Genomic DNA, 55,262 nt, shown 5'->3' on the forward strand with positions numbered 1-55,262 from the left:
TGCTCGGGGGAGCCCAACCTGCTTCCCCGCAGCTACCACTCCGGGGCCACGGAGGATCTGGCCGAAGTAGTGCAGCTGGTGCAGGCCCGTCGGCCGCTGGCCCCTTTGTATGCCGTGGGGTACTCCCTCGGCGGCAACATCCTGCTCAAATACCTGGGCGAAACAGGCAGTGCCTGCCCGCTACGCGCGGGGGCCGCCGTTTCGGTGCCTTTCCGGCTCGACCAGTGCGCCGACCGCATAGGGCTGGGCTTTTCGAAAATCTACCAGGCGCATTTCATGCGGGAGATGCTGGGCTACCTCAAGCACAAGCGCCAGCGCTTCGAACAGGAAGGCCACGTTCAACATATCGAAGCCCTCTCGGCCCTGGGGCCGCTGGAGGGCATTCGTACGTTCTGGGACTTCGATGGGCGCATCACCGCGCCGCTGCATGGGTTCAACGGCGCGCAGGACTACTACCGCAAGGCGTCGAGCCGCTATTACCTCAAGGAGATACAGCGGCCCTGCCTGTTGATCCAGGCCGAGGACGACCCCTTCGTATTTCCCCATAGCTTGCCATCCGCAGAGGAGCTGGCGCCGGGTACCACGTTCGAGCGGCACGCGGCAGGAGGCCATGTAGGGTTTGTATCAGGCAGCCTGCGGAGCCCCGAATACTATCTGGAGCGGCGCATTCCACAATGGCTGTCCAGCCTGGGGTAGCCTGGGCATCTAACGCCCCTGGTCATTGCTGCCCGGCCCGGTTGCGACCGGCCGCTGGGAATCAGTGATCCATTCGCTCCAGGAGCCAGCGTACAGCTTGGCCAATGGCAGGCCCGCCAGGCACATAGCAAACAGGTTATGGCACGCGGTTACGCCAGAGCCGCAATACGCTACAACCTGGCCACCGCTTTCTGCCTGGGTCAGATAGGGCTTGAACCGCTCGCGAAGTTGATCGGGCGGCAGGAATGCGCCGCTCGGTTGCAAGTTTTTGCTGAAGTCCAGGCAATGCGCGCCGGGGATATGCCCGGCAACAGGGTCGATTGGCTCGGCCTCACCCTTGAAGCGGGGCTCAGCGCGGGCATCCAGAAGCGTCATGCCTGCGCCCAGCCGTTCATGCAACTGCTGCGCAGTGACCACCAGTTCGCTGTCAGGCTTGCCGCTCAGATGCCCACGTTCGGTGGGCGGTGGGTTCAGGCTCAGCGGCAGGCGTGCCTCGTGCCATGCCTTGAGGCCCCCATCGAGGATATACAGGCCGTTACGCTTGCCCAACCATACGAGCAGCCACCACGCCCGCGCGGCGAAGGCACCTGGGCCGTCGTCGTAAAGCACCACATCGGAATTGGCGTTGATGCCCCACGCCTGAAACCGCTCCAGCAAGTGGCCGGGGCTAGGTAACGGATGCCGGCCGGTTACCCCCTTTACCACCTTGCCACTAAGGTCGCGCTCCAGGTCCGCCAGCCTCGCACCTTCGATGTGCCCTTGGGCGTAGCTACGGCGGCCGTAATCCAAGTCATCCAGCGAGGCGCGGCAATCAAGAATGACCAGGCCCGGCTCTTCAAGCCGCTGGTGAAGTTGCAGGGGCGAAATCAGTTGGGCGATGGGCATGGCAGGTTCCCTGGGAAATGCAGGATTGAGTCACGGTTCTGGCTGAAGTTCCGGGCGATCACTACGCCCGCTCATGCCAGCGCATACACGGTCGCCTCCCTTGAATTCGCTCATCAATTCAACGAACGACGCTGCTGCCGGGGCCGTTACATAAGCTTGCAACAAACTCAGCGCCTGCCAGGCACCACGACGTACCGCAGCGGGGGTAATAGCAGCGGAGGATGGCAAGGTGGTGTGGAGGTAGCGCACCCAGGACGTAAGGATCAGCCAGGCGTTGACCGCTACGGTTTGTTGCTCCGCCGCGCTCATGTCGAGCACGCCGGCCTGGCAAAGATGGTCAAGCAAGCCACGCCCCTCGCGCAGGCAGCCCACCGAAAAGGTTCGATGACGGGCAGCCAGTTCGGGATCGACTTCCACAAGGTGCTCAAGGTCTCGGTAGATGAACCGATAATCCCAGATGGCATTGATCACCACGGTTACGCAATGCCGCAGGGGCTCTACAACAGTGTCGGCAGGTGGGCGCGCCAACAGCGCCTCCAGGATGCGCGCCTGGTAGTCGGCGAAAAGCACGGCAACGATTTGTTGTTTGTTGTTGAAGTGGTAGTACAGGTTACCCGCAGAAATGTCCGCTGCCGCCGCGATGTGATTGGTGGACACGCTGCGCTCGCCTTGTTCGTTGAACAATTGGAGGCTTATCCGGGCGATGCGCTCGCGGGTTCTCGTAGACGCCTTCACTGTGTGGCTCTCCCGGCCCGATTGTCATTGTTTTATCCATAGTGACACAGCTATGCGCCGCCGTGCGGATTTGCAGGGCGCGCCCACGATAGCAACGGTTCTGCTTGACGTGGCGCTGTGCCACCACTAGCGTTACACACAGGCCGTTGGCAGCCGTAAGCCAACACCCGTGCCAACGAGGCTGCAATGAATTTATCGCGTGATGATGTAGTCGCCCTGTGGAAAAAACATTTGCACGTTGATGTTGTGGGCGATCAGGACAACTTTTTTGAGTTGGGTGGCGATTCGATCCAGGTTTTGCGGCTGGTATATGAAGTAAGCCTTCATTACAGCGCTGGCATAGACGTGCGCCGGTTCTACGCTGATCCCACGCCGGCAGGGCTATTGGCCGCGACTGCCTGTTGACGTCCTCGGTGCCTGATGGGCGCCATGGCTGGCGCGTGTGCGGGTGGCTGCGCTACCATCCGAGTCCCTAACGGCTTCCCTCTCAGGACGACGCGATGAACCGAGTGTTGTATCCAGGCACCTTCGACCCTATTACCAAGGGCCATGGCGATCTGGTCGAGCGGGCCTCCCGCCTGTTTGACACCGTTGTGATCGCCGTCGCCGCGAGCCCCCGCAAGAACCCACTGTTCACGCTGGAGCAGCGTGTGGCGCTGGCACGCGAAGTGACCGGCCATCTGCCTAATGTCGAAGTGGTCGGTTTCTCTACCTTGCTGGCCTCGTTCGCCAAGGAGCAAGGCGCCAATGTGCTGCTGCGCGGCTTGCGTGCCGTTTCGGATTTCGAATACGAATTCCAGCTGGCGAACATGAACCGGCAACTGGCACCGGACGTAGAAAGCCTGTTCCTGACGCCTTCGGAGCGCTACTCGTTCATCTCCTCCACGCTGGTGCGCGAAATCGCGGCGCTTGGCGGGGACATCAGCAAGTTCGTGCACCCTGCCGTTGCCGATGCCCTGAAGGAGCGCTTCAAGGGCTGAGCCCGACATGCCGGCGTGCAAGGCGCCGGTTATTGGGGCAAAATGCACGCATTGTTCTTGATCGCCCTGGCGCCAGCCCGGGCTGGAGTTTTCATGTCCCTGATCATCACCGACGATTGCATCAACTGCGACGTCTGCGAACCTGAGTGCCCGAACGCTGCGATTTCACAAGGCGAAGAGATCTACGTCATCGATCCGAACCTGTGCACCCAATGCGTAGGCCACTATGACGAGCCGCAATGCCAACAGGTATGCCCGGTCGACTGCATCCCACTGGATGAAGCCAACCCGGAAAGCCACGATCAACTGATGGCCAAGTACCAGCGGATCACCGGCAATGCCTGACCGGCATCAGTTTTGCCGATTGTAGCCGCTTTCCGTACATCCCAGGCACCGCACAAAGGCCGCCTTGCCTGGGTCTACCACCAGGGCCTTGCCTGCTGCCCCAACGTTACCGCCCAGGGCAGTGAACGGTAGCGAAATCACAAAAACGCCCGCGCCAACCACCGTAGCGGCGATCAGCAACGGCCGAGCGATTACAAGGTCACCGATCATGGCGTACGCCGGCGGTGCCTGCACGTCGTAGACCGGGTCGCCACTGGAATTGCTTTGGGTTGACTGAGCCATGGCCGGCGCGAATGGCAGAGCCATGGCCAGTGCAACGGCAAATGAGAGGGCACGGAACGGCTTCATGTGGCTTCCTTTTTCCCACGGGGAAAGCGACTGCAAGGTCAATTCACTATATCAGCGTGGCGCCCGCTGTAAGCCGGCGAATTATTTCTGACATCCCGGGCAATATACGCTGGCCCGCTGCCCAAGGCGTGTTTCTCTTAGTATCTTCCCGCATACCTTGCAGTACTCGCCGCCACGGCCGTACACGAACAGCTCCTGCTGAAAATAACCCGGCTGCCCGTCTCCACCGATGAAGTCGCGCAAGGTGGTCCCTCCCCGCTCGATGGCGTAGGCCAGGATGCGTTTGATCTCGATGGCAAGCTTGAGGTACCTCCCGCGTGAAATCCCCCCGGCGGCGCGTCGAGGGTCGATGCCTGCGGCAAACAACGCCTCGGTCGCGTAGATGTTGCCTACGCCTACCACAACCTGGTTATCCATGATGAACGGCTTCACCGCCGCGCTTCGCCCACGCGACAAGGTGAACAGCCGATCACCGTCAAAGGCGTCGGTCAACGGCTCCGGGCCCAGGTGGGTGAGCAACTCATGAGCGTGGGGGTCGCTGCTCCAGAGCATGGCACCGAAGCGGCGGGGGTCGGTGTAACGCAGCGCCAGGCCGGATTCCAGTTCGATATCCACGTGTTCATGCTTGAGCGGGGCCTGGCCCACCGGCACCAGTCGCAGGTTGCCAGACATGCCCAGATGCGCGATGAGCGTGCCGGCTTCGGCATTGATCAGCAGGTATTTGGCCCGCCTGTCCACGCTGAGGATGCGCTGGCCGGATAGCCGCGTGTCCAGGTCGTCTGGCACGGGCCAGCGCAACCGCCGATCACGCACCACCACGCGCTCCACGCGTTGGCCTTCGACATGGGGCGCGATACCGCGACGCGTGGTTTCGACTTCAGGTAGCTCAGGCATGCGTCCACTCGGTAAAAAGGGTTAACGGGCGCTCAGTTCGCGGAGCGTTTCACGCAGGTTGTCGAACTCATATTCGGTGAGCCCCACATAGTCGAGCACCTGCGCACCGACGCGGTTCCATTCATGATCTTCGGCCTGGCCGCCCAGCACCTGATGGGAGTGAGCGATGTGCTCGGCCATTTTCAGCACCACCAGCAGGTTTTTCAGCGCCGTATGCTCGCTGCGCTCTTCTTCCAACACCGCAAGCACATTGTGATGGTTGGCAATCGCCGTGCAGAGCTCCACGGGCAAACGCCAGGCGCGAGCGGTGAAGTAGCCCACCACGGCGTGGTTGGTATTGAACGCACGGTTCTCCGTATCCACGATCCGCTGGCCATCGCTGGCGCCCGCATACGCGGCTTCGAGCACCTTCATGTAATCAGGGAACCGCTTGAGCATCAGCGGAACGCCGCAGTCGTGAAACAGCCCTAGCGCGTAAGCCTGATCCTGTGAAGGCAGGCCCAGGTGGCGCGCCAGCGCTGCGCTTGCCGTGGCGACGTCTTGCGCATCGTCCCAGAAGCGATTGAGCGTCACGATGGTCTCGTCGGCCATCTCGCCCTTGATCGACTGGGCATTGATGAGGGCGACCACAGCCTGCGGCCCCAATACGGTGACTGCCTGATGGACCGAAGCCAAGGCCTCGCCGGCACTGAACAGCGGGGAATTGGCGACCTTCAACACAGCACCGGCCAGCCCCGGATCCTGGGCGATCAGCCGGGCGATGGCCGGAAGGTCCGGGGCCGGCATGTACAGCTCCATCTGTAGGTCGACCATGATCTGCGGTTGCGGGGGGACGCTGATGCCTTGAAGGGCTTGCTCGAGTTGTTCGGGGGTTAGCGCTTGCGCCATAGGGGGACATACTCCGGGATAGCGCAATTCTACCGCCTGGCTGCCCGGCTGGGGAAACCGCCTGGATGGTTTCATCGGCTGAAGGCCCTGGCACCTTCGCGCAGGGTATAATCGCGCTCATTTCTTCGGAGCACTTAGATGTCTTTGCCCAGCCTTCGCCTCAAAGCCAACGCCGACCGTCGGTTGCGCGCCGGTCATCTATGGGTGTTCAGCAACGAAGTGGACGTTGCCGCAACGCCACTGCACGGCTTTCAGGCTGGCGACCAGGCGGTTCTCGAAGCCGCCGGCGGCAAGCCCCTGGGCGTGGTCGCGGTCAGCCCCAACAACCTGATCTGCGCTCGGCTGGTCTCGCGGGACCCGCGCCTGGCCCTGGACAAGTCCCTGCTGGTGCACCGTCTTAACGTGGCCCTGTCCCTGCGCGAGCGTTTGTTCGACAAGCCCTATTACCGTCTGGTGTACGGGGATTCCGACCTGCTGCCCGGGCTGGTCGTGGATCGTTTTGGTGACGTGCTGGTGGTGCAATTGGCCTCGGCCACCATGGAAGCTCACAAGGACGACGTGCTCGCCGCGCTCATCCAGGTGCTCAAGCCCAGCGGCGTGCTGTTCAAGAATGATTCGTCGGCGCGGGATGCCGAGGGCCTGCAGCGCTACGTTGAGACGGTGTTCGGCGTGGTGCCGGAGTGGGTGGCCCTCGAAGAGAACGGCGTGAAGTTCGAGGCCCCGGTGATGCAAGGGCAGAAAACCGGCTGGTTCTACGACCACCGCATGAACCGTGCGCGCCTGGCGCCCTACGTCAAAGGCAAGCGGGTGCTGGACCTGTTCAGCTATATCGGCGGATGGGGTGTGCAAGCGGGTGCCTTCGGCGCCAGCGAAGTATTTTGCGTAGACGCCTCGGCCTTTGCGCTCGATGGGGTAGAGCGCAACGCCGCGCTCAATGGTTTCGCCGAAAAGGTCACCTGCGTGGAAGGGGACGTGTTCGAAGCGCTCAAGGAGCTGAAGGCCGCTGAAGAGCGCTTCGATGTGATCGTGGCGGACCCACCTGCGTTCATCAAGCGCAAGAAGGACCTGAAAAACGGTGAAGGCGCTTACCGCCGCCTGAACGAACAGGCCATGCGCTTGCTGAGCAAGGACGGCATCCTGGTGAGCGCTTCCTGCTCGATGCACCTGCCAGAAGACGACCTGCAGAACATCCTGCTCACCAGCGCACGCCACCTGGACCGTAATATCCAGCTGCTCGAGCGCGGTGGCCAGGGCCCGGACCACCCGGTTCACCCAGCCATTCCAGAAACCCGCTACATCAAGAGCATCACCTGCCGGCTATTGCCTAACAGCTGATCCGGGGCGTTTCTTTTCCCTTCAAGTTTGGGAATCTGACCCCGGCCCTCTCGCCTCGTACAGCGACCATCCCCCTTTGTGACGTGGACGATTCGTCGTACTAAGCACGTGATGGCGCCTCGGGGCGAGAGGCCTGCCTTCAGTGACTTCGCTAGATTGGCCGTTGTGCCAGAACTTTCCTACGGCACTCGACGCACCTGCCCGTCCGCGCTTCAGGTTACGCTCAGACCTGCTTCGGAAATAGCGAGAGCCTTATGGCGGCGATCAAGCCTGTTTTCATACTGCTGTTACTGATGACCATGCTTGGCGTCTTTCCCATAGACGTCATCCTGCCCTCCATACCTGCGCTGGCCCGGCACCTGGGTACACAAACGCAGTCGATCACTGCCAGCATCGGCTTGCTGACAGTGCTGGTGGCACTCGCTCAACTGGTAATCGGCCGGGCTTCGGACCGGTACGGCCGCAAACCGTTGCTACTGGCCAGCCTCGTGGTAGCGATCGCAGGCTCGATCGGGTGTACCTACGCTCAAACCGCTACAGCCTTCCATGCCTGGCGCGCCATACAGGCCATCGGCTGCGGCGGTTTCGTGCTGGCGCATGCCCTGGTACAGGATTTGTTCGACGCCGAGCAGCGAACGCGCCAGCGGATCTGGCTCAGCACTGCCGGCGGTGTGTTCATTTCGATCTCGCCATTGTTTGGGGTATTTCTACAAACCCACGCCGGATGGCAGGGAAGCTTTTGGGTATTTGCACTGCTCGCAAGCCTGGCCATGCTGCTGGCGGCCAAGGCGTTGCCGAGCAGCGGCAAACGTCACAACTTCAGCACCAATGTCGACTCAACGCCTGCCAACCCGGTGCGTTTCAGCTGTGCCGCGGCCATCACCATGCTTGGCTTTGTCGCCCATTTCAGTTTCATCGTGTTGTCTCCAGTGGTCTTTCTGGAACTGCTCCAGACCCCTGCCAACCGCTACGGGCTGATCATGCTGTGCTACGGCGCTGCCTACCTGCTCGGTGGCATGCTCGCGGCAACTGTCGCACGGCGGGCCATGGAATTTACCCAGATCCGCCTTGGGCTGGCGCTGATTGCGGTAGGCGGAGGCGCCATGGGCGCGGCTCATATGTTTACCGGTATTACCAGTGCGAGCCTGCTGGGCGGAGCCTGCCTGATGACCTGCGGCGTAACCTTGATGCGCCCCGCCGCAACCACGTTGGCCATGAATGCCATCCCCGGCCGCGCAGGGAGTGCCGCAGCGGGTTTGAATGCAATGACGTTCATGGGTGGTGGGGCTATCAGCTTTCTGCTCGGCCTGAGCGCCACCGAAGCCAGGTGGGTGTTGCCCACCACCTGGCTTGTGATCAGCGGGCTAGGCTTCGCACTGTGCCGGGCGGCGGCAATGCAGCCAACCCCCGCAGTTGGTGCCGCTACAGCTCCAGCACTTGAGTAGCGATCGCGAAATACACCATCACACCGGCGGCGTCCGCAATGGAGGTGATCAAAGGCCCGCTGGCCGTGGCGGGGTCGAGCCGGAAGCGGCTGAGCAAAAACGGCAGGCTCATACCAATTACGCTGCCCAGTATCACGATCAGCACCATGCTGGAGGCAACGATCAGGGCGATAGCAGGGCCGCCGCGCATTGCACCGAGCAACGCGACCGCTGCGGCCATGGTGAGGCCCAGCGCAAGGGCAACCATGCATTCACGCCCGAGTAGCTTGACCCAGTCCCGGAGCACCACCTCCCCCGTTGCAAGAGCACGCACCATCAGGGTCGCCGACTGGGCGCCAGCATTGCCGCCGCTGTCCACCAGCAGTGGAAGGAAGAACACCAGGGCGATATGCGCCGCGATCACGTCCTCGAAGGCTGCGATCCCCGCGCCCGAGAACAGGTTGCCGAAGACCAGCAGAACCAGCCAAAGCACCCGCTTGCGGTACAGCAGCCCAACTGTAGCGTCACGCAGGTTACCAATGCGGGTCACAATGGAAGCGCCCTTGTGGAAGTCGTCGGTGGCTTCCACCACCATCACATCCATGGCGTCGTCACAGGTAACGATCCCCACCAGCTCCTTGTCGTGATTGAGCACTGGCAGGGCCAGCAGGTCATAGTCGCTGATCAGCCGGGCGGCCTGTTCCTGAGGGGTATCGACCCAGGCGCTGACGACCTGCCGCTGGGCGAGATCGGCAACCCGGGCTTCGGGATTGGCGAGCACCAGGTCGCGAAGCGACAGTACGCCCACAAGGCGCCGCTGCGCATCGACCACATAGGCCTGATAGATCGTTTCGGCATCGGGAGCGCTCTCGCGAAGCGAGGTGATGGCCTCGGTTACGCTCATGCAGGCGTCCACGGTGCAGTAGTCGCTGGTCATGATAGCCCCGGCTGTACCCTCCTCGTGGGCACATAGCCTGAGCAGATCGTCCCGCTCGGCTTGGGCAAGGGCAGCCAGCAGCGGAAGTCGCATGCCTTCGCCGAGCCGCTTGAAGAGGTCGGCCCGCTCGTCGGCGGACATGGCCCTCATCAATTGCGCCAGCTGTGCCCTGGGCATCAGCGCGGTGAGCGCCACCTGGCGCGCCAGCGGCAGGTAGCCAAACACCTCCGCACGCTTGGCGAGGTCCACCTGGCCAAGGCTTTCAACCGCGGCGGTGGGTGTCATGAGGGCTAGGTAGCGGGCAATATCCGCCGCAAGCTGGGCTTTGGCAGCAACAGCATCGCCGGGATGGCCAAGGGCCTGGGCAGTTGGGAATACGGTATCGGTCATGACAGTTCTCCGGGCGTGCAGCCGCAGGCCGGAGAACGCGCGGCACTATGCCGCTCGGCTCACCGGACCAGGCGGTAGCACGCCTGTGTCGAGCAATTGAAGGTCAATGAACTGGAAGGGTCCATTCATGCAGGTCTCGGTTCACCGCATATGCGGCGGCGGCATAGTAGAAAACGAATGACGGGAAGGCCACCCATCGGTGGGTTGCTGAAACGTTTCTCAGAAACGTCCTACGCTTGTTTTCCTCTTTTGGAGGATCACGCCCGCTGTCAGCTATCCGGTTCCATCATCGCGCCAGCGGTGTAGAATCGGACTATCCATCGCCAACATCCCCCGGCGGGTTTATGAGCCAGGCCTGAGCTTGCGGCGATCCCGCGAAGCCGATGGTCACTTCCGCGAAGGCCAGCCCAACGGCCGCCTCGCCCGGAACCGCACAAGGCTCGATCCTTCTGAAACCTGATTTGCCGCCCGGAGTGCTCCATGCCTGACTATCGCTCGAAAACATCCACACATGGCCGCAACATGGCCGGTGCCCGCGCCCTCTGGCGCGCTACGGGGATGAAGGACGACGACTTTAAAAAGCCGATCATCGCCATCGCCAACTCCTTTACCCAGTTCGTGCCTGGCCACGTGCACCTCAAGGACCTGGGCCAGCTGGTTGCACGGGAAATCGAGCGCGCCGGCGGCGTGGCAAAGGAATTCAACACCATTGCCGTGGATGACGGCATTGCGATGGGCCATGACGGCATGCTCTATTCGCTGCCCAGCCGCGAGATCATTGCCGACTCCGTGGAATACATGGTCAATGCGCATTGCGCCGATGCGATCGTCTGCATCTCCAACTGCGACAAGATCACCCCCGGCATGTTGATGGCTGCCCTGCGCCTGAACATCCCGGTGGTGTTCGTCTCCGGCGGGCCGATGGAAGCCGGCAAGACCAAACTGGCAAGCCACGGCCTTGACCTGGTCGACGCCATGGTGATCGCCGCCGACAGCTCTGCCTCGGATGAAAAGGTTGCCGAATACGAGCGCAGTGCCTGCCCTACCTGCGGCTCCTGCTCGGGGATGTTCACCGCCAACTCCATGAACTGCCTTACCGAAGCCCTGGGCCTGGCGTTGCCCGGTAACGGCTCGGTGTTGGCAACCCACTCCGACCGGGAGCAATTGTTCCTGCGCGCCGGCCGCACCATCGTGGAGATCACCAAGCGGTATTACCACGACAACGATGAGTCAGTGCTGCCTCGCAACATTGCCTCGTTCAAGGCCTTCGAAAACGCGATGACCCTGGACATCGCCATGGGCGGCTCCACCAACACCATCCTTCACCTGCTGGCGGCGGCTCAGGAAGCCGAGTTGCACTTCGACCTGCGCGACATCGACCGGTTGTCACGCAAGGTACCGCAGCTGTGCAAGGTGGCGCCCAACACCCCCAAGTACCACATGGAAGATGTGCACCGCGCAGGCGGCATTTTCGGGATCCTTGGCGAGCTGGCGCGCGCCGAACTGCTGCATACCGATGTACCGACGGTGCACAGCCGCACCATGGCCGACGCCATCGCGCAGTGGGACATTACCCTCACCACCGACGAAGCCGTGCGGGAGTTCTACCGTGCCGGCCCTGCGGGCATTCCTACCCAGGTAGCGTTCAGCCAGAGCACCCGCTGGGAAACGCTCGACGATGACCGTGCAGAAGGTTGTATTCGCAGCCTCGACCACGCGTTCTCACTGGAAGGCGGCCTGGCGGTACTCTACGGCAACCTGGCCCTGGACGGCTGCGTGGTGAAAACCGCGGGCGTGGACGAGTCCATCCATCGCTTCGAAGGGCGGGCGAAGATCTTCGAAAGCCAGGACAGCGCGGTACGTGGCATCTTGAATGACGAAGTCAGTGCCGGGGACGTGGTGATCATTCGCTACGAAGGCCCCAAAGGTGGCCCGGGCATGCAGGAAATGCTGTACCCCACGTCGTACTTGAAGTCCAAGGGGCTGGGCAAGGCTTGCGCCCTGCTCACCGATGGCCGCTTCTCGGGAGGTACCTCGGGCCTTTCCATCGGTCACGCCTCGCCTGAAGCTGCCGCCGGGGGCACCATTGCCTTGGCACGGGACGGCGACAAGGTACTGATCGACATCCCCAACCGCAGCATCAACCTGCTGGTGGACGACGCCGAGCTGGCCGCGCGGCGTACCGATCAGGAAGAGAAAGGCTGGAAGCCTGCTGAAGTTCGCCCACGCAAGGTGACTACCGCACTAAAGGCCTACGCATTGCTGGCCACCAGTGCCGACAAGGGCGCCGTTCGCGACAAGGCATTGCTCGACGGCTGACACCCGCGTCAATCAGGGCCGGCACTCGCCGCGCCCTGATCAGCTCCCCGCCCGTTCCCATACTTCGAAGCTATAGGCTGGCGCTTCGCCTTCAGCCGGATTGCTCACATCCGAAACCTTCACCCACCCGGCTTGATCGAACGAGGGGAAATATGCGTCCCCGTTGGGCGAGGCTGCGACCCGGGTCAGGTACAGGCGGTCCGCGAATGGCAGCCCCAGCGCATAGAGCTGGGCACCGCCGATAAGCATCACCTCGTCTCCCCCTTGTTCTTTCGCCCAGGATTCCGCCCGGGCAATGGCCGCTTCCAGGGAGGCAAACACCTCGGCGCCTTCGAGGGCCAGCCCAGGTTGTCGGCTGACCACCAGGCTCAAGCGGCCAGGCAATGGACGGCCAAGCGAGTCCCAGGTTTTACGGCCCATGATGATGGGTTTGCCCAAGGTGGTCGCCTTGAAATAGCGGAAATCCCCAGGCAAGTGCCAGGGCATGCGGTTTTCGATACCGATCACGCCATTCTCGGCATGGGCGGCAATCAGGCTCAGGGTAAGGGTCTTTTTCATGCCGGCGAGGATAGCAGAGCGATGCGGCTCCGGCAGCCACGGTGGGGTATGCTCAGCCTCTAACCTTTCACAGGAGTGTGCGTGAATACACTGGACACCCTTTGGCTGGCCGAGGCCATCAGCCTGCGCGAGCGGGAAACCGGCCCACTGGAGGACAGCGAAGCCAACCGCCAGGCTCGCCAGGCCGGCGCGGATTTCCCCAGCCGTTGGCAGGCGCGCGCCCTTTGGCTGGCCGAGCGCGACGGCTTGGTGAGTGCCTTGAAACATTGGAAACAGGGCGCACGGCTAGGCTTACTGGCCCTTGCCGTACTGGCAGTAATCAGCGGCACTGGTATGGCAGGCGCGGCCCTTGCTGGCGCGCCCCGCCCGGTCAACGTTTTCTGGGCAACGGGAAGCCTGCTGGGGCTGAACGTGCTGCTGTTGGCAGGTTGGTTGCTGGGTCTGGTAGCCGGGGGCGATCAGGGTTCCTGGCTGGGCCGCGCCTGGCTGAGCATTACCCAGCGCCTTGCGCGCGACGCCAAGGCGGCCCATCTGGGGGGCGCATTGCTGGTGTTGCTGCACCGTGGTCGGCTGAACCGCTGGTTGTTCGGCGCAGTGATCAATGGGCTATGGGCCGTTTGCATGCTGGCCACGTTGATGACACTCATGCTGATGTTTGCCGCGCGCCGCTACGATTTCGTATGGGAAACCACGTTGCTGCACAGCGATGCCTTCGTGAGCCTGACCGTGATGTTTGGAAGCCTGCCAGCCTGGTTGGGCTTTCCCGTGCCCGACCCTGAACTCGTTCGCGCTAGCGGCAACGGCCCGGCCGGCTTCGATGGCGCCCGACAGGTCTGGGCAGGATGGTTGATGGGTGTGGTCATTTGTTACGGCCTGCTGCCGCGTGCACTCCTAGGGCTCACCTGCTGGGTGTGCTGGCGACGAGGTGTGGCACGCCTGGCGCCTGAGCTCGACACTCCGGAGGCGCTGACCTTGCGGGAACGGTTGATGCCCTCTGCCGAGCCGCTGGGCGTGACCGACCTGCCAGCCGAGCCCGGCTGGGTGGCGGCGGCTCCAATGCAGGTAAGCCTGGGCAGCGGTAGCGTGATAGCCGGCATCGAACTGGATGGCGATTTGCCTTGGCCTCCTGTGGCGGGAACCCTCATGCGCGATGCGGGCATTCTTGATGACAGGGAATCCCGGCAGCGTCTGCTAGAGGCGTTGGCCGCACAACCGGCAGAGCGCTTGCTCCTGGTGTGCGACCCCCGCCGTTCACCTGACCGGGGCACGCGGGCTTTGCTTTCTGAACTGGCGCGCAACGCCCACGAGACCCGCGTGTGGTTGATGCCCCCACCCTCGGGCGAGGCGTGCAGCCCCTCACGGTTGGCCGCGTGGCAAGAAGCACTGGATGATCTGAAATTGCCAGGGGAGCTCAGTTTCCCGTCTGGCTGGCTGGAGCCTGCCGATGCCTGATCCATTGAAGCTTGCCGTGGTAGGGCACACGAATGTCGGTAAAACGTCCCTGCTGCGCACGCTTACCCGCGATGTGGCGTTCGGCGAAGTCTCCGACCGCCCCGGCACCACCCGCCATGTGGAAGGGGCACGCCTGTCGGTGAACGGCGAAGCCCTGATGGAGCTGTACGACACACCCGGCCTGGAAGATGCCGTGGCCCTGCTTGAATACCTGGAGCGCCTGGGGGGCGGGATTGTCCGGCTTGATGGGCCCGGGCGTATCGAAGCCTTTCTGGGTTCGGCCGAGGCACGCCAACGCTTCGAGCAGGAGGCAAAGGTTGTACGGCAGCTCAGCGCCTCGGATGCCGGCCTGTATGTGATCGATGCTCGTGAGCCTATCCTGGCCAAATACCGGGACGAACTACAGATCCTCGCCAGTTGCGGAAAACCGCTGCTTCCCGTGCTCAATTTCGTCAGTGCGCCCAATGCGCGCCGCGATGACTGGCAGGTTGCCCTTGCCCGGCTCGGCCTACATGCCCAGGTGGCGTTTGATAGCGTGGCGCCGCCAGACGACGGTGAGCAGCGCCTGTATGAGAGCCTGGCATTGCTGATCGAGCGAGCACGGCCCGCACTGGAGCGCCTTGTAGCCGACCTCCAGGCCCAACATGCACGGCGACTGAAGGCCGGGCGTACGTTGGTCGCAGACCTGCTGGTCGATTGCGCGGCGGCCCGTCGGTTGGTGCCGCCCGATAATCAAGAACCGGAAATCGAAGCGCTTCGCCAGCAGGTGCGCGATCGAGAACAGGTGTGCGTCGTCGCCCTGCTGAAACTGTTCGGCTTCCGCGCGCAGGATGCGGCTGCCGCAAGCCTGCCATTGCTGGACGGCCGCTGGGGTGATGACTTGTTCAACCCCGAAACGCTGCGCCAGCTGGGTATCAAGCTGGGCGGCGGAATGGCGGCAGGCGCCGCGGCGGGTGCAGGGGTAGACCTGATGGCCGGCGGCATGACCCTGGGCCTTGCCGCTCTGGCCGGCGCTATTGCCGGCGGGGCGGTGCAAACGGCAAGAGGCTACGGGGGCCGCCTGATAGGCAAATGGCGAGGCGAGCAGGTACTTAGTGTGGACGACCCGGTGCTGCGGCTGCTTGCGCTTCGCCAGCATGCGCTGCTATTGGCGCTTGCCCGTCGCGGCCATGCGGCTCGGGAACAGTTGCAGCTACCGGATCAGGACCCGCAACACTGGCGTCAGGGCCGCCTGCCCGCCGCGCTCAAGCGAGCCCGCGCACATCCGGAGTGGTCCAGCTTGAACCCGGCCCTGCGCAACAAGCGAGGTGCATCGAGCCAGGCAGAGCGGGATCATGCGGTAGCCGAGTTGGCGGATGCACTCTGATTGGGCCTTAGCAGCCGCAGGCCGTTGAACACTACCAAAAGGCTTACGCCCATGTCGGCGAATACCGCCATCCACAGCGTTGCCATGCCCAGGAAGGTAAGGGCCAGGAACACGGCCTTGATTCCGAGCGCCAGTGCGATGTTCTGGATCAACAGCCGCCGTGTGCGCCGCGACAAGGCGATGAATTCGCCAACCTTGCGCAAATCATCGTCCATCAGGGCCACGTCGGCGGTCTCGATTGCCGTATGTGAGCCGGCCGCCCCCATGGCGAAACCAATGTGCGCACGGGCCAGCGCCGGCGCGTCATTGATACCGTCGCCCACCATGCCCACCACGTGGCCCTTGCTGGCGAGGGCTTCGATGGCCTGCAGCTTGTCCTCGGGCAGCAAGTTGCCACGCGCCTCATCGATGCCAACCTGAGCCGCGATCGCTGCAGCCGCTGCCTGGTTGTCCCCACTGAGCATGAGTGTTTTCACACCCAGATCGTGCAGGCGCGTAATGGCCGCGGCGCTGGTGCCGCGCAATGTATCGGCAACCGCGAACACGGCCAGGGGTTGTCTGGCATCGCACAGCACTACAACGCTTTTGCCTTGCTGCTCCAGTCCGGCCAAGGTGATCTCAAGCGCTTCATCACACAGCCCTTGCTCTTCAACCAGCCGGTGATTGCCCAAGGTGTACAACGTGTCGTCTACCCGCCCTCGGCTGCCCCGCCCGGGCAAAGCCTCGAACTCAGCAACCTCGCTTTCCCCGATATTTCCAAGGCCAACCGCCAGTGCCTTCGATACCGGATGGTCGGACCTCGAGGCCAGGCTTGCCGCAATAGCCTTGAGATGCGATGGATCGCCATGCAAGGGCAGAACGTCCGTAAGTTCTGGAAGGCCCCGGGTAAGGGTGCCGGTTTTATCAAGTGCCAGCCATTCAAGGCTGTGAGCCATTTCCAGGTAGGCGCCACCCTTTACCAGAATCCCCCGCCGTGCTGCCGCAGCGAGCCCGCTGACCAAAGTGACTGGCGTGGATATAACCAACGCACAGGGGCATGCGACCACCAGCAACACCAGCGCCCGGTATGCCCACTCCAGCCACGTGCCAAGCCCAAGCAAAGGCGGAACCAGCCCTGTGACGCAGGCCAGCACGATCACTGCGGGGGTGTAGATGCGCGAAAACCGGTCGACGAAACGCTGCGTTGGCGCACGGCTGCCCTGGGCCTGCTCCACAACCCGCAAGATACGGCTGAGTGTCGAGTCGCTCGCAACTTTAGTTGCGCGATACTCAAGCTCCCCTTCTTGATTGACCGTGCCGGCGAATAGCGTATCCCCGATGATTTTATCCACAGGCAGGCTCTCACCAGTGATGGGCGCCTGGTTCACTGTCGAGCGCCCCGCCGTGACTTCGCCATCCAGGGCGATACGCTCCCCGGGACGAGCACGCAGCAGGCTGCCAATCTGGATTTGCGCTACTTCACGTGGGCGCCATTGACCGTCGGCCTCTCGCACCGTGGCGGTGGCAGGGGCCAATTGCATCAGCGCGCCAATCGCGTTGCGAGCTCGCTCCAGAGAGCGTGCTTCGATACGCTCGGCGACGGCGAACAACACCATGACCATGGCTGCTTCGGGCCATTGCCCAATGAGCGCGGCACCGGTTACGGCAATGCTCATCAACGCATTGATGTTCAGGTTCAGCTGGCGCAGTGCGATCCAGCCCTTGCGGTACGTGCCAAGGCCACTGGTGCAGATGGCGAGCAATGCCAGCACAATCACCAGCCATGGCGGCCCTACCTGGTACAAGTGGCACAGTTCAGCCGCGGCGGCGGCAACCAGCCCCGCGACTAGCGTGATGCGGCCGCGCTTGCTGGGGGCAGGGGTGTGCGCCTCTTCTGCCTGAGCTTGTGCAAGAGGAACGGCAGTCATGCCTGTCTCGGCGATCGCCGCCTCGATTGGCCCCGTATCCGGCAGGGAATGGCGCACGCCCAGCACCCTGTTGATCAAGTTGAATTCGAGCCCGTGCACACCAGCGACCGTGCCCAGGCGCTTCTGCAACAGCGTTTGCTCGGTAGGGCAGTCCATGGCCTCGATGCGAAAACGGCTCCACGCCCCTTCCCCTGCGCCATCAAAGCTCACATGGCTTTCCCGTGGACCTGCGTGATCGGGGTGGTGATCGTGGTGACCATGGTCGTGCCCCGCCGTATGGGTGCACGGCGAGGTCGCGGGGTGGGCAGCGTCGCGCAGCGGCTCGGTACTACGGTCCATGGTCGGCTCCAGATATTGACTATTGCTTAGTCAACACCCTGTAGCCACTATAGGGTCAAGCACTGTTGGGAGATCAGCATGAAGATCGGCGCGTTAGCCAAGGCCACCGACTGCCAGGTGGAGACTATCCGGTACTACGAACGGGAGAACCTGCTGCCCGCACCTTCACGTACCGAAGGCAACTACCGGGAGTACACCCACGCCCATGTGGAGCGGCTGACGTTCATACGCAATTGCCGCACGCTCGACATGACGCTCGACGAAATCCGCGCCCTCCTCGCCCTGCGTGACAACGCCACTGCGCCCTGTGCCAGCGTTAATGCGCTTGTAGATGAGCACATCGCGCATGTACGAGCCCGTATCGACGGACTGCTCGCGCTTGAAGCCCAACTGATTGCCCTGCGCGAACGCTGCAACGCCAGCGATACAACTTCACACTGCGGCATTCTTGAACGGCTGGAAGTGAACGGCGCGGTTGAATTGCCGACAGCGGAAGCGAGCCATGTGGGGCGTAGTCATGGGCATTGAGGTACCCCAAGATCCGGATTTCACACCGCCATCGGCGCCGTAAGCGGCGAGTGGTGCTCGTACCCTTCGAGTGAAAAATCGCTCGGTTCGATCTTCTCCAGCCATTGCGGCGCATACACGCCCGTGTCGGCGAAGGCGGGTACGCGGTCGGAAATGACCAGCTTCGGCGCGGGCAAGGGCTCGCGGCGCATCTGTTCGTTGAGCATGTCCAGGTGGTTCACGTACACGTGGGCATCGCCTACGAAGTAGGTCAGCCAGCGCGGGGTGTAGCCGGTGAGGCGGCCGAACAGCGACAGCATGGCAGCGCCTTCGGTAATGTTGAAGGGCGTGCCCAGGCCAAGGTCGTTCGAGCGGATATAAAGCGTAAGGGACAGCTCACGGGTTTGGGCATTGGGGTGGAACTGATACAGCAAGTGGCACGGCGGCAGGGCCATTTCGTCGAGCTGGGCGCAGTTCCAGCCATGGAACAGAATGCGCCGGCTTCCCGGGTCGTTCACGATGGTGTCCAGGCACTGGCGAACCTGATCGATGGCCTTGTACAACACCACAAAGGCTTCGCCGCCTTCCTGATCCTCGGCAATGCTGCGATAACCCTGGGCCAGGCAGGCCTCGATAGCGGCGCCGTTGCTCAGGGGCACCCGCTTGTAGGCCGGCCATTTACGCCACTGCACCCCGTAGATTTCGCCCAGGTCATCGGTGCCCTGGCGGAAGGGGTTATTCAGCCACTGGCTGTTCTCGTTTGCGTTCTGGTCCCACACCTTGCACCCAAGGGCACGGAAATCCGCCGCGCTATTGGCACCTCGAAGGAACCCCACCATTTCGCCCACTGCCGACTTGAACGCCAGTTTGCGAGTGGTAATGGCTGGAAAACCGTTCTTGAGGTCGAACTTCAGCATGGCCCCGGGCAGGCTGATGGTGTCCACGCCCGTGCGGTTGGCCTGGCGAGTGCCCTGCTGAATCACCTGGGCGACGAGATCGAGATATTGCTTCATGAGTATCCTGAATCAGGCGGGGCCCAAGCCCCGCCAGCAAAATTAGGCGGTCTGCCGCGGGGCAGCATCGCGGTGGTAGGCGTACCAGATCAGGGCCGCGCCGCCGATGATCATGGGCAGGCACAGCACTTGCCCCATGGTCAGCCAGCCGAAGGCCAGGTAGCCGAGCTGGGCGTCCGGTACGCGGACGAACTCCACCAGGAATCGGAAAATGCCGTAGCACAGCGCGAACATGCCCGAGACGGCCATGGTCGGGCGCGGCTTGCTTGAGTAAAGCCACAGGATAACGAACAGCGCCACACCTTCCAGCGCGAACTGGTAGAGCTGCGACGGATGGCGCGGCAGCTGGGCGGGGTCGCTGAACGGCGGGAAAATCATGGCCCAAGGCACGTCGGTCGGCTTGCCCCACAGCTCGGCATTGATAAAGTTACCAATGCGCCCGGCGCCCAGGCCCAACGGCACGAACGGGGCGATGAAATCCATCAACTGGAAGAAGGTCTTGTTGTTGCGCTTGCCGAACCACCAGGTAGACAGCATCACCCCGATCAAGCCGCCGTGGAAGGACATACCGCCTTTCCACACTTCGAAGATGAGCGCGGGATGGGCGATGTAGGCAGGCAGGTCATAGAACAACACATAACCCAGCCTGCCACCGAGTATCACGCCCATCGCGACCCAGAACACCAGGTCCGAGAGTTTTTCGCGGCTCCAGGTAGGGTCGAACCGGCTCATCCGGCGCGGCGCCAGCAGCCACGCGCTGCCAATGCCCACCAGGTACATCAAGCCGTACCAGTGAATCTTCAGCGGCCCCAGGCTAAGGGCAACGGGATCTATCTGCGGGTAAGGCAGCATCTTTATTCCTCGATCAAAGCAGAAAACTCAGGCCGACACTGAACAGCAGCAGGGCAAACAGCCGCTTGAGCAACCGCGGTGAAAGCCGATGCGCCAGCGCCGCGCCGAAACGGGCGAACAGCATGCTGGTGATGGCAATGCCCACAAGTGCCGGCACATAAACGAACCCGAAACTATGCGCTGGCAGCAAAGGATCGTGCCAGCCCAGCAAGATGAAACTTAGTGCACCCGAAAGCGCGATCGGCAAGCCGCAGGCCGACGAGGTAGCCACTGCCTGTTGCATGGGCACACTGCGCCAACTGAGGAAGGGCACCGTCAGCGAGCCGCCGCCGATGCCGAAAATCGCCGACGCCCAACCGATCACCACACCCGCCACGGTAAGCCCGGCCTTGCCGGGGACCTCTCGGCTGGCTTTCGGCTTGTAGTCGATCGCCATCTGCAGGCTCACCAGCAGCGCGAACACGCCGATGATCTTCTGCAAGTGCGGGCCCTGGATCAGCGAGGCGGTTTTCGCACCCAGCACACTACCGAGGATAATGCCGAGGGCCATCCACGCGAAGATGGGCCATCGCACCGCGCCACGCTTGTGATGAGCACGGATGGCATTGAACGAGGTAAAGACGATGGTTGCCAGCGAGGTACCTACCGCCAGGTGTGTCAGCACATCGGGCGAAAAGCCCTGCAGGCCGAAACTGAACACCAGCACTGGCACGATGATGATACCGCCGCCTACGCCGAACAGGCCCGCCAGCACACCGGCACAAGCCCCCAGGGCCAGGTAGAGCGCATATTCCATGTGAGTTCCCTCGAGCGAGGGCGCATGGTACCGGATCACCCCTGCCGGCTCCAGCTATCGCGATGGAAGCGAACCTTCGTTGGCGTGTACAGTTTCAGAAAAAGAGGACCCTTCGCCCTATGTGCCTGATTGTATTTGCGTGGCGGCCTGGCCACGAGCGCCCGCTTGTCGTTGCTGCCAACCGGGACGAGTTCTATGCCCGCCCTACCGCGCCACTGGCCCAGTGGGCTGACGCACCGGGAGTATTCGCAGGAAGAGATCTGGAGGCGAGAGGCACCTGGCTGGGCCTGGGGCCTGGCGGGCGATTCGCCGCGGTAACGAACATCCGCAAGGGCGGTGCCATGCCCGGCAAGCGCTCCCGGGGCGACCTGTGCGCAGCCTACTTGACCGGGGAACAATCCCTGGATGCCTACGCCCGAGCGGTATGCAGCCGCGCCCGGGAGTACGCCGGCTTCAATCTGCTACTCGGAGATGGCCAGCAGCTCTATTACCTGAACAGCGAGAGCACGGTGCCCGAAGCGCTTGCAGAGGGTGTGTATGGGCTATCCAATGCAGCACTGAACACGCCGTGGCCCAAGCTTATGAAAGCCCGCAAGGCCTTTGCCGCTCAGCTCGACGGCCCTTCAAGCGCCCTGCTCGAAGCGCTTGCCGACCCCGCCCCCGCTCACGACGCCGAGCTTCCCGAGACCGGCGTGGGCCTGGCGACCGAGCGATTGCTGTCGAGCATATTCATCGCCAGCCCCAGCTATGGCACCCGGGCGAGCACCGTCGTGATCGCACACGCAGATGGGCGTCGGGAAGTAGTGGAACGAAGTTTCGGGCCAGGCGGCGGGCATTTGGGCGAAGTCGCGATCGAGGTGCCGCGATAGCCCCTCCAATAGGGTCTGGGCCAGGCCGATCACCGGCCCGGCTGCCGTCAGCTACAGGCTTTTTGGGGCGGCCGGGTTGATCATCCGGGCCAGGCCCTGATTCTTCAGCGCCAACTGTAAGGTGCTGTGCACCAGCTGCGGGTTGTCGATCTTCATCAACTGCGCCAGTAGTTCGCACGATTTCTCATGGCTCACCTGGCGCAGCATCCACTTCACTTTCGGCAGGTTGGTGGCGTTCATCGACAAACTGTCAAAGCCCATGGCCATCAGCAGAACGGCCGCAGCGGGGTCACCGGCCATTTCGCCGCAGATGCTCACAGGCTTGCCCTCGGCGTGCGCCTCGGTGACCACGTGTTGCAGGGCCTGTAGTACCGCCGGATGCAGGTAGTCGTAGAGGTCGGCCACCCGCGGGTTGTTACGGTCCACAGCCAGCAGGTACTGGGTAAGGTCGTTGGAGCCAACCGACAAAAAGTCTACCTGCCGGGCCAGGTCGCGGGTCTGGTAGACCGCCGCCGGGATTTCGACCATTACACCGATGGGCGGCATAGGCACATCGGTACCTTCGTCGCGCACCTCGCCCCAGGCCCGGTGCAGCAGGTGCAAAGCTTCTTCAAGCTCATGGGTACCCGAAATCATCGGCAAGAGAATGCGCAGGTTATTCAGCCCCTCGCTGGCCTTGAGCATCGCCCGGGCCTGCACCAGGAAAATCTCCGGGTGGTCCAGGGTTACGCGAATGCCGCGCCAGCCCAGGAAGGGGTTCTCTTCCTTGATGGGGAAGTAGCTCAGGGACTTGTCGCCACCGATGTCCAGGCTGCGCATGGTGACCGGCAACGGGTGGAAGGCCGCCAGTTGCTCACGGTAAATGGCCAGCTGCTCTTTTTCGGACGGAAAGCGCTGGTTGATCATGAACGGCACTTCGGTGCGGTACAGCCCAACACCTTCGGCGCCTCGCTGCTGGGCACGGGCAACATCGGCCAGCAGCCCGGTGTTCACCCAAAGCGGCATGCGGTGGCCGTCGAGGGTTACGCAAGGCAGTTCGCGTAGCGCGTCCAGGCCCTTGGCCAGTTCCCGCTCTTCTTCCACCACTGCGGCGTATTGCTTGGTGAGGATCTCGCTGGGGTTGGTGAAGACCTCGCCGTGGTAGCCGTCGACGATCATCTGAATGCCGTCGACCTTCGAATACGGCAGATCCACCAGGCCCATCACGGTAGGGATGCCCATGGCGCGCGCCAGGATCGCCACATGGGAGTTGCCCGAGCCCATGACGGAGATCAACCCGACCAGCTTGCCTTCCGGGACTTCGCCCAGCATCGCCGGGGACAGCTCTTCGCTGACCAGAATGGTGTTATCCGGATACACCAGCGTTTGCTGACGGGCCTGCTGAAGGTAGGCAAGCAAGCGTCGGCCCAGGTCTTTCACGTCTGCAGCGCGCTCACGCAGATAGGCGTCGTCCATCAGCTCGAAACGGTTCACGTGTTCGCTGACCACCTGCCGCAGAGCACCTTGTGCCCACTGGCCGGTCTTGATGACGTTACGCACTTCGCTGCCCAGGGAGGCATCGTCGAGCATCATCAGGTACACATCGAAGAGGGCGCGCTCCTCTGGCCGCAGTTGGGTTGCGAGCTTCGCCGAGAGGGTGCGCATGTCGTTGCGCACGCCTTCAAGGGCCGTCTCGAACAACTGCATTTCGGCGTCCACGTCGGTCACCGTGCGGTCCGGAACCACCTCCAGGTCCGCTGGCGGCAGCACCACAACCGCGGTGCCCACGGCCGCGCCGGGCGAACCGGGCACACCCACGAAGCGTGCCTCCTGGGTACCCTTGCCCTGGCGCCCCAGCCCACGGATGGAGCCGGTAGCCTCGGCATGGGCGATAACGCCGGCCAACTGCGCGCTCATGGTCACGAGGAAGGCTTCTTCGCCCTCGTCGAATTGCCGGCGCTCCTTCTGCTGTATGACCAGTACGCCGACTACGCGGCGGTGGTGGATGATCGGCGCGCCGAGGAAGGAGGCATAGCGCTCCTCGCCGGTTTCGGCGAAATAGCGGTACCGGGGGTGATCTGCGGCGTTTTCGAGGTTCAGGGGTTCTTCACGGGTACCCACAAGGCCTACCAGGCCTTCGTTGGGTGCCATGCTGACACGGCCGATGGAGCGCTTGTTCAGGCCCTCGGTCGCCATCAGCACGAAGCGATTGGTTTCGGGATCGAGCAGGTACACCGAGCATACCTGGCTGCTCATCGCCTCCTGTACGCGGATGACGATGATCCCCAACGCCGTTTTCAGATCCTTGGCGGAGTTGACTTCCTGGACGATCTTGCGCAGCGTATTGAGCATGGCTCGGGGTCGAACTCCGTCGTCAGTCGCGCGATAAGAGGCGTGGCGCCAATTCTTTCAAGGCCCGGCGATACACTTCCCGCTTGAACGTCACTACCTGCCCGAGCGGATACCAATAACTGACCCACCGCCAGCCGTCGAATTCCGGCTTGCCGGTAAGGTCCATCCGCACGCGCTGCTCGTTGCTCACAAGGCGCAGCAGGAACCACTTTTGCTTCTGCCCGATGCACAACGGCTGGCTGTGGGTACGCACCAGCCGCTGGGGTAGACGGTAGCGCAGCCAGCCGCGGGTGCAGGCAAGAATCTCCACGTCCTGGCGCTCAAGGCCTACTTCTTCATTCAGCTCGCGATACAACGCCTGCTCCGGCGTTTCTTCGGGATTGATGCCACCTTGGGGAAACTGCCAGGCATCCTGATTGATCCGGCGCGCCCATAGCACCTGGCCTGCATCATTGGTAAGAATGATGCCTACATTGGGGCGGAATCCATCGGGGTCGATCACGGCGGCAACCTCGCAAACGCATGTTCGGGCATTGTTCCACAAAGCCCGGCAGAGCAGCAACGAGGGTTATAGCGTTATGTGCAGCATTAATAAAAGGCCGTATTCTGTGAAGCATCTCCGCCGTCAATACGAGTGAATTCATGCGTCTGGCCCTTTTTGACCTCGATAACACGCTGCTAGGCGGCGACAGCGACCATGCCTGGGGCGATTACCTCTGCGCCAAGGGCATACTGGACCCGGTGGAATACAAGGCGCGCAACGACGCGTTCTATCAGGATTACCTGGCCGGCAAGCTGGATCTGCAGGCATACCTGAACTTCAGCCTGGAAATTCTCGCGGCCACCGAGCCGGCCCAACTGAAGGAATGGCACGCCGCGTTCATGCGCGAGTGCGTGGAGCCGATCATCCTCCCCAAGGCACTGGCATTGCTCGAACAACATCGCCAGGCAGGCGACAAGCTGGTGATCATTACCGCGACCAACCGCTTCGTCACCGGCCCCATCGCCGAGCGCCTGGGGGTGGAAACCTTGCTGGCCACCGAGTGCGAAATGGAGGGTGACCGTTACACCGGCCGCAGCATAGATGTGCCGTGCTTCCGTGAAGGAAAGGTCACGCGACTGGAACGCTGGCTTGCCGAAACAGGCCTCAGCCTTGAAGACAGCTACTTCTATAGCGACTCGATGAACGACATGCCGTTGCTCGAGCGCGTGGCGCATCCGGTTGCGGTGGACCCAGACCCTGTGCTGCATGGCGAGGCGATGCGCCGGGGCTGGAAGGTGATTTCGCTGCGGGATTGATTACTGGGGGACGCTGAGGCCGCCCCCCGGTCCCGCTACCCCAGAAACAGCTGATACGCGGGGTTGTCCGTTTCATCCCAGAACGGATAACCGATTTCTTCGAGCGCGGCATATACCTGGTCGCGCTCGACGACGGGCACCTGAAGCCCGGCTACCACTCGACCGTCCGCCGCGCCATGGTTGCGATAGTGGAACATCGAGATGTTCCAGCGCCCGCCCAGCCGGTTGAGGAAGTTGAACAAGGCGCCTGGCCGCTCCGGGAACTCGAAGCGCAGCACCATTTCGTCGCTCACCTTGACCGCGTGGCCGCCTACCATGTGGCGGATATGCAGCTTGGCCAGCTCGTTGTCGGTCAGGTCCTGAACAGGGAACCCCTGCGCGGTGAGGCTTGCTATCAACGCGGCGCGCGGGTCGGTTTCCGGGTGGGTTTGAACCCCTACGAATATGTGCGCCTCAGCGCCGGTGTGGTACCGGTAGTTGAATTCAGTGATCTGCCGCTTGCCCACCGCCTCGCAGAAGGCCTTGAAGCTGCCGGGGCGCTCGGGAATGGTGACAGCGATGATGGCCTCTCGGCCTTCCCCTAGCTCGGCACGCTCGGCCACATGGCGCAGGCGGTCGAAGTTCACGTTGGCGCCGGAGTCGATCGCGATAAGGGTTTGCCCCGTCACACCCCGGCTTTCCACGTACTTCTTGATGCCAGCTACGCCCAGTGCCCCAGCTGGCTCAGTGATCGAGCGGGTATCGTCGTAGATATCCTTGATCGCAGCGCAGATTTCATCGCTGCTGACGGTGATAACCTCATCGACATAACGGCGGCAGATCTCGAAGGTATGTTCACCGATTTGCGCGACAGCCACGCCGTCCGCGAACAGCCCCACCTGAGGTAGCACCACCCGCGTGCCTGCCGCGAGGGCCGCCTGCAGGCAGTTGGAGTCGTCAGGCTCTACGGCAATGATTTTCACCTCCGGGCGCAGGTATTTCACATAGGCCGCTATGCCGGAGATCAGCCCGCCGCCGCCCACCGGAACGAAGATCGCATCCAGAGGGCCTTGGTGCTGACGCAAGATTTCCATCGCGACCGTTCCCTGGCCGGCGATGGTGTCCGGGTCGTCGTAGGGATGGATGTACACATAGCCCTTTTCCTCTACCAGCTTGAGCGACCAGGCCAGGGCTTCGGGGAACGAGTCACCCTGCAGCACGACCTTGCCGCCGCGCGAGCGCACGCCTTCTACCTTGATCTCCGGCGTGGTCTTGGGCATCACGATCACGGCCTGCACGCCCATTTCGCGTGCCGCCAGCGCCAGGCCCTGGGCATGGTTGCCCGCTGAAGCGGTGACGACACCACGGCTGCGCTCAGCGTCGGTGAGTTGCGAGAGCTTATTGTAAGCCCCGCGCACCTTGAACGAGAACACCGGCTGCAGATCCTCGCGCTTTAGCAGCACATGGTTATGCAGCCGGCGAGACAGCTGATTGGCCGGTTGGAGCGGGGTTTCAACCGCCACGTCATAAACGCGCGAGGTGAGAATCTTTTTAACGTACTGTTCGAGCATGGGCGCACAGTCACTGCAAGAGAACCAGACCCGCGAGTCTACCCCACGGCTCTGCCCGCCCACCACATCGGGGCAAGGTTTACGCCGCCCGTATGGCTATAATGCGGCCCCTTTTCGATCACCAGCCCCTTGCGGAGCGCCAGCATGACCCAGGATCAACTCAAACAGGCCGTGGCCCAGGCAGCCGTCGACCACATTTTGCCCAGCCTTACGGACAAGAGCATTGTCGGGGTGGGCACAGGGTCGACCGCCAACCTGTTCATCGATGCGCTTGCGCGCCACAAGGGGGCCTTCGACGGCGCAGTGGCCAGCTCCGAAGCTACCGCCGCGCGCTTGAAGGGGCATGGCATTCCGGTCTACGACCTCAACACCGTCGGCGAGCTGGAGTTTTACGTGGACGGCACCGATGAAAGCGACGAGCGCTTGCACCTGATCAAGGGCGGCGGCGCGGCACTTACTCGGGAAAAGATCGTGGCCGCGGTCGCTCTACGTTTCATCTGCATCGCCGATGCCAGCAAACTGGTGCCGGTGCTCGGGCAGTTCCCGCTACCCGTGGAAGTAGTGCCCATGGCGCGTAGCCACGTGGCCCGTGAGCTGGTCAAGCTGGGCGGGGACCCGGTTTATCGTGATGGCGTGCTGACCGATAACGGCAATATCATCCTGGATGTGCACAACCTGCACATTACTGACCCGGTAAGCCTCGAAGCGAGCATCAACCAGATCGTCGGCGTGGTCACCAATGGCCTGTTTGCCGCCCGCCCCGCTGACTTGCTGCTGCTGGGCACGCCTGAGGGTGTGAAAACCTACACCCGCTGACTGTTACTGAGAGGGCCGGGGTTCGAAGCGATAGAAGAGGTTCGGCTCGCTGACCATGTACAGGTTGCCTGCAGTGTCCATGGCAACGCCTTCGGGTTGAGGCACTGCGCGCTTCAGCCCGGCGGCCCCTTCGACCAGCGAAAGGCTGGCGATGGGCTTGCCATCGGGGTCCAGCTCTACCACCACCCGGGATTCATCGGAAACGATCAGCAGGTGCCCACTACCGGGATCGAACTGCAGGCTGGACAGGTCCTTCACGAACATGGCGCGATCCCGTTGCCTGTTTTCCGACACGCTGATGGCCACAGGGCCATTACTCCCCAGCGGGAAACCGCTCACTTCATAAATACGCACCGGGTCCCGCTCCTTGGCCACATACAAACGCTTGCTTGAAAGGTCATAGGCCAGGCCCTCGAAGCCCTTGTTGCCGTTCAACCCCAGGCCCAGGGCCAACTGATGGCCGCTTGCGATGTCCACGCTGGCCGTTGCGTCGCTGACTTCCACCTGCACCAGGCGCTGTTGGCGTTCGTCACTGATCACATAAGTGCCGGGGGCGATGTATTCCACGGCCTCCGGGTCGGAAAACCCAATCAAGGCAATGCGCCGAAGTACGTCCCCGTTCAGGGACAGCTCTACCAGCTCGGGGGTTTTGTTGGTCACCGTAAATAGGGTGTTGCGATCCGGGTCGTACGTCAGTGCCGAAACATCTCCGTTCAGTCCCTCGATGGGCTGCGCCTGAAGCGCGGCCCGATAATCCGCAAGCCCTAGCGCAGAGCGGCCGGGTGAGAACCATTGGCTGATGGCGAACCACGCGCTGGCAGGCGTTCGGGTGAAGTAAGCGGCACTGGCGCCAAGGGCAAGTATCAGAAGCAACAGCGCCAGGCGAACCAGGCGAACGTTAAGGGAAAGGTACATGGAAGGTTCACCAATGGAAGACCCCGACATGAAACCACAGCCGGCTGAACCCGGACTTAAGAGCCGCCCTGATTTTTCTTGAAGGCGTAGAACAGGTTGGGCTCACTGACCATGTACAAGGTGCCTTGCTCGTCCATGGCCACGCCTTCGGCGCGCGGGATGGTATTAGCGATGCCATTGAAGCCCCCAAGCAGCGCCATGAAGCTTACTGGCTCCCCATTGTTGTCCGCTTCCATCAGCAGATGGGAATCGGCCGAAAGCAGCAGCAGGTGGCCCGTGCGGGGATCCACGCCTACGGCTGACAGGTTGCGCATGTCCATGGCGTTGTTAGGCACGAGCACCCGGTCTGGTACGAAGCTGCCGTTTTCGCCTAGCTTGAGGCTGAACAGCGTAGTCGGCCGCTCTTGTCCAACCAGCAGCCGCTGGTGGCGGGGATCCCAGGCCACGCCTTCGAACCCCTTGTTCGCACTGGGTGAAGTACCGAGGTTGATCTTCGGGAAATCCGCGTAATTCAGCGCCGTGGTGTTGGGCTCTACCTTGACCACCGTCACGGTATGCAAGCGCTCGTCGGTGATCGCCATTCGGCCATCTCCGAGCATGGCGACGCCTTCAGGGTTGCTCCAGCCGACGAGGGGCAACTTGCGCAGCACATCCCCTTGCAGCGTGAGCTGAACCAGGAAGGGATGTTTGCCCATGACCGAATAAAGTGTACGGCTGGCAGGGTCGTAAGTAAGGTCGGACGCTTCGTCGTCCTCCATGCCCGGCAGCGGCTTGGCATCGACGGTAGCGCGGTAGCCTGGCAGCCAGATCGCCTGCGCCTGGGCTGCTGGAGACGTGAATCGCTCCTTGAGCCACAGTAACCCGCGATCGTCCCAGTGCAGGATAGCCGCTACGGTGTAGGCAATGGCAACCGCCGCAACGCCGATCAGCCACAGGCGCAGCCGCCGGGCCGAGCGGCGCGGTGTGGTGGCGGAAGGCAAGGCGGCTGTGGGCATGGGAATACCTGAGGTCAGGGCTGAAGGGCCAGCGCATTATCCGCACGCAATGTGAAAAAAATGGGAAACAGCCGCTTCGCCAACCGCTTCACACCACGTGAGTTTCTACCCGGGTTGCGCCCGGCAACTCCAGTACGAGCTGGTCCCCGCTGGCCAGCGGCCCCACGCCTGCCGGGGTTCCAGTGAGAATCACATCACCGGCGTGCAGCGAGAAATGCGCGGCCATGTACTGAATCATCGGCACGATCGGGTTGAGCATGGAGGCGCTACTGCCATCCTGCCGCACTTCCCCATTCAGGGTAAGCCGTACGGGAATGTCCGTCAGGTCCTCGAAGGTACTGGCCGCAACGAAAGGCGCCAGCACACAAGCGCCATCGAACGACTTGGCCAGCTCCCAGGGCAGCCCCTTTTCCTTGAGCTTGGCTTGCACATCACGCAGGGTCAGGTCCAGCGCCGGTGCAAAGCCTGAAATCGCGTCCAGTACTTCTTCCTCGCTGGGCTGAGTGGAAAGCGCCTTGCCCAGCAGTACCGCGATTTCGGTTTCGTAGTGTACCGAGCCTCGTTCGGCCGGGATCTTGAATCCGCCTGCTGCGGGCACCACACAGCTACCCGGCTTGATGAACAGCAGCGGCTCGGCCGGTACCGGGTTGTTCAGTTCATGGGCGTGTTCGGCATAGTTGCGGCCGATACACACCACTTTCCCCAGCGGGAAATGAATGTGGGTACCGTCGGCGTACTGGTGCTGGTAGCTCATTATCTACACCTCGAAGGAACGCGGAAAAGTAAGCGAACCCGCGATCCGCTCATGCGGCGCCTGAGCCATATTCACGTCTGGGGCGGGTTCCAGGGAAGGCGAACATGCTAGCATACGCCCCCGCTACAAGGCTGCAGATGGGCAGCCCGAGCGCAGCGGGCGTTCCTTTCCCTGCCATTTTTCCGGAACCAGGTTTAAGCAGATGAGCAAGACTTCTCTCGACAAGAGCAAGATCAAGTTCCTTCTTCTCGAAGGCGTACACCAAACCGCCGTGGACACGCTCAAGGCGGCCGGTTACACCAACATCGAGTATCACTCCAGTTCCCTGCCGGAAGCAGAGCTGAAGGAAAAGATCGCCGACGCCCACTTCATCGGCATCCGCTCGCGCACTCATCTGACCGAAGAGCTCTTCGACCGCGCGAAGAAGCTGGTCGCGGTCGGCTGCTTCTGCATCGGCACCAACCAGGTTGACCTCAACGCTGCCCGCGAGCGCGGCATTGCGGTGTTCAACGCGCCCTACTCCAATACCCGCTCGGTCGCCGAGCTGGTATTGGCCGAAGCCATCCTTCTGCTTCGCGGCATTCCGGAAAAGAACGCCTCCTGCCACCGTGGCGGCTGGATCAAGAGCGCGGCCAACTCGTTCGAGATTCGCGGCAAAAAGCTCGGCATCGTCGGTTATGGCTCCATCGGTACCCAGCTGTCGGTCCTGGCCGAGGGCCTGGGCATGCAAGTGTTCTTCTACGACCCGCTGACCAAGCTGCCGCTGGGTAACGCTACCCAGGTGCCCACGCTCAAGGAGCTGCTGGGCCTGGCAGACATCGTCTCGCTGCATGTGCCCGAGCTGCCATCCACCAAGTGGATGATCGGCGAAGAAGAAATCCGCGCGATGAAAAAGGGCGGCATCCTGATCAACGCTGCCCGCGGCACCGTGGTTCGCCTCGAGGCCCTGGCTGAAGCGATCAAGGACAAGCACCTGATTGGCGCCGCCATCGACGTGTTCCCGGTGGAGCCGCGCTCGAACGACGATATCTTCGAAAGCCCGCTGCGTGGCCTGGACAACGTGATCCTCACCCCGCACATCGGTGGTTCCACCGCCGAGGCGCAAGCCAACATCGGCCTGGAAGTGGCCGAAAAGCTGGTCAAGTACAGCGACAACGGTACCTCGGTGTCCTCGGTCAACTTCCCGGAAGTGGCCCTGCCGGCGCACCCTGGCAAGCACCGCTTGCTGCACATCCACGAAAACATCCCGGGCGTGCTCAGCGAAATCAACAAGGTGTTTGCCGAGAACGGCATCAACATCTCTGGCCAGTTCCTGCAAACCAACGAAAAGGTTGGTTATGTGGTCATTGATGTGGACGCCGAGTACTCCGACCTGGCGCAAGCCAAGTTGCAGCACATCAAAGGCACCATCCGCAGTCGCGTGCTGTTCTAAGCCGCTTGGCCGCCTCGTTCGGGGCGGCCCTCATAGCCGGCACAGGTTTCGGGCCTTATAAAGGGCCCGAGCCCCGGCGCCGGAACCAGCCCGTGAGTGACAAGCGCTCCCGCTGGGCAGGCAATACCTCATGAGGAATCTGGTCCGACAAGAACACCACCAGCGCGCCACCGGTGGGTACCACGTCGTGAATTCGCTCGCCTGGCAAGTAGAGCCGTAGCTGCCCGCCGTCTTCGGGCAACCAGGCCTGATTCAGGTACGCAACGGTAGACACACTGCGCCGGTCGTCGTCGTTGAAGCGGTCCAGATGGCGCAGGTAATAAGCGCCGGGCGGGTAGCAGGCGAAGTGGCTCTCGAAATCTTCAAGCCCGAGGAACAGGGACTGATTGAGGCTTTGCCGCAGGCTTTCCATCAGGCCCAGATACCGATCGACTGGCGCGCTCTGGCCCCGCTCCACCCACTCGATAGCATCCCCACGGATGCCCTCTCGCACCTGCGCCGTCACACCGCGCCCCGTGGCCGCCGGCTTGAGCTGGCCAAGGCGGGCGCGTTCGAGGCAGTCCCGCGCCAGCTCCTCGGTTAGCGCGCTGGGGAGAAAAATATTCTGCTGCGACCACCCGTGGCTGGCGAGGTCGGAAGCGATTCGGGCAAACAGCGGATGATCGAGAGAAATGTTCATGGCACATGGTAGCGACCCGCCGCATAAACCAACAGATCCCCCCGGCGAAACGCGAGTTTCATCGGTCACCGCCTCGCCTCTCTCGACAAATGCCGCCGACGACACGGACAATAGCGCCCTGCCGACAGGAGTCCCTCATGCGTCGTTTTCTTTCCGTTGTGTTGATGTGCTGCGCCTTGCCGGCGTGGGCAGACATCCACGACGAGCTCTATAAGGCAGCCGGTTGGCCAGAGCAACGCGTGCACTTCACCGACGCGCTGCGCGCCGCGCAGCAGCGCTATCAGAACAGCCTGCCGCCGGCAGTGTTCCAGGCATTGGTCAACAACAGCAATCAGCGCTTTGCCCCCCAGGCGGTAGACCAGCGTGCCGAAGGCAGCCTGCGGCAGGCATTGGCCAACCCACAGCCCGCGCTGGCGTTCTTTCAATCTGCGTTAGGGCGCAAGATCGTTGCCGCTGAATTGCTGGCAACCCGTTCGGACCAACTTGCCCGCAACGCGCAGGGCCTGCCCAAAATGCAGGCCAGTGATACCCGTCAGTTACTGATCGGCCACTTGGCCCGGGCGCTTCCGGCTCGAGAGGCCGGTGCCGAAGTGAGCCTGGCCATTGCCGGTGTGGCCGCCGACAGCCTCAGCTCGATGATTCCGGGCTTGCTGGGCGGCAGCTCGGCGCAAAGCCTGCTGGATGGGCAGCGTGAACGCTTGCAGCAGCAGATTGGCGTGGACCTGGACAACACCCTGCTCTACGTTTATCGCGAACTGAGCGATCCTGAACTGGAAGAGTTTGTGGCCTTTGCCGAGTCTCCGGAAGGCCAGGCCTACTACAAGGCCGCGCTGGCGGCCGTGAAGGCTGGTCTGGCCGTAGGCGCGCGCTAAGCCAGGAGCAAGCGCTAGAAATACCTTTCCAGAAATCGCAGGTACTGCTCGCGAATGTGTACCGCCTCATTGGCCAAGTGATGGCGCGCAGAGGGTATACGTAGTATTTCCGGTTGCCTGAACTTGCGCTCCAGCACTCGAAGGTTGTATCGCCAATCCACTGTCATGTCCTGCTCACCTTGCACAATCACGGGCGTATGTTTGCAAGCGGGGGCGGCTTCGATGCGGTTGATCCACTTCACCAGCGCACCCACCCATGCAGTGGGCAACCGCAGCGGCTGAAGGGGGTCGGCGCGCAGAAACGGCAGAAACGCGGGGTCGTTGCTGTTTTCGCTGAACCGCCGGGCGATGCCATCCACAAAAGGGCTAAGCACCCGGTAGCTGAGCTTCGAGCGGGCCCATGCGCGCGGTCGCACCAACGGCGCCAGTAATATCAGGCGCCCGTCGATAAGGCTGTTATCGCCCCGGTGCAAGGCGTGGTCAATCACAATGGCGCCGCCCGTGCTTTGGCCAAGCACATGCCAAGGCCTGGGCAGGTGCAAGCTAGTCGCCTGCGCCAGCAGGCCGTCAAGCATTGACTGGTAGTGAGCGAAGTCTTCGATACTGGCGCGCGGGCCGCTCGACAGCCCATGGCCTGGCAGGTCGCAGGACACCACCGCAAGCCCGCACCCGAGTGCCCATTCGATCACGTGACGGAACAGGCCCATGTGGTCGTAGAAACCGTGCAGCAGCACCAGAGTGCCGCGGGGCTGTCGAGGCACCCAGGCCTGGCACACCAGGTCGAACCCTTCGGCTTCAAAAAGGCCTAGATGGGTATCGAACCGTACCGCGAAACCAGGAAGGTCGAGCCCGTAGAAGCGCTGATACGCCACCCCCTGCTCACACAAGGGGCGGGCGTCGTTCAGTGAGCAAAGGCTGGCACGCAGCCGGTCGGGATGGAACGTCGAAGTCATGTGGGCTACCCGGTTATACGGGTAACCCTACCCCCTCTTCCCGCTGACAAACAAGGCCTTGCTTGCTGGCGCGTCAGGCCGAAACGGCTTCGGCGCTGGCGCGACGCGGGTCTGGCTGGGACGAGTTGGCCACGGCGGCTTCCTCGATCGCCTGCTGGATAGCCCGGCGGCGGCGCTCCTCGGCACGGCGGCTGAAGAACCACACGAAGAAGGTAAAGATCGACACTACCAGCAGGATAAGGCTGGCAATGGCGTTGATCTCCGGCTTCACACCCAGGCGCACCTGAGAGAACACTTCCATTGGCAGGGTGGTGGAGCCAGGCCCCGCCACGAAGCTGGCCAGCACCAGGTCATCCAACGACAAGGCGAAGGACATCATCCCGCCCGCCGCCAGTGACGGCGCGATCATTGGAATCGTGATCAACAGGAACACCTTCCATGGCCGCGCGCCCAGGTCCATGGCCGCTTCCTCGATGGACAGGTCCAGCTCGCGCAATCGTGCCGACACCACCACTGCCACATAGGCGGCGCAGAAGGTGGTGTGAGCGATCCAGATGGTAGGTACACCACGCTCCTGCGGCCAGCCGATCACTTGCGCCATTGCCACGAACAACAGCAGCAGCGAGAGGCCGGTGATCACTTCAGGCATTACCAGCGGTGCGGTAACCAGGCCACCGAACAGGGTACGGCCCTTGAATCTTGCCACGCGGGTGAGCACGAACGCTGCCAGGGTGCCCAATATCACCGAAGAAATGGCCGTGTAGGTGGCGATCTCCAGCGAGCGGAACACTGCGCTCATCAGTTGATCGTTGTGCATCAGCCCCACGTACCACTTCACCGACCACCCGCCCCACACCGTTACCAGGCGCGAGGCGTTGAACGAGAAGATCACCAGGATCAGCATGGGCGCGTAGATGAAGGTCAAGCCCGCCCACAGCATGAAGGTTGAAAATCGGAACCGGGAATTCATACCTTGCCCTCCATCTCTTTGGCCTGGCTACGGTTGAAGAGAAGAATGGGCACGATCAACAGTGCCAGCATCACCACCGCCAGCGCCGAGGCTACGGGCCAGTCGCGGTTATTGAAGAACTCTTGCCACAGCACCTTGCCGATCATCAGGGTTTCCGGGCCGCCGAGCAGTTCGGGGATCACGAACTCACCCACAACAGGGATGAACACCAGCATGCAACCGGCCACAATGCCGTTCTTTGACAGCGGCACGGTGATTTTCCAGAAGTTGTTGAAGCGGCTGGAGCCCAGGTCCGATGCGGCCTCCAACAGGCTTTGGTCATGCTTCACCAGGTTGGCGAACAGCGGCAGGATCATGAACGGCAGGTAGGAGTACACCACGCCGATGTACACCGCCAGGTTGGTGTTCAGGATCTGCAGGGGCTGGTCGATCACGCCCAGGTACATCAGGAAGCCATTGAGCAAGCCATTGTTGCTCAGCAGGCCCATCCAGGCGTACACCCGAATCAGGATGGCCGTCCAGGTCGGCATCATGATCAGCAGCAGCAACACTGTCTGGGTTTCCTTCTTGGCCACCGACATCGCGTATGCCATCGGGTAACCGATCAGTACGCACAGCAAGGTGCTGAAGAACGCCATCTTCAACGAGCCCAGGTACGCCGAGAAATACAACTCGTCGTCGCCCAGCAGCAAGTAGTTGGCCAGGTTCAGCGCGATGTCGATCTTGCCTTCGGCGTACTGCCAGATATCGGTATACGGCGGGATGGCCACATCCGCTTCGGCAAAGCTGATCTTCAGAACGATGAAGAACGGCAACATGAAGAACAGGAACAGCCATAGGAAGGGAATCCCGATGACCACTTGCCGGCCACCCGGCATCCAGCGGTTATAGATACGCTTTAGCTTCTTGTTCATGACCGGAGCACCACGCCGCTGTCGTCTTCCCACCATACGAACACTTCGTCGTCCCAGGTCGGCCGCGCGCCACGACGCTCCGCGTTGGCTACGAACGACTGCACGATCTTGCCGCTGGGCAGCTGGACGTGGAACACCGAGTGCCCGCCCAGGTAGGCGATGTCATGCACCTTGCCGCGCGACCAGTTGTGCTCGGTGGAGGGTTGCTCGACCGTAACGAGGAGCTTTTCCGGGCGGATCGCGTAGGTCACGCTCTTGTCCTGCGCGGCCGTACTCACACCGTGGCCCACGTAGATAGTGCGCTCCAGCTCAGGCGAGCTGATCAGTGCGTAGCCTTCCATGTCCTCGATGACTTCACCGTCGAACAGGTTGACGTTGCCGATGAATTCGCACACCAACCGGCTGGTCGGGGTTTCGTAGATATCCACAGGGCTGCCGATCTGAGCGATCCAGCCCAGGTGCATGATCGCAATGCGCTGGGCCATGGTCATGGCCTCTTCCTGGTCGTGGGTCACCATCACGCAGGTCACGCCTACGCGCTCGATGATTTCCACCAGCTCCAGCTGCATTTCCGAACGCAGCTTCTTGTCCAGCGCACCCATGGGCTCATCGAGCAGCAACAGCTTGGGCCGCTTGGCCAGGGAACGGGCCAGTGCAACCCGCTGGCGCTGGCCACCGGACAATTGATGCGGCTTGCGCCGGGCGTACTGGGTCATGTGCACCAGCTTGAGCATTTCGGCCACGCGGGCGTCGATCTCGGCGCTGGGCATCCGGTCCTGCTTCAGGCCGAAGGCAATGTTCTGCGCAACGGTCATGTGCGGGAACAATGCATAGGACTGGAACATCATGTTGATGGGCCGCTTGTAGGGCGGCATGTCGGTGATGTCCTCGCCGTCGAGGAAAATCCGCCCTTCCGTAGGCCGCTCGAAGCCCGCGAGCATACGCAGCAGGGTCGACTTGCCCGAGCCCGATCCGCCCAGCAAAGCGAAGATTTCGCCCTTGTGGATCTGCAGCGACACGTCGTCCACAGCGATCGTCTCGTCGAACTTTTTGGTTACCCGGTCGATCTTGACCAACACCTGTTTGGGGTGCTGGCCACCTTCGAGGGCTTTCTTATAGGCACTGGAGGCAACGGCCATCAACGAACTCCCAACTTTTTTCACGTGCCCGCCGTCTCCGGCGGGCGTAGGTTAATTACTTGCCCGTCTTGATTCGGGTCCAGGAGCGGGTCATCAAGCGCTGAATGTTAGGCGGCAGCTCGTGGCTGACATACGCCTTGTCGAGCACGTCCTGCGGCGGGTACACCGCAGGGTCTTCGCTCACGGCCTCGTCCATGTCGGTCTTGGCCTCGGGATTGGGGTTGGCATAACCGACGTAATCGCTCACTTGGGCGATGACTTTGGGCTCCAACAGGTAATTGAGGAACGCATGGGCTTCTTTCACGTCCTTGGCATCGGCCGGAATAGCCAGCATGTCGAACCAGAGGTTGCCGCCTTCCTTGGGTACAGCGTAGGCGACGTTCACGCCGTTCTTCGCTTCCTTGGCGCGGTTGCGCGCCTGGAATACATCACCCGAGAAGCCAGCCGCCACGCAGATGTTCCCCGAGGACAGGTCGGTGATGTACTTGGAAGAATGGAAGTAGCGAACATAAGGGCGCACAGCCAGCAACTTGGCTTCGGCCTTCTTGTAGTCTTCCGGGTTGGTGCTATTGGGGTCCAGCCCGAGGTATTGAAGTACCGCAGGCATCATCTCGTCTGGCGAATCGAGGAACGCCACGCCGCACTTCTGCAGCTTTTTCATGTTTTCGGGCTCGAACAACATGGCCCAGGAGTCGATCGTGTCTACACCCAGTACGGCTTTCACCTTCTGCGGGTTGTAGCCAATGCCATTGGTGCCCCACAGGTAGGGAATGGCGTACTGGTTACCAGGATCGTTAGCCTCCAGGCGCTTCATCAAGGCCGGGTCCAGGTGGTTCCAGTTCGGCAGTTGGCCGCGATCCAGCTTCTGGAATACGCCAGCCTTGATCTGCTTGCCAAGGAAGTGATTCGACGGCACGACCACGTCGTAGCCGGTATGGCCGGCCAGCAGCTTGCCCTCAAGCGTCTCGTTGGAATCGAACACGTCATACGACGGCTTGATGCCAGTCGCTTTCTCGAAGTCGGCCAGCGTGGTCTCGCCAATGTAGTCGGACCAGTTGTAGATCTTCACCGTGCCGGCCGCGTGGGCGCCGGCCGTGAGTGCAAGCCCGGCGGTGAGCAACAGCGCCTTGCCAATCAGGGAGTCAGCCAAGTGGAAATCCTCTCGAAAGTGATCTTTTTCAGACGGCAATCAACCGACCGGGATACAAAACCGGGGCGCAACTTACCTTCGATAAACCTGCCGGGCAAAATGAATTCGTTAAAAGCCTGTCGATAAACCCCAGGCACCTGCCAGAACTATGGCCAGACAGGTGCCCGGGCAGGGCGGGTTACTTGCCCGATTTGATCTTGGTCCAGCTGCGGGTCATCTCACGCTGAGTGGCCGCCGGCAGGTCAGAGATCGCATAGAACTTGGCCTTCACTTCGTCCGACGGGTAGATGTTCGAGTCCGACTTGATGGCATCGTCCACGAACTCGGTAGCCGCCTTGTTGCCGTTCGGGAACTGCACGGCATTAGTGATTTCCGCCATCACTTCCGGCTTGAGCAGGAAGTTCATGAACTTGTAGGCGCCGTCCACGTTTTCGGCATCCTTCGGAATGGCGACCATGTCATAGAAGGTACCCGCACCTTCCTTGGGAATGGTGTAGCTGACCTTCACCTTGCCACCGGCTTCTTCGGCACGGGACTTGGCCTGCTGCACGTCACCCGAGTAGCCTACCGCCACGCAGATGTTGCCCGTGGCCAGGTCGGAAATGTACTTGGAAGAGTGGAAGTAGGTGATGCTTGGGCGAACCTTGAGGAACAGTTCTTCAGCCTGCTTGAGGTCTTCCTTCTTCTGGCTGTTGGTTGGCAGACCCAGATAATGCAGCGCTACCGGCAGCATTTCGGTTGGCGAATCCAGGAAGCTTACGCCGCAGGATTTCAGCTTGGCGATGTTCTCGGGCTTGAGCAGGACGTCCCACGAGTCGATCTTGTCCACACCCAGCGCGGCCTTCACTTTCTCGGGGTTGTAACCGATACCGATGGTGCCCCACATGTACGGGAACGCATGCTTGTTGCCCTGGTCGCTGGCATCGCCTACGGCCTTGAGCAGCGACTCGTCCAGGTTTTTCCAGTTTGGCAATTTGGACTTGTCCAGCTCCTGGTACACGCCTGCCTTGATCTGCTTGGCCAGGAAGTTGTTCGACGGCACTACGATGTCGTAGCCGGACTTGCCTGCAAGCAGCTTGGCTTCCAGGGTCTCGTTGCTGTCGAACACGTCATACACGACCTTGATGCCCGACTCGTCTTCAAACTTCTTCACGGTGTCTGGCGCGATGTAGTCGGACCAGTTGTACACGTGAAGAACCTTGTCATCAGCGTGAACTGCCCCGACCACGGCCCCCATCATCGACATGGCGAGCAGCGTCTTGCCAAATTTCTTCATGCGTAATGCTCCAAATTTTTTTGAAAAACCACCTTAAGGGCGCCGGTGCCTCACCAGCGAGGCGGTAAACCGGAACGCAGGCTTGCCTGTGAGCGCGCTCGATACAAGCGCGCCGCTGCACAGACTAGCATTTAGCCATTCAGCGCATTAAGGGTCAGGTCCAGGCACAAGCGCGCCTTGGTCACCAGTTCATCGATTTCATCGCGGCTGATCACCAAAGGCGGAGCGATGATCATGGTGTCACCCACCGCTCGCATGATCAGGCCGTTATCGAAGCAGAACTGCCGGCAGATCATCCCGGCCCCACGCCCTTCATGCCGCGCCCGGGTTGCCTTGTCTTTCACCAGCTCGATCGCGCCCAGCATGCCTAACCCTCGGACCTCGCCCACCAGTGGGTGGTCTTCGAGCTCCCGCAGGCGTTTCTGCAAATATGGTGCCGTTTCGCTCTTCACCGTTTCGATGATTTTTTCTTCACGCAGCAGGCGCAGGTTGGCCAGGCCAACCGCAGCGGCAACGGGGTGCCCGGAATAGGTAAAGCCGTGGTTGAAATCGCCGCCCTCGCTGATCACCCGCGCCACCCGGTCCCGGACGATCACGCCACCCATGGGTACGTACCCGGAGGTAAGGCCTTTGGCGATGGTCATCAGGTCTGGCTTGAGGTCGTAGTAGTCGCTACCGAACCACTCACCCGTGCGACCGAAACCACAGATCACCTCATCGGCCACGAACAGAATGTCGTATTTGGCTAGGATTTCCTTGATGCGCGGCCAGTAGGTTTCTGGCGGAATGATCACACCGCCCGCCCCCTGGATAGGCTCGGCGATAAAGGCGCCTACCTGGTCTTCGCCCAGCTCGAGAATCTTTTCTTCGAGCTGGTTCGCGGCCCACACCCCGAACTCTTCGGGGCTCATGTCCCCGCCTTCACCGAACCAGTACGGTTGCGCGATGTGCACAATGCCAGGGATTGGCAGGTCGCCCTGCTCGTGCATCCCGGACATGCCACCCAGGCTGGCGCCAGCCACGGTAGAGCCATGGTAGCCGTTGATACGGCTGATGATGGTTTTCTTGCCTGGCTTGCCCTGCAGTGCCCAGTAATGACGAACCAGCCGCAATACGGTGTCGTTCCCTTCCGAACCGGAGCCTGTGAAGAACACATGGCTCATGCCTTCGGGCGCCACGTCCACAATCGCGCGCGCCAGCTCCAGCGCAGGCGGGTGAGCGGTCTGGAAGAACAGGTTGTAATAAGGCAGCTCGCGCATCTGGGCGGCTGCGGCCTCCACCAGCTCTTCGCGGCCATAACCCACCGCCACGCACCACAGGCCGGCCATGCCGTCGAGGATCTTGTGCCCTTCGCTGTCCCACAGGTGCACGCCCTGCGCCTTGGTAATGATGCGCGGGCCTTTTTCCTTCAGCTGCTTGTAGTCGCTGAAAGGCGCCAGGTGATGGTCGCCACTGAGGGATTGCCACTGCAGGGTTTGTGGATTGTTATTGCTCATTTTCATCTCCTGAGCCGGCAGGCCCTCAAGGCCAGGCCGGTAACGATCAGACCGCGAACAGCAGGAACTCCCGTTCCCACGAACTGATCACGCGCTTGAAGTTTTCGTGTTCCGCCCGCTTCACCGCCACATACCCGGTCACAAACTTGCGACCCAGGTATTTCTCGATGGTCTTGCAGGTTTCCATGCGCTCCAGCGCGTCCTCGATGGTCAGCGGCAGGCGCAGGTTGCGCCGCTCGTAACCGCGACCGTGGACCGGGGCGCTGGGAGGAATGCCCTCGACCATGCCGATGTACCCGCACAGCAAGCTGGCCGCGATCGCCAGGTATGGGTTGGCATCCGCGCCCGGCAAACGGTTTTCCACGCGGCGGTTTTGCGGGGTGGCATCGGGCACGCGCAACCCTACGGTGCGGTTTTCCTCGCCCCACTCCACGTTTACCGGCGCAGAGGTATCCGGCAGGAAGCGGCGGAACGAGTTCACGTTCGGGGCGAACAACGGCAGCAGCTCCGGGATGTACTTCTGCAAGCCGCCCACGTGGTGCAGGAACAGCTGGCTCATGGAGCCGTCTTCGTTGGAGAAGATGCTGCGGCCGGTGTCCACGCTCACCACGCTCTGGTGCAAGTGCATGGCGCTGCCGGGCTCACCGGTCATCGGCTTGGCCATGAAGGTGGCAGCCACGTTGTGCTTGAGCGCCGCCTCGCGCATGGTGCGCTTGAACACCACGATCTGGTCGGCCAGAGCCAGGGCGCTGCCATGACGGAAGTTGATTTCCATCTGCGCCGTGCCGTCCTCGTGAATCAGCGTGTCGAGGTCCAGGTTCTGCAATTCGCACCAGTCGTACACGTCTTCGAACAGCGGGTCGAACTCATTCGCGGCTTCGATGGAAAACGACTGCCGGCCTGTCTCCGGACGGCCAGAGCGGCCAATCGGTGGCTGCAGCGGGAAGTCCGGGTCGTCGCAACGCTTGGTCAGGTAGAACTCCATTTCCGGCGCCACGATCGGCTGCCAGCCGCGGTCGGCATAGAGCTTGAGCACCTTCTTGAGCACGTTACGGGGCGACAGCTCGATCGGATTGCCTTGCTTGTCGTAGGTATCGTGAATCACCTGCGCGGTAGGCTCGATCGCCCAAGGCACAAGGAAAACGGCGTTCTCATCCGGCCGGCAGAGCATGTCGATGTCTGCAGGGTCTAGCAGCTCGTAATAGATGTCGTCTTCTACGTAGTCGCCCGTTACGGTCTGCAGCAATACGCTTTCAGGCAGGCGCATACCCTTTTCAGCGATAAACTTGTTCGTAGGCGAGATCTTGCCGCGGGTGATGCCGGTCAGGTCGCTGATCAGGCATTCAACTTCGGTGATCTTGTGCTTTTTCAACCAATCGGTGAGCTGGTCGAGGTTGGTACTCATAAATACCTCAGGAGGCAAGGCCCAGGCTCGGCGGAGCCGGGGGTTTTTGACGTGTACGCGTCAGAGTATGGTGGAGCATGCTGCTTGAACGTGCCACGCGGTGTTGCCTCGGGCCAGGCGACTCGCCTGTGGCCCAACACCGGGCAACAGCGCACGCGCGCCCTCGAGAACGGCCAGGCGGCAAGCCGGGCAGGTACGTCGAAGCGACTTCTGGCAGTATGGTAATACGAACCTGTGAAAGTTCGTGGAGCGCTCCAGTCGAGCCAGAGGCTTTGTAATGATAGGGTGTTACGTGCCCTGCGTTGTCCGCCCAGCCGCGAGTGCTCGACATCCGAGCTTCAGCCGGCCGGGACGGCAAGGCCTTTGCAGCATGTTCGGTGCAGTTCTGGCCAGTCGATGCCAGTTGACGCAAGGCGTGAAACGCCCGTGCGAGCCAGGCATTCGCGCCAGTACATAGCAGGCGTGCCATGATATTCCCCGTTATTGTTGCTGTTATGGGATGCAACCGAGCTTAGCGCCGTTCAATTTTTTATACAACACTCCGTAAAAAATTCAGCACGGCGAAAAAGGAGATTCAGAACATGACGGAAAACTCAGCGGAAAACGCCCCCTGACAGTGCGAAAACGCCCAAATCGCACTCATTTAGTGCAAAAATGGGTCAGCTTGACTTCGTGTTGGCTTTCGGATTGACTGAGACGCTTGTAAGCCAATGATTGAAATTTTTAACAACAAAGGTGTTGCATCATGTCGGTACCCCCGCGTGCCGTTCAGCTTAATGAAGCGAACGCATTCCTTAAGGATCATCCTGAGGTTCTGTACGTCGACCTTCTGATTGCAGATATGAATGGTGTAGTGCGTGGCAAGCGCATCGAGCGCACCAGCCTGCACAAAGTGTACGAAAAAGGCATCAACCTCCCGGCATCGTTGTTTGCACTGGATATCAACGGCTCCACAGTGGAAAGCACCGGCCTGGGCCTGGATATCGGCGATGCGGATCGGATCTGCTACCCCATTCCCAATACCCTCAGCAACGAGCCATGGCAGAAGCGCCCAACCGCGCAGCTGCTGATGACCATGCATGAGCTTGAAGGCGAACCCTTCTTCGCGGACCCGCGCGAGGTATTGCGCCAGGTAGTACAGAAGTTCGACGACCTGGGGCTGACCATCTGCGCCGCGTTCGAACTCGAGTTTTATCTGATCGACCAGGAAAACGTGAATGGCCGGCCTCAGCCGCCCCGCTCGCCTATCTCCGGTAAACGCCCTCAATCGACCCAGGTTTACCTGATCGATGATCTGGACGAATACGTCGATTGCCTGCAGGACATTCTCGAAGGCGCCAAGGAGCAGCACATTCCTGCCGACGCCATCGTGAAGGAAAGCGCGCCGGCACAGTTCGAGGTGAACCTTCACCACGTTGCCGACCCGCTTAAGGCCTGCGACTACGCGGTACTGCTCAAGCGGCTGATCAAGAACATTGCCTACGACCATGAAATGGACACCACCTTCATGGCCAAGCCCTACCCAGGGCAGGCAGGCAATGGCCTGCACGTGCATATCTCGATCCTGGACAGGGACGGCAAGAATATCTTCACCAGCGAGGATCCCGAGCAGAACGCCGCATTGCGTAACGCAATCGGCGGTGTGCTCGAGACCCTGCCGGCCTCCATGGCCTTCCTCTGCCCGAACGTGAACTCCTACCGCCGCTTTGGCGCGCAGTTCTATGTGCCGAACTCGCCTACCTGGGGCCTGGACAACCGTACCGTGGCGCTGCGTGTACCAACCGGCGCACCGGATTCCGTACGCATCGAGCACCGCGTCGCGGGTGCGGACGCCAACCCGTATCTGCTGATGGCGGCCGTATTGGCGGGTATCCACCATGGCTTGACCAGCAAGTGCGACCCGGGTGCGCCGCTGGAAGGCAACGCCTACGAGCAGACCGAGCCCAGCTTGCCGAACAACCTGCGGGACGCATTGCGGGCGCTGGACGACAGCGAAATCATGGCGAAGTACATCGATCCGAAGTACATCGACATCTTCGTGGCCTGCAAGGAAAGCGAACTGGCGGAATTCGAGCACTCCATCTCGGACCTCGAGTACAACTGGTACTTGCACACGGTGTAGGGCAGCAAGGTTCAGGCTAGAATGCGGGCTGCCTTCAGGGAGCCCGTTTCATGCCTCGTACTGTCACCAGCCGCAAACCCCGCCCAGGCAGCCAAGCGAGGATCGACTCGATCCTGGCGGCTGCCCGTACGTTGCTGGTTCAAGACGGGGTAGCCGGGCTGTCGGTGTATGCCGTAGCAGAGCTGGCGCAGATTCCACCCTCTTCGGTATATCACTTCTTCCCAAGCGTTCCCTCTTTGCTCGAGGGGCTTACCGCCGACATTCACGCGGCGTTTCGCGCATGCCTCGAAGCCCCCATCGACTCATCAGCCTTGTACAACTGGCACGACCTATCGCGGCTGGTCGAGCAGCGCATGCTCAGCCTGTACAACGAGGACGCAGCGGCACGGCAGTTGATTCTGGCGCAGCATGGCCTGAGCGAAGTGACCCAAGCAGACCGGCGCCATGACATCGAGCTGGGAGCGCTGATGCGGGACGTATTCGCCCGCCACTTCGTGTTACCGCAGCTGCCCGACGACGTGGACGTGTTCACACTGGCCATGGAGCTGGGGGATCGGGTGTATGCGCGGTCGGTGCAGTTACACGGGGAGATTACACCCCGCCTGGCCGAGGAAGGCATGCGAGTGTTCGACGCCTACCTGGGCCTTTATCTGCCGCCTTACATGGCGAAGCGCGCGCCTGCCGTATAAACCGACTTCCCGCGCCAAATGGGGGGCCGTCAGCTACGGAGCGCCTTGGCCGCAGCGCTTGCCAGATCCTCGGCCGTGCGCCCGTCAGTGGTCGCGCCCAATGCCTTGAATGCCCAACCACCAGCCTCACGGCTGAGACACGCCATCACGATACCGGTATGCCGGCCTTTTTGAGAAAGATCGAAACGGGCCAGTTCCATTCCCGTGCTTGCGTCCAGGATGCGGCAATAGGCGTTCTGCACACTTTCGAATGTTTGCCCGGTAAAGCTGTTGACCGTGAATACCAGCTTCGCTGCTTCGGGGAGGAGCCGCAGGAGGTCGATTTCCAGGGTTTCGTCATCGCCATCGCCCTGGCCGGTGCGGTTATCGCCCGAATGGACGATGGCACCGTCTTTCGACGCCAGTTGACGGAACCAGACAAGGTCGAGCCGATTGAGCGCGTTATCGAAAACGATGCAGGACGCGTCCAGATCGATTTCCCCGGCGCGCATGAATTTGCCAAGGAAGCCGGTTCGGATAGGGTCCCAGCCCAACCCGAGGGTGACTCGGGCAAGGGGGCCACCACTGGCCTTGTCGAGAGACACGCTTTGTTGCTTGCTGAGCGAAAGGGTCATGGGAGGGCTGCCCGCTGGGGAAAAGCGCTACTGTAGAGCGCGCCCCAGAGGGTGTAAGCCAGCCGATTCCTTAACCTTCGTAGGAAATGTCAGGGTTTAAAGTTTGGCGATGGAGACTTCGGTGGACTTCACGAAGGCAATGACCTCGCTGCCTACGCCCAGTTCGAGTTCCTTCACCGAGCGCGTGGTAATGACCGAGGTCACGATCCCGGAGGCGGTTTGCACATCGATTTCCGACAGTACGGGACCTTCGATGATTTCCTTCACAGTGCCTTTGAACTGGTTGCGAACGTTGATGGCTTTGATGGTCATAGTGATTTCCTCGGATGGCGTCAATAAGCCCAACGCAGTTGCGTGGGCAGGGGGGATGGGGGTTCCTGGATATCCTGCCCGGGCAACGAGAGCACCCGGTCCAGAATGCGTGTTTCTATCTCTGCCAGTGCATGGGAGCCGCGCTGTCGCGGACGTGGCAGGTCAACGGCCACGTCCAGGCCGATACGGCCTTCTTCAATGAGAATCACTCGGTCCGCTACCGCGACAGCTTCCGCCACGTCGTGAGTCACCAGCAGCACGGTAAAGCGGTGCCGGGCCCAGAGCCGCTCGAGCAGCTGCTGCATTTCGATACGGGTCAGCGCATCGAGTGCGCCGAGCGGTTCGTCCAGCAACAAGAGGCGGGGCTCGTGGATCAACGCCCGGGCCAGGGCCACGCGTTGCTTTTGCCCACCGGAGAGCGCGGCCGGCCATTCCTTGGCCCGCTCGGCGAGCCCCACGGCCTCCAGCGCCTCGAGCGCCTTGGGCTTCCAGTCACCCTTGAGGCCCAGGCCTACGTTTTCGATCACGGTTTTCCACGGCAACAGCCGCGGTTCCTGGAACATCAACCGGGTGTTCTCGCGTACGGTTGCCAGCGAGTCTTCGCCACTGCCAAGCCGGCCGTTGCTCGGCTTGTCCAACCCGGCCAGCAGGCGCAGCAAGGTGCTTTTGCCGCATCCGCTGCGGCCCACCACGGCGACGAACTGGCCTGCGGGAATATGCAAATCAATGCCCTGCAACACCTGCCGTTCGCCAAAGGTCTTGGTCAGGCTGTTTACATCCAGGCTGATGCCCCGGAGGAAATGCGGCGTTTCGTTCAAGACGCTCATGCGCGGCCCTCCTTCGCGGTTTGATAGGCAGGGTGCCAACGCAACCACACCCGCTCCAGGCCACGCGCGGCGAGGTCCGCCAGCTTGCCCAGCACGGCGTACAGCACGATGGCCAGCACCACCACGTCGGTTTGCAGAAACTCGCGGGCATTCATTGCCAGGTAACCGATACCGGAGCTGGCAGAGATCGTCTCGGCGACGATGAGTGTCAGCCACATGAAGCCGAGCGCGAAGCGAACACCTACCAGGATCGAGGGCAGCGCGCCGGGAAGGATCACCTGCCAGAACAGCCCGAACCCCGACAGCCCGTAGCTACGCGACATCTCCAGCAAAGCCGGGTCTACGTTGCGAATGCCGTGGTAGGTGTTGAGGTAGATGGGGAACAGCGTGCCCAGGGCCACCAGGAAAATCTTGGCCGACTCGTCGATACCGAACCATAGGATCACCAGCGGAATCAGCGCCAGGTGCGGAACGTTACGAATCATCTGTACCGAGCTGTCGAGCAACCGTTCGCCCCAGCGCGACAGCCCCGTTATAAAGCCCAGCGCCAGGCCGATGCTGCCGCCGATGGCAAAGCCCACCGCTGCACGCCAGCTACTGATTGCCAGGTGGGTCCAGATTTCGCCAGAGCGCACCAGTTGTACACCCGCCTCCAGTACGGCGCTGGGCGCGGGAAGAATGCGGGTGGAAAGCCAGCCCGCGCTCACTGCCAGTTGCCAGACGGCGAGCAGCAGCACGGGCAAGGCCCATGGTGCCAGCCGGTCGGCGGTTCTACGCGAAATGCTCATCTCGCCCCCTCAGCTCTGCGCCGCAGCTTTGGGAAGGATGTCATTGGCGACCATTTCCCCGAACGGGCTGATGTAGCCCTTGCCGCCTGCAGCCTGGGGCCGTTCCACGTCCAGGTGCGGGAATAGCAGCTCCGCCACGCGGTACGACTCTTCCAGGTGGGGGTAGCCGGAGAAAATGAAGGTATCGATGCCCAAGTCGGCGTATTCCTTCACACGCGCTGCAACGGTTGGCCCGTCGCCCACCAAGGCGGTACCCGCACCACCACGAACCAGCCCTACGCCCGCCCAGAGGTTGGGGCTGACTTCGAGTTGATCGCGGCGCCCGCCGTGCAAGGCTGCCATGCGTTGCTGGCCAACCGAGTCGAAGCGCGCGAACGCGGATTGCGCCTTTGCAATCGTCTCGTCGTCCAGCTGAGCGATCAGCCGGTCAGCCGCGCGCCAGGCGTCTTCGTTGGTTTCCCGAACGATTACATGCAGGCGGATACCGAAGCGTACGGTGCGGCCCTGGGCAGCGGCTTTCTCGCGCACCTGGGCAATCTTCTCGGCCACTGCGGCAGGCGGCTCGCCCCAAGTGAGGTACAGCTCGACCTGCTCGGCGGCGAGGTCCTGCGCGGCGTCCGACGAGCCACCGAAGTACAGCGGCGGTCGCGGTTGCTGGATAGGCGGGTACAGCAGCTTCGCGCCTTTGACCTTCAGGTGCTTGCCGTCGTAATCCACCGTCTCCCCTTCCAGCACGCGGCGCCAGATGCGGGTGAATTCCACCGACGCTTCGTAACGCTCTTCATGGGTGAGGAACAGGCCATCGCCGGCGAGCTCATCCGGGTCGCCCCCGGTGACCAGGTTAAACAGGGCACGGCCGTTGGACAGGCGGTCCAGCGTGGCCGCCTGACGCGCCGCTACGGTTGGCGAGATAATCCCCGGGCGCAACGCCACCAGGAACTTCAAGCGTTGAGTCACCGGGATCAGCGATGCCGCGACCAGCCAGGAGTCTTCGCAGGAACGGCCGGTAGGGATAAGCACCCCGCCAAAGCCCAGGCGGTCCGCTGCCTGGGCAATCTGCTGCAAATAGCCATGGTCCACCGCGCGGGCGCCATCCGACGTGCCCAGGTAGTGGCCGTCGCCATGCGTAGGTAGAAACCAGAAAATGTTCAGGCTCATGGGAGTTGTCTCCAGAGTGAGCGCCAGCGCGGCCGGCGCAAGGTTATTTGCTTGCGATGCCTGCCGGCGGCGTCCAGATGACGTCCTTGATGCTCAACGGCTTGGGAATCAACTTCAGCTGGTAAAAGGCGTCGGCGATCTTCTGCTGGGCATTTACCACTTCAGGCGAGATGTACGCTGCGCCGAAGCCCTGGCGTTTCACCGAGGTCAATACGATCGGCGTGGGCAGGCCCAGCAACGGCGCTACCTGCTGCGTCACCTCGTCCGGGTTGGCGCGAGACCATTCACCGGTCTTGCGCACTTCATCGACAAGGGCCGTGACTACATCCGGGTGCGCTTGTGCATACGGCCGGGTAGCCAGGTAAAACTGGTTGTTGTCCACCAGGCCGGTGCCGTCACGCAGCGTACGGGCGTTAAGCTGCTGTTCTGCGGCGGCCTGGTAGGGGTCCCAGATCACCCAGGCATCCACGCTGCCACGCTCGAATGCCGCGCGGGCATCGGCTGGCGGCAGGAATATGGTCTGGATGTCGCTGTATTTCAGGCCGGCGTCTTCCAGGGCCCGCACCAGAAGGTAATGAACGTTGGAGCCCTTGTTCAGCACTACCTTCTTGCCCTTAAGGTCTTTCACGCTGGTAACCGGTGAGTCCTTGGGTACCAGAATCGCTTCGCTGGTTGGCGCTGGAGGCTCATGGGCGACGTACAGCAGATCGGCACCTGCCGCCTGGGCGAATACAGGCGGGGGTTCACCGGTGACGCCGAAATCGATCGAGCCAACATTCAGCCCTTCCAGCAGTTGCGGGCCGCCAGGGAACTCGGTCCATTGAACAGTAATGCCTTGGTCGGCCAGGCGCTGTTCAAGGGTGCCCTTGGCTTTGAGCAGCACCAAGGTGCCGTACTTCTGATAGCCGATGCGCAGGGTGTCGGCCTGGGCCTGGCTGAGGGCGCCAAAGGCAAGGGTCGCGGCAAACAGGGCGACCAGGCCTCGACGCAAGGTAAACGGGCGCATGGCGCTCTCCTTGAGAAATGTCGGGGTACCGGTACCTGCTTCCCGTGGTCGGGTCAGTAAGTACGTAAGGTGTTCAGATGCTCCAGCGCGCCTCGAGCAGGCTGCGGCTGAGTTGCCCGGGTGCCAGCGGGCGAGGCCGCCGCACCAGGGCTTGATGGAAATCTTCAAGTGCGGCTTCAAGCCGTTGCTCCAGTGCCTGCGCAAGGCCCGCCGGGGTCGATCCCTGTGCATAGGTGATCTGGCTGTCTTCGGCGAATATCCCTTGCAGCATTTCCTGGGCCTTGAGGGCCGCAAGCACGGGCTTGAGTGCGTAATCGACCGCGAGCATGTGGGCGATGCTGCCACCTGTGGCGATCGGCAAAACCACCTTGTGGCTGAGCGCGCGTTCGGGCAGCAGGTCCAGCAAGGTTTTCAGCGCGCCGCTGAACGACGCTTTATACACAGGGGTAGCAACGATCAGGCCGTCCGCCTGTTCGACTTTCTGTTGAAAGTCCACCACCTGAGGGCTATCGAAGCGGGCGTGCAACAAATCTTCGGCAGGAAATTCACGTACCTGGTAGCTCACTACTTCCACACCGCGTTGCTGTAGCAGGTGCCGGGCGCGTTCGAGTATCACGTTGGAGCGAGAGCGTACGCTGGGGCTTCCTCCGATTGAGACAACTAGCATCCGGGCTTCCTTAGGGTCGCTGTGTAAACGTAAAGCGAGAGTACAGCGGATGGTTTATATCCATAAATCATATTTATTCATTTGCTTATGCCTAAATGGCATTGCCGGCCATCGGCTTTCAACTGTACGGAAACACTTGGAAACTTTCTGTCATATTTAAGGCGGATCATGGGTCAGGTCCCCCTCACTCGGAGCTGCCCATGACCACCTCTCCCCTGAACGCGGGAGCTGTCAGAACCGGGCCGGTTCTCGATCGCCGCGCCTCTCCCTTGAGCAAGGCCATTCTCTACGCGGTATTAATCGCCGGGCTGGGCTACATGTTCTGGAGCCTTAGCCAGGATCTCGACACGAGCAATGCATCGAGTACTACATGGACGCCCTACATACTGCTGGGCGTGGCTCTCATCATTGCGTTGGGGTTCGAGTTCGTGAACGGTTTCCATGACACGGCAAATGCTGTGGCAACGGTGATCTACACCCACTCGCTGCCGGCTCATGTGGCTGTGATGTGGTCGGGCTGCTTCAACTTTCTGGGCGTGCTCGCCTCCAGCGGCGCGGTGGCCTTCGGCATCATTGCACTGCTGCCGGTGGACCTGATCCTTCAGGTAGGGTCGTCGGCCGGCTTTGCGATGATCTTCGCCCTGTTACTGGCTGCAATCCTCTGGAACCTGGGCACTTGGGCGCTCGGTTTGCCCGCTTCCTCGTCGCACACGCTGATCGGCTCCATCATCGGGGTGGGCGTGGCCAATGCGTTGATGAATGGCCGGGACGGCGTGTCAGGCGTGGATTGGGGCCAGGCAGCCAAGGTCGGTTATGCCTTGCTGCTGTCCCCGCTGATCGGCTTCGCATGTGCGGGGTTGCTGATGCTCGGCTTGCGCCACTTCGTGAAGAACCGCGCGCTGTACCAGGCCCCCGAAGGCAGCGCGCCGCCGCCGTTCTGGATTCGCAGCCTGCTCATTCTTACCTGCACCGGCGTGTCCTTCGCCCATGGCTCGAACGATGGGCAAAAGGGCATGGGGCTGATCATGTTGATCCTGATCGGCACCCTGCCCATGGCCTACGCCTTGAACCGGGCGATTCCCGAGCAACAAACGCAGCGGTTCGCGGCGCTGGCCCAGGTGACCCAACAAGCACTAGTCCGGGCCGAGCCACAACCGTTGACCCAAGACCCTCGCCAGCACTTGGAAGCCTTCCTGATCGACCACAAGCCAAGCGCAGGGCTGGTACCGGCGCTGGCGGCAGTGGTGGGCAGTATCGGCGATCAGGTGAGGTCGTACGGCTCGCTGGACCGCGTACCCGCCCGCGCCAGCTCCAACGTGCGCAACGACATGTACCTGGCATCCGAAGCGATCCGGGTGATGGAGAAAGAAAAGATCGGCACCTTTGACGCCGACACCCGTGACAAGCTCAAGGCCTTCCAGGATTACATCGGCGAGGCCACGCGCTTCATACCGCCGTGGGTCAAGGTCGCCGTGGCGCTGGCGCTCGGCATGGGCACGCTGGTGGGCTGGAAACGCATTGTGGTGACGGTAGGCGAGCGCATCGGCAAGACCCACCTCACCTACGCCCAGGGCGCCAGCGCAGAGACGGTGGCCATGCTCACTATTGCCGCGGCGGACATGTACGGGTTGCCCGTCTCCACCACCCATGTGCTGTCTTCCGGAGTAGCAGGCACCATGGCCGCCAATGGCTCGGGCCTGCAGATGCGCACCGTGCGCAACCTGCTCATGGCGTGGGTGCTTACCCTGCCGGCGGCCATTGCGCTGTCGGCTGGGCTGTACTGGTTGTTCAGGCAGTTTGTTTAAGGAAGGGCAAACAGGGCCCTGGGTTCTACCTCTGCATTAAGCGTTTAGAGCAGCACTTGCAGCCCCTTGCTAGCAATAATATTGAGCAGCTTCAGCGCAGGCCCGCTTGGGCGGGTTTCCCCTTGCTCCCATTTACGCACTGTGGACGCAGTGGTGTGTAGATGGTGAGCAAACACAGGCTGGCTGAACAGAAGCGATTCACGCAGATGTTTGATATCAGCTGGCGTGAAAGCACGCACAGGCGCCGGATAGCTCGTATCGAAGTCCCGCATTGTGACTTTATCGATAGCACCTGCTTTCTCTAGCGCGGCCAGGTCACCGCGAAGGGATTCAATGATCTCGCTCATTGCACGATACCTCTATGAGAATGCCCGCAGTCAAAGCGGTGTCCAGCGATGACGGCGGTAAATCGAGCAAAACCCTGCCGGTGTATCGCAGCGCGCCGGCCTCATCACGAGTGATGTTCTCTTTAACGTTCTTGGCAAAGCCATGAAGGAAAATGATCCGGTCACCTAGCCTCATTGAAAGAAGCGTTCTATACCCGCCACGCTTACCGCTACCTGGACTGGCTATCCGCTTTTTGAACAGGTGCCCACCAAGATCCGCGTCCACAAGCCCAGCCTCGATTTCCCGGACTGCGCCGCACAACGCCGAGTCTGGCAGTCGTTGGCCCGCCTGCCACCGCGCGAAATCGCGACGCTTCAAAATAAGACGCTTCACAAACGCATTCCCACACTACCCGTTTCGGGCACACCTTACCAGTCGGGTGCGTCACCGTCGCTAAATGCAGGGCGTTGATGGGGGCAACATTGCTAATAGATATTGCAGAAACGGGTGGTAGCTATAGCGTCGCATATGGGGGGTGCGGCAGCTTGCATAAAAAAGGGGGGCCAAGTCGATGGCCCCCCAAAGCCCTGCTTAGGCATTCGGTTCAGCGGTTGGGTTGCGGCGTGAGGCGCAGGTAGGGTTTCACGGCGCGGTAGCCTTTGGGAAAGCGCTGGGCGATTTCGGCTTCGTCCTTGAGCGACGGCACGATCACTACCTCATCCCCGTCCTGCCAGTTGGCGGGGGTCGCCACCTTGTGGCTGTCGGTGAGTTGTAACGAATCTATCACCCGAAGGATTTCATTAAAGTTACGGCCGGTGCTCGCCGGGTAGGTAATCGTCAGGCGCACTTTCTTGTTCGGGTCGATCACGAACAGCGAGCGCACCGTGAGGGTGTCATTGGCATTGGGGTGGATCAGGTCATAGAGGTCCGAGACCTTGCGGTCGGCGTCGGCCAGGATCGGGAAGTTGACCGTGGTGTTCTGGGTTTCGTTGATGTCATCGATCCACTTGATGTGGGAGTCCACCGGGTCCACGGACAGGGCTATGGCCTTCACGCCACGCTTGTCGAACTCATCCTTGAGCTTGGCGGTAAAGCCCAGTTCGGTCGTGCACACCGGAGTGAAGTCTGCGGGATGGGAAAAGAGCACGCCCCAACTGTTGCCTAACCATTCATGGAAATGAATGCGGCCAATGCTGGATTCCTGTTCGAAGTCAGGGGCGATGTCGCCAAGCTTGAGGCCCATATTGTCAGCTCCTTGGGATGTATTCAGGCCATGGTGCATGGCCAGGCGGGAATTAAAAAAGAATGAATAATGCTGTGGTTATAACCGTGAGTGCTTTTGCAGATCTTCGCTTACCGACGCCTCGCACTCTTCTAGGTGTAGTCCAAACGGGCGCGTATCCGCGTGTAAAACGCTTAACGAACCGCCATAAGCTAATGCCCAAATAGTATTTATTCGTAATTTTTTATAACGATAATCTAGGTGCCATTCGCCCTCTCACCTAAGGCACTCCCCATGGCACGCCCCTTCGCTCCTCGCGCACTGTTCACCGCTATTGCCCTCACCGCTGTTGCGCTGTCTGCGCAGGCCGCGAACCTGACCGTGGGGTACCAGACCGGTATCGATCCGAGCAAAGTGCCTCAGGCTGACGGCGCCTATGAAAAGGCTATCGGCGAAAAAATCGACTGGCGCCGTTTCAACAGCGGTCCGGAAGTGGTCACAGCGCTGGCCTCCGGAGACGTACAGATCGGCAACCTGGGCTCCAGCCCACTCGCTGCAGCCGCATCGCGCAAACTGCCGATCGTGGCGTTTATCGTGTCCGCGCAAATCAACTCGTCCGAACAGCTTGTAGTGCGTAACGGTAGCGGTATTTCCAAACCTGAGGATCTGGTGGGCAAAACCATCGCCACCCCCTTCGTCTCGACGTCTCACTACAGCCTGTTGGGTGCACTCAAGCATTGGGGCCTGGATACCACCAAAGTGAAGGTAGTCAACCTGCAGCCGCTCGAGATTGCCGCTGCGTGGAAGCGCGGTGACATCGACGGCGCGTTCGTGTGGTCGCCGGCGTTGGGTGAAATTCGCAAGACCGGCACGGTGCTCACCGATGCCGCGCAAGTAGGCCAGTGGGGCGCGCCCACCTTTGAAGTGTGGGTAGCGCGCAAGGA

55 protein-coding genes (2 of these 55 cut by a window edge) are annotated in these 55,262 nt (G+C 61.7%); 19 read left to right on the forward strand and 36 right to left on the reverse strand.

Going from position 1 to position 55,262, the window contains the following annotated elements; genetic code table 11:
• Positions 1 to 696 carry the 3' portion of a hydrolase gene (locus LG385_RS19630; RefSeq protein ID WP_225776285.1) on the forward strand. It extends 291 nt beyond the left edge of the window, so the window shows 696 of its 987 coding nt (coding positions 292-987); the start codon falls outside the window, past its left edge; its stop codon occupies positions 694 to 696.
• Positions 697 to 705: 9 nt separating this feature from the next.
• Here the strand turns inward: LG385_RS19630 and LG385_RS19635 are convergent, their stop codons facing one another.
• Both LG385_RS19635 and LG385_RS19640 read right to left on the reverse strand, forming a co-directional pair.
• Complete coding sequence (locus LG385_RS19635; RefSeq protein WP_225775581.1) at positions 706 to 1,581, reverse strand: sulfurtransferase; 876 nt, start codon at positions 1,579 to 1,581, stop codon at positions 706 to 708.
• Positions 1,582 to 1,611: 30 nt separating this feature from the next.
• Positions 1,612 to 2,316 carry a TetR/AcrR family transcriptional regulator gene (locus LG385_RS19640; protein ID WP_225775582.1) on the reverse strand — a complete coding sequence of 235 codons (705 nt, stop codon included), beginning with the start codon at positions 2,314 to 2,316 and terminating at the stop codon, positions 1,612 to 1,614.
• A 186-nt stretch (positions 2,317 to 2,502) separates the two neighbouring features.
• Between LG385_RS19640 and LG385_RS19645 the strand changes: the two genes are divergently transcribed.
• From LG385_RS19645 to LG385_RS19655, 3 genes are all read left to right on the forward strand, one after another.
• The gene (locus tag LG385_RS19645; protein ID WP_181113746.1) at positions 2,503 to 2,721 is read left to right on the forward strand and encodes an acyl carrier protein; all 219 of its coding nucleotides are present in this window, start codon (positions 2,503 to 2,505) and stop codon (positions 2,719 to 2,721) included.
• A 95-nt stretch (positions 2,722 to 2,816) separates the two neighbouring features.
• Complete coding sequence (coaD, locus tag LG385_RS19650; protein ID WP_181113748.1) at positions 2,817 to 3,296, forward strand: pantetheine-phosphate adenylyltransferase; 480 nt, start codon at positions 2,817 to 2,819, stop codon at positions 3,294 to 3,296.
• A gap of 93 nt (positions 3,297 to 3,389) precedes the next feature.
• The gene (locus tag LG385_RS19655; RefSeq protein ID WP_181113750.1) at positions 3,390 to 3,641 is read left to right on the forward strand and encodes a YfhL family 4Fe-4S dicluster ferredoxin; all 252 of its coding nucleotides are present in this window, start codon (positions 3,390 to 3,392) and stop codon (positions 3,639 to 3,641) included.
• 6 nt (positions 3,642 to 3,647) lie between these two features.
• Here the strand turns inward: LG385_RS19655 and LG385_RS19660 are convergent, their stop codons facing one another.
• From LG385_RS19660 to LG385_RS19670, 3 genes are all read right to left on the reverse strand, one after another.
• Entirely contained in the window at positions 3,648 to 3,989 is a 342-nt protein-coding gene (locus LG385_RS19660; protein WP_181113752.1) for a multidrug transporter, read from the reverse strand.
• Between the two features lie 81 nt (positions 3,990 to 4,070).
• Positions 4,071 to 4,883 carry a bifunctional DNA-formamidopyrimidine glycosylase/DNA-(apurinic or apyrimidinic site) lyase gene (gene mutM, locus LG385_RS19665; protein ID WP_225775583.1) on the reverse strand — a complete coding sequence of 271 codons (813 nt, stop codon included), beginning with the start codon at positions 4,881 to 4,883 and terminating at the stop codon, positions 4,071 to 4,073.
• Positions 4,884 to 4,904: 21 nt separating this feature from the next.
• Entirely contained in the window at positions 4,905 to 5,771 is an 867-nt protein-coding gene (locus LG385_RS19670; protein WP_225775584.1) for an HDOD domain-containing protein, read from the reverse strand.
• A 138-nt stretch (positions 5,772 to 5,909) separates the two neighbouring features.
• Here LG385_RS19670 and LG385_RS19675 point away from each other — a divergent pair, with 138 nt between their 5' ends.
• Both LG385_RS19675 and LG385_RS19680 read left to right on the forward strand, forming a co-directional pair.
• A complete protein-coding gene (locus LG385_RS19675; RefSeq protein ID WP_181113758.1) occupies positions 5,910 to 7,106 on the forward strand; it encodes a class I SAM-dependent rRNA methyltransferase in 1,197 nt (398 codons plus the stop codon).
• Positions 7,107 to 7,360: 254 nt separating this feature from the next.
• Positions 7,361 to 8,551: an MFS transporter gene (locus LG385_RS19680; protein ID WP_225775585.1), complete on the forward strand. Its 1,191-nt coding sequence runs from the start codon at positions 7,361 to 7,363 to the stop codon at positions 8,549 to 8,551.
• On the opposite strand, the gene mgtE is transcribed toward LG385_RS19680, so the two are convergent.
• On the reverse strand, positions 8,529 to 9,857 hold the full coding sequence (gene mgtE / locus LG385_RS19685) for a magnesium transporter (RefSeq protein ID WP_225775586.1): 1,329 nt from the start codon (positions 9,855 to 9,857) through the stop codon (positions 8,529 to 8,531). The genes LG385_RS19680 and mgtE overlap by 23 nt on opposite strands.
• A gap of 480 nt (positions 9,858 to 10,337) precedes the next feature.
• On the opposite strand from mgtE, the gene ilvD reads away from it, so the two are divergent.
• Positions 10,338 to 12,176, forward strand: coding sequence for a dihydroxy-acid dehydratase (gene ilvD, locus LG385_RS19690; protein ID WP_225775587.1), 1,839 nt, complete (start codon positions 10,338 to 10,340; stop codon positions 12,174 to 12,176).
• Between the two features lie 39 nt (positions 12,177 to 12,215).
• On the opposite strand, the gene LG385_RS19695 is transcribed toward ilvD, so the two are convergent.
• Positions 12,216 to 12,734 (reverse strand): dihydrofolate reductase, encoded by a 519-nt coding sequence (locus LG385_RS19695; protein ID WP_225775588.1) that lies wholly within the window; start codon positions 12,732 to 12,734, stop codon positions 12,216 to 12,218.
• A gap of 81 nt (positions 12,735 to 12,815) precedes the next feature.
• On the opposite strand from LG385_RS19695, the gene LG385_RS19700 reads away from it, so the two are divergent.
• The gene (locus tag LG385_RS19700) at positions 12,816 to 14,186 is read left to right on the forward strand and encodes a DUF2868 domain-containing protein (protein ID WP_225775589.1); all 1,371 of its coding nucleotides are present in this window, start codon (positions 12,816 to 12,818) and stop codon (positions 14,184 to 14,186) included.
• Positions 14,179 to 15,552, forward strand: coding sequence for a GTPase/DUF3482 domain-containing protein (locus tag LG385_RS19705; protein ID WP_225775590.1), 1,374 nt, complete (start codon positions 14,179 to 14,181; stop codon positions 15,550 to 15,552). Before LG385_RS19700 ends, LG385_RS19705 begins: the two co-directional genes overlap by 8 nt.
• On the opposite strand, the gene LG385_RS19710 is transcribed toward LG385_RS19705, so the two are convergent.
• A complete protein-coding gene (locus tag LG385_RS19710) occupies positions 15,519 to 17,798 on the reverse strand; it encodes a heavy metal translocating P-type ATPase (protein WP_225775591.1) in 2,280 nt (759 codons plus the stop codon). The two genes, LG385_RS19705 and LG385_RS19710, sit on opposite strands and share 34 nt — an antisense overlap.
• 78 nt (positions 17,799 to 17,876) lie before the next feature.
• Here LG385_RS19710 and cadR point away from each other — a divergent pair, with 78 nt between their 5' ends.
• Positions 17,877 to 18,326, forward strand: a complete 450-nt coding sequence (gene cadR, locus LG385_RS19715) for a Cd(II)/Pb(II)-responsive transcriptional regulator (protein ID WP_225775592.1) — start codon at positions 17,877 to 17,879, stop codon at positions 18,324 to 18,326.
• Between the two features lie 20 nt (positions 18,327 to 18,346).
• On the opposite strand, the gene LG385_RS19720 is transcribed toward cadR, so the two are convergent.
• Genes LG385_RS19720 through LG385_RS19730 form a run of 3 tightly spaced genes read right to left on the reverse strand, consistent with a single transcriptional unit; the run spans position 18,347 to position 20,966 of the window.
• Positions 18,347 to 19,318 (reverse strand): thymidylate synthase, encoded by a 972-nt coding sequence (locus tag LG385_RS19720; protein WP_225775593.1) that lies wholly within the window; start codon positions 19,316 to 19,318, stop codon positions 18,347 to 18,349.
• A gap of 42 nt (positions 19,319 to 19,360) precedes the next feature.
• On the reverse strand, positions 19,361 to 20,170 hold the full coding sequence (gene lgt, locus LG385_RS19725) for a prolipoprotein diacylglyceryl transferase (RefSeq protein WP_225775594.1): 810 nt from the start codon (positions 20,168 to 20,170) through the stop codon (positions 19,361 to 19,363).
• Between the two features lie 13 nt (positions 20,171 to 20,183).
• Positions 20,184 to 20,966 (reverse strand): sulfite exporter TauE/SafE family protein, encoded by a 783-nt coding sequence (locus LG385_RS19730; protein ID WP_181113781.1) that lies wholly within the window; start codon positions 20,964 to 20,966, stop codon positions 20,184 to 20,186.
• Positions 20,967 to 21,085: 119 nt separating this feature from the next.
• Here LG385_RS19730 and LG385_RS19735 point away from each other — a divergent pair, with 119 nt between their 5' ends.
• The gene (locus LG385_RS19735; protein ID WP_225775595.1) at positions 21,086 to 21,835 is read left to right on the forward strand and encodes an NRDE family protein; all 750 of its coding nucleotides are present in this window, start codon (positions 21,086 to 21,088) and stop codon (positions 21,833 to 21,835) included.
• A 51-nt stretch (positions 21,836 to 21,886) separates the two neighbouring features.
• On the opposite strand, the gene ptsP is transcribed toward LG385_RS19735, so the two are convergent.
• Positions 21,887 to 24,166: a phosphoenolpyruvate--protein phosphotransferase gene (gene ptsP, locus LG385_RS19740; protein ID WP_181113785.1), complete on the reverse strand. Its 2,280-nt coding sequence runs from the start codon at positions 24,164 to 24,166 to the stop codon at positions 21,887 to 21,889.
• A 22-nt stretch (positions 24,167 to 24,188) separates the two neighbouring features.
• A complete protein-coding gene (locus tag LG385_RS19745) occupies positions 24,189 to 24,668 on the reverse strand; it encodes an RNA pyrophosphohydrolase (protein WP_181113787.1) in 480 nt (159 codons plus the stop codon).
• A 140-nt stretch (positions 24,669 to 24,808) separates the two neighbouring features.
• Between LG385_RS19745 and LG385_RS19750 the strand changes: the two genes are divergently transcribed.
• Complete coding sequence (locus LG385_RS19750; protein WP_181119114.1) at positions 24,809 to 25,465, forward strand: HAD family hydrolase; 657 nt, start codon at positions 24,809 to 24,811, stop codon at positions 25,463 to 25,465.
• 35 nt (positions 25,466 to 25,500) lie between these two features.
• Here the strand turns inward: LG385_RS19750 and ilvA are convergent, their stop codons facing one another.
• Positions 25,501 to 27,015 carry a threonine ammonia-lyase, biosynthetic gene (ilvA, locus tag LG385_RS19755; RefSeq protein ID WP_181113792.1) on the reverse strand — a complete coding sequence of 505 codons (1,515 nt, stop codon included), beginning with the start codon at positions 27,013 to 27,015 and terminating at the stop codon, positions 25,501 to 25,503.
• A gap of 144 nt (positions 27,016 to 27,159) precedes the next feature.
• On the opposite strand from ilvA, the gene rpiA reads away from it, so the two are divergent.
• A complete protein-coding gene (gene rpiA / locus LG385_RS19760) occupies positions 27,160 to 27,831 on the forward strand; it encodes a ribose-5-phosphate isomerase RpiA (RefSeq protein ID WP_225775596.1) in 672 nt (223 codons plus the stop codon).
• 3 nt (positions 27,832 to 27,834) lie between these two features.
• Here the strand turns inward: rpiA and LG385_RS19765 are convergent, their stop codons facing one another.
• The 3 genes from LG385_RS19765 to LG385_RS19775 all read right to left on the reverse strand — a co-directional run bounded on the left by LG385_RS19765 (position 27,835) and on the right by LG385_RS19775 (position 30,495).
• The gene (locus tag LG385_RS19765) at positions 27,835 to 28,746 is read right to left on the reverse strand and encodes an SdiA-regulated domain-containing protein (protein ID WP_225775597.1); all 912 of its coding nucleotides are present in this window, start codon (positions 28,744 to 28,746) and stop codon (positions 27,835 to 27,837) included.
• A 56-nt stretch (positions 28,747 to 28,802) separates the two neighbouring features.
• Entirely contained in the window at positions 28,803 to 29,741 is a 939-nt protein-coding gene (locus LG385_RS19770) for an SdiA-regulated domain-containing protein (RefSeq protein ID WP_225775598.1), read from the reverse strand.
• A gap of 88 nt (positions 29,742 to 29,829) precedes the next feature.
• Positions 29,830 to 30,495 carry a fumarylacetoacetate hydrolase family protein gene (locus tag LG385_RS19775; RefSeq protein WP_181113800.1) on the reverse strand — a complete coding sequence of 222 codons (666 nt, stop codon included), beginning with the start codon at positions 30,493 to 30,495 and terminating at the stop codon, positions 29,830 to 29,832.
• Positions 30,496 to 30,697: 202 nt separating this feature from the next.
• Between LG385_RS19775 and serA the strand changes: the two genes are divergently transcribed.
• Positions 30,698 to 31,927 carry a phosphoglycerate dehydrogenase gene (gene serA / locus LG385_RS19780; RefSeq protein ID WP_181113802.1) on the forward strand — a complete coding sequence of 410 codons (1,230 nt, stop codon included), beginning with the start codon at positions 30,698 to 30,700 and terminating at the stop codon, positions 31,925 to 31,927.
• 55 nt (positions 31,928 to 31,982) lie between these two features.
• Here serA and LG385_RS19785 read toward each other — a convergent pair whose 3' ends face one another.
• Positions 31,983 to 32,606 carry a 2OG-Fe(II) oxygenase gene (locus tag LG385_RS19785; protein ID WP_225775599.1) on the reverse strand — a complete coding sequence of 208 codons (624 nt, stop codon included), beginning with the start codon at positions 32,604 to 32,606 and terminating at the stop codon, positions 31,983 to 31,985.
• Positions 32,607 to 32,743: 137 nt separating this feature from the next.
• Between LG385_RS19785 and LG385_RS19790 the strand changes: the two genes are divergently transcribed.
• Positions 32,744 to 33,478, forward strand: a complete 735-nt coding sequence (locus LG385_RS19790; protein ID WP_225775600.1) for a hypothetical protein — start codon at positions 32,744 to 32,746, stop codon at positions 33,476 to 33,478.
• Between the two features lie 14 nt (positions 33,479 to 33,492).
• Here the strand turns inward: LG385_RS19790 and LG385_RS19795 are convergent, their stop codons facing one another.
• The 8 genes from LG385_RS19795 to LG385_RS19830 form a co-directional block, all read right to left on the reverse strand.
• Positions 33,493 to 34,431 (reverse strand): alpha/beta hydrolase, encoded by a 939-nt coding sequence (locus LG385_RS19795; protein ID WP_225775601.1) that lies wholly within the window; start codon positions 34,429 to 34,431, stop codon positions 33,493 to 33,495.
• A 73-nt stretch (positions 34,432 to 34,504) separates the two neighbouring features.
• A complete protein-coding gene (locus tag LG385_RS19800) occupies positions 34,505 to 35,401 on the reverse strand; it encodes an ABC transporter permease subunit (protein ID WP_181113813.1) in 897 nt (298 codons plus the stop codon).
• Entirely contained in the window at positions 35,398 to 36,279 is an 882-nt protein-coding gene (locus LG385_RS19805) for an ABC transporter permease subunit (protein ID WP_225776286.1), read from the reverse strand. The genes LG385_RS19800 and LG385_RS19805 overlap by 4 nt, the downstream gene beginning before the upstream one ends.
• Positions 36,280 to 36,311: 32 nt before the next feature.
• A complete protein-coding gene (potA, locus tag LG385_RS19810) occupies positions 36,312 to 37,454 on the reverse strand; it encodes a polyamine ABC transporter ATP-binding protein (RefSeq protein ID WP_181119118.1) in 1,143 nt (380 codons plus the stop codon).
• A gap of 55 nt (positions 37,455 to 37,509) precedes the next feature.
• Positions 37,510 to 38,604 carry a polyamine ABC transporter substrate-binding protein gene (locus tag LG385_RS19815; RefSeq protein ID WP_318781408.1) on the reverse strand — a complete coding sequence of 365 codons (1,095 nt, stop codon included), beginning with the start codon at positions 38,602 to 38,604 and terminating at the stop codon, positions 37,510 to 37,512.
• Between the two features lie 178 nt (positions 38,605 to 38,782).
• The gene (locus LG385_RS19820) at positions 38,783 to 39,880 is read right to left on the reverse strand and encodes a polyamine ABC transporter substrate-binding protein (RefSeq protein WP_225775602.1); all 1,098 of its coding nucleotides are present in this window, start codon (positions 39,878 to 39,880) and stop codon (positions 38,783 to 38,785) included.
• 131 nt (positions 39,881 to 40,011) lie between these two features.
• On the reverse strand, positions 40,012 to 41,376 hold the full coding sequence (locus LG385_RS19825; RefSeq protein ID WP_181119121.1) for an aspartate aminotransferase family protein: 1,365 nt from the start codon (positions 41,374 to 41,376) through the stop codon (positions 40,012 to 40,014).
• Between the two features lie 46 nt (positions 41,377 to 41,422).
• On the reverse strand, positions 41,423 to 42,781 hold the full coding sequence (locus LG385_RS19830; RefSeq protein WP_181113823.1) for a glutamine synthetase family protein: 1,359 nt from the start codon (positions 42,779 to 42,781) through the stop codon (positions 41,423 to 41,425).
• 745 nt (positions 42,782 to 43,526) lie between these two features.
• Here LG385_RS19830 and LG385_RS19835 point away from each other — a divergent pair.
• Both LG385_RS19835 and LG385_RS19840 read left to right on the forward strand, forming a co-directional pair.
• Positions 43,527 to 44,903, forward strand: a complete 1,377-nt coding sequence (locus tag LG385_RS19835) for a glutamine synthetase family protein (RefSeq protein WP_181113825.1) — start codon at positions 43,527 to 43,529, stop codon at positions 44,901 to 44,903.
• 50 nt (positions 44,904 to 44,953) lie between these two features.
• The gene (locus LG385_RS19840; RefSeq protein WP_225775603.1) at positions 44,954 to 45,592 is read left to right on the forward strand and encodes a TetR/AcrR family transcriptional regulator; all 639 of its coding nucleotides are present in this window, start codon (positions 44,954 to 44,956) and stop codon (positions 45,590 to 45,592) included.
• A 29-nt stretch (positions 45,593 to 45,621) separates the two neighbouring features.
• On the opposite strand, the gene LG385_RS19845 is transcribed toward LG385_RS19840, so the two are convergent.
• The 7 genes from LG385_RS19845 to ssuE all read right to left on the reverse strand — a co-directional run bounded on the left by LG385_RS19845 (position 45,622) and on the right by ssuE (position 50,964).
• Positions 45,622 to 46,206, reverse strand: a complete 585-nt coding sequence (locus LG385_RS19845) for a TerD family protein (protein WP_225775604.1) — start codon at positions 46,204 to 46,206, stop codon at positions 45,622 to 45,624.
• 96 nt (positions 46,207 to 46,302) lie between these two features.
• The gene (locus LG385_RS19850; RefSeq protein WP_168085268.1) at positions 46,303 to 46,518 is read right to left on the reverse strand and encodes a TOBE domain-containing protein; all 216 of its coding nucleotides are present in this window, start codon (positions 46,516 to 46,518) and stop codon (positions 46,303 to 46,305) included.
• Positions 46,519 to 46,538: 20 nt separating this feature from the next.
• Positions 46,539 to 47,345: an aliphatic sulfonates ABC transporter ATP-binding protein gene (gene ssuB / locus LG385_RS19855; RefSeq protein ID WP_225775605.1), complete on the reverse strand. Its 807-nt coding sequence runs from the start codon at positions 47,343 to 47,345 to the stop codon at positions 46,539 to 46,541.
• Positions 47,342 to 48,133 carry an aliphatic sulfonate ABC transporter permease SsuC gene (ssuC, locus tag LG385_RS19860; protein WP_181119123.1) on the reverse strand — a complete coding sequence of 264 codons (792 nt, stop codon included), beginning with the start codon at positions 48,131 to 48,133 and terminating at the stop codon, positions 47,342 to 47,344. Before ssuC ends, ssuB begins: the two co-directional genes overlap by 4 nt.
• Positions 48,134 to 48,142: 9 nt before the next feature.
• Complete coding sequence (gene ssuD, locus LG385_RS19865) at positions 48,143 to 49,291, reverse strand: FMNH2-dependent alkanesulfonate monooxygenase (protein WP_225775606.1); 1,149 nt, start codon at positions 49,289 to 49,291, stop codon at positions 48,143 to 48,145.
• A 43-nt stretch (positions 49,292 to 49,334) separates the two neighbouring features.
• On the reverse strand, positions 49,335 to 50,297 hold the full coding sequence (locus tag LG385_RS19870) for a sulfonate ABC transporter substrate-binding protein (RefSeq protein WP_225775607.1): 963 nt from the start codon (positions 50,295 to 50,297) through the stop codon (positions 49,335 to 49,337).
• A 73-nt stretch (positions 50,298 to 50,370) separates the two neighbouring features.
• Positions 50,371 to 50,964 (reverse strand): NADPH-dependent FMN reductase, encoded by a 594-nt coding sequence (gene ssuE / locus LG385_RS19875; RefSeq protein ID WP_225775608.1) that lies wholly within the window; start codon positions 50,962 to 50,964, stop codon positions 50,371 to 50,373.
• Positions 50,965 to 51,164: 200 nt separating this feature from the next.
• Between ssuE and LG385_RS19880 the strand changes: the two genes are divergently transcribed.
• Complete coding sequence (locus LG385_RS19880; RefSeq protein ID WP_225775609.1) at positions 51,165 to 52,769, forward strand: inorganic phosphate transporter; 1,605 nt, start codon at positions 51,165 to 51,167, stop codon at positions 52,767 to 52,769.
• A 44-nt stretch (positions 52,770 to 52,813) separates the two neighbouring features.
• On the opposite strand, the gene LG385_RS19885 is transcribed toward LG385_RS19880, so the two are convergent.
• The 3 genes from LG385_RS19885 to LG385_RS19895 all read right to left on the reverse strand — a co-directional run bounded on the left by LG385_RS19885 (position 52,814) and on the right by LG385_RS19895 (position 54,339).
• Positions 52,814 to 53,116: a helix-turn-helix domain-containing protein gene (locus LG385_RS19885; RefSeq protein WP_225775610.1), complete on the reverse strand. Its 303-nt coding sequence runs from the start codon at positions 53,114 to 53,116 to the stop codon at positions 52,814 to 52,816.
• Positions 53,100 to 53,489, reverse strand: coding sequence for a type II toxin-antitoxin system RelE/ParE family toxin (locus LG385_RS19890; RefSeq protein WP_225775611.1), 390 nt, complete (start codon positions 53,487 to 53,489; stop codon positions 53,100 to 53,102). The genes LG385_RS19885 and LG385_RS19890 overlap by 17 nt, the downstream gene beginning before the upstream one ends.
• Positions 53,490 to 53,700: 211 nt before the next feature.
• Positions 53,701 to 54,339, reverse strand: a complete 639-nt coding sequence (locus LG385_RS19895; RefSeq protein ID WP_225775612.1) for a peroxiredoxin — start codon at positions 54,337 to 54,339, stop codon at positions 53,701 to 53,703.
• Positions 54,340 to 54,612: 273 nt separating this feature from the next.
• Between LG385_RS19895 and tauA the strand changes: the two genes are divergently transcribed.
• Positions 54,613 to 55,262 carry the 5' portion of a taurine ABC transporter substrate-binding protein gene (gene tauA / locus LG385_RS19900; RefSeq protein WP_181119126.1) on the forward strand. It continues 334 nt past the right edge of the window, so 650 of the gene's 984 nt are visible here — the first part of the coding sequence; it begins with the start codon at positions 54,613 to 54,615; its stop codon lies off the right edge, out of view.

It is taken from the genome of Pseudomonas sp. Marseille-Q5115 (assembly GCF_916618905.1).
GTDB lineage: Bacteria > Pseudomonadota > Gammaproteobacteria > Pseudomonadales > Pseudomonadaceae > Aquipseudomonas > Aquipseudomonas japonica_A.

Excerpts from the sequence above, each read along its gene's own strand:
- LG385_RS19765 (WP_225775597.1), bottom strand. The coding sequence starts at position 28,746 with ATGTACCTTTCCCTTAACGTTCGCCTGGTTCGCCTGGCGCTGTTGCTT.
- LG385_RS19730 (WP_181113781.1), bottom strand. The coding sequence starts at position 20,966 with ATGGAATATGCGCTCTACCTGGCCCTGGGGGCTTGTGCCGGTGTGCTG.
- LG385_RS19670 (WP_225775584.1), bottom strand. The coding sequence starts at position 5,771 with ATGGCGCAAGCGCTAACCCCCGAACAACTCGAGCAAGCCCTTCAAGGC.
- LG385_RS19840 (WP_225775603.1), top strand. The coding sequence starts at position 44,954 with ATGCCTCGTACTGTCACCAGCCGCAAACCCCGCCCAGGCAGCCAAGCG.
- LG385_RS19735 (WP_225775595.1), top strand. The coding sequence starts at position 21,086 with ATGTGCCTGATTGTATTTGCGTGGCGGCCTGGCCACGAGCGCCCGCTT.
- ilvA (WP_181113792.1), bottom strand. The coding sequence starts at position 27,015 with ATGCTCGAACAGTACGTTAAAAAGATTCTCACCTCGCGCGTTTATGAC.
- LG385_RS19775 (WP_181113800.1), bottom strand. The coding sequence starts at position 30,495 with ATGAGCTACCAGCACCAGTACGCCGACGGTACCCACATTCATTTCCCG.
- LG385_RS19870 (WP_225775607.1), bottom strand. The coding sequence starts at position 50,297 with ATGCGCCCGTTTACCTTGCGTCGAGGCCTGGTCGCCCTGTTTGCCGCG.
- LG385_RS19770 (WP_225775598.1), bottom strand. The coding sequence starts at position 29,741 with ATGCCCACAGCCGCCTTGCCTTCCGCCACCACACCGCGCCGCTCGGCC.
- LG385_RS19705 (WP_225775590.1), top strand. The coding sequence starts at position 14,179 with ATGCCTGATCCATTGAAGCTTGCCGTGGTAGGGCACACGAATGTCGGT.
- potA (WP_181119118.1), bottom strand. The coding sequence starts at position 37,454 with ATGGCCGTTGCCTCCAGTGCCTATAAGAAAGCCCTCGAAGGTGGCCAG.
- LG385_RS19800 (WP_181113813.1), bottom strand. The coding sequence starts at position 35,401 with ATGAATTCCCGGTTCCGATTTTCAACCTTCATGCTGTGGGCGGGCTTG.
- LG385_RS19885 (WP_225775610.1), bottom strand. The coding sequence starts at position 53,116 with ATGAGCGAGATCATTGAATCCCTTCGCGGTGACCTGGCCGCGCTAGAG.
- LG385_RS19850 (WP_168085268.1), bottom strand. The coding sequence starts at position 46,518 with ATGACCATCAAAGCCATCAACGTTCGCAACCAGTTCAAAGGCACTGTG.
- ptsP (WP_181113785.1), bottom strand. The coding sequence starts at position 24,166 with ATGCTCAATACGCTGCGCAAGATCGTCCAGGAAGTCAACTCCGCCAAG.
- lgt (WP_225775594.1), bottom strand. The coding sequence starts at position 20,170 with ATGCTGCCTTACCCGCAGATAGATCCCGTTGCCCTTAGCCTGGGGCCG.
- LG385_RS19645 (WP_181113746.1), top strand. The coding sequence starts at position 2,503 with ATGAATTTATCGCGTGATGATGTAGTCGCCCTGTGGAAAAAACATTTG.
- LG385_RS19675 (WP_181113758.1), top strand. The coding sequence starts at position 5,910 with ATGTCTTTGCCCAGCCTTCGCCTCAAAGCCAACGCCGACCGTCGGTTG.
- LG385_RS19655 (WP_181113750.1), top strand. The coding sequence starts at position 3,390 with ATGTCCCTGATCATCACCGACGATTGCATCAACTGCGACGTCTGCGAA.
- LG385_RS19795 (WP_225775601.1), bottom strand. The coding sequence starts at position 34,431 with ATGACTTCGACGTTCCATCCCGACCGGCTGCGTGCCAGCCTTTGCTCA.
- LG385_RS19895 (WP_225775612.1), bottom strand. The coding sequence starts at position 54,339 with ATGGGCCTCAAGCTTGGCGACATCGCCCCTGACTTCGAACAGGAATCC.
- LG385_RS19835 (WP_181113825.1), top strand. The coding sequence starts at position 43,527 with ATGTCGGTACCCCCGCGTGCCGTTCAGCTTAATGAAGCGAACGCATTC.
- ssuC (WP_181119123.1), bottom strand. The coding sequence starts at position 48,133 with ATGAGCATTTCGCGTAGAACCGCCGACCGGCTGGCACCATGGGCCTTG.
- mutM (WP_225775583.1), bottom strand. The coding sequence starts at position 4,883 with ATGCCTGAGCTACCTGAAGTCGAAACCACGCGTCGCGGTATCGCGCCC.
- mgtE (WP_225775586.1), bottom strand. The coding sequence starts at position 9,857 with ATGACCGATACCGTATTCCCAACTGCCCAGGCCCTTGGCCATCCCGGC.
- LG385_RS19845 (WP_225775604.1), bottom strand. The coding sequence starts at position 46,206 with ATGACCCTTTCGCTCAGCAAGCAACAAAGCGTGTCTCTCGACAAGGCC.
- ilvD (WP_225775587.1), top strand. The coding sequence starts at position 10,338 with ATGCCTGACTATCGCTCGAAAACATCCACACATGGCCGCAACATGGCC.
- coaD (WP_181113748.1), top strand. The coding sequence starts at position 2,817 with ATGAACCGAGTGTTGTATCCAGGCACCTTCGACCCTATTACCAAGGGC.
- LG385_RS19830 (WP_181113823.1), bottom strand. The coding sequence starts at position 42,781 with ATGAGTACCAACCTCGACCAGCTCACCGATTGGTTGAAAAAGCACAAG.
- LG385_RS19660 (WP_181113752.1), bottom strand. The coding sequence starts at position 3,989 with ATGAAGCCGTTCCGTGCCCTCTCATTTGCCGTTGCACTGGCCATGGCT.
- cadR (WP_225775592.1), top strand. The coding sequence starts at position 17,877 with ATGAAGATCGGCGCGTTAGCCAAGGCCACCGACTGCCAGGTGGAGACT.
- LG385_RS19820 (WP_225775602.1), bottom strand. The coding sequence starts at position 39,880 with ATGAAGAAATTTGGCAAGACGCTGCTCGCCATGTCGATGATGGGGGCC.
- LG385_RS19695 (WP_225775588.1), bottom strand. The coding sequence starts at position 12,734 with ATGAAAAAGACCCTTACCCTGAGCCTGATTGCCGCCCATGCCGAGAAT.
- LG385_RS19680 (WP_225775585.1), top strand. The coding sequence starts at position 7,361 with ATGGCGGCGATCAAGCCTGTTTTCATACTGCTGTTACTGATGACCATG.
- ssuE (WP_225775608.1), bottom strand. The coding sequence starts at position 50,964 with ATGCTAGTTGTCTCAATCGGAGGAAGCCCCAGCGTACGCTCTCGCTCC.
- LG385_RS19785 (WP_225775599.1), bottom strand. The coding sequence starts at position 32,606 with ATGAACATTTCTCTCGATCATCCGCTGTTTGCCCGAATCGCTTCCGAC.
- LG385_RS19880 (WP_225775609.1), top strand. The coding sequence starts at position 51,165 with ATGACCACCTCTCCCCTGAACGCGGGAGCTGTCAGAACCGGGCCGGTT.
- rpiA (WP_225775596.1), top strand. The coding sequence starts at position 27,160 with ATGACCCAGGATCAACTCAAACAGGCCGTGGCCCAGGCAGCCGTCGAC.
- serA (WP_181113802.1), top strand. The coding sequence starts at position 30,698 with ATGAGCAAGACTTCTCTCGACAAGAGCAAGATCAAGTTCCTTCTTCTC.
- LG385_RS19710 (WP_225775591.1), bottom strand. The coding sequence starts at position 17,798 with ATGGACCGTAGTACCGAGCCGCTGCGCGACGCTGCCCACCCCGCGACC.
- LG385_RS19720 (WP_225775593.1), bottom strand. The coding sequence starts at position 19,318 with ATGAAGCAATATCTCGATCTCGTCGCCCAGGTGATTCAGCAGGGCACT.
- ssuD (WP_225775606.1), bottom strand. The coding sequence starts at position 49,291 with ATGAGCCTGAACATTTTCTGGTTTCTACCTACGCATGGCGACGGCCAC.
- LG385_RS19790 (WP_225775600.1), top strand. The coding sequence starts at position 32,744 with ATGCGTCGTTTTCTTTCCGTTGTGTTGATGTGCTGCGCCTTGCCGGCG.
- LG385_RS19635 (WP_225775581.1), bottom strand. The coding sequence starts at position 1,581 with ATGCCCATCGCCCAACTGATTTCGCCCCTGCAACTTCACCAGCGGCTT.
- LG385_RS19825 (WP_181119121.1), bottom strand. The coding sequence starts at position 41,376 with ATGAGCAATAACAATCCACAAACCCTGCAGTGGCAATCCCTCAGTGGC.
- LG385_RS19805 (WP_225776286.1), bottom strand. The coding sequence starts at position 36,279 with ATGCCGGGTGGCCGGCAAGTGGTCATCGGGATTCCCTTCCTATGGCTG.
- LG385_RS19750 (WP_181119114.1), top strand. The coding sequence starts at position 24,809 with ATGCGTCTGGCCCTTTTTGACCTCGATAACACGCTGCTAGGCGGCGAC.
- ssuB (WP_225775605.1), bottom strand. The coding sequence starts at position 47,345 with ATGAGCGTCTTGAACGAAACGCCGCATTTCCTCCGGGGCATCAGCCTG.